58 protein-coding genes are annotated in these 53,874 nt (G+C 66.6%); 29 read left to right on the top strand and 29 right to left on the bottom strand.

From position 1 onward, the window contains the following. Position 1: 1 nt before the first annotated feature. Positions 2 to 742 (bottom strand): 16S rRNA (uracil(1498)-N(3))-methyltransferase, encoded by a 741-nt coding sequence (locus tag Q9Q95_RS01680; protein WP_306093323.1) that lies wholly within the window; start codon positions 740 to 742, stop codon positions 2 to 4. Positions 743 to 882: 140 nt separating this feature from the next. Next, positions 883 to 1,611 carry an EF-hand domain-containing protein gene (locus Q9Q95_RS01675; RefSeq protein ID WP_306093322.1) on the bottom strand — a complete coding sequence of 243 codons (729 nt, stop codon included), beginning with the start codon at positions 1,609 to 1,611 and terminating at the stop codon, positions 883 to 885. Between the two features lie 118 nt (positions 1,612 to 1,729). Between Q9Q95_RS01675 and ubiA the strand changes: the two genes are divergently transcribed. The 3 genes from ubiA to Q9Q95_RS01660 are packed head-to-tail and all read left to right on the top strand — an operon-like array spanning position 1,730 to position 4,800. Further along, positions 1,730 to 2,644: a 4-hydroxybenzoate octaprenyltransferase gene (gene ubiA, locus Q9Q95_RS01670; RefSeq protein ID WP_306093321.1), complete on the top strand. Its 915-nt coding sequence runs from the start codon at positions 1,730 to 1,732 to the stop codon at positions 2,642 to 2,644. Between the two features lie 31 nt (positions 2,645 to 2,675). Further along, positions 2,676 to 4,022, top strand: a complete 1,347-nt coding sequence (locus tag Q9Q95_RS01665; protein ID WP_306093320.1) for a TldD/PmbA family protein — start codon at positions 2,676 to 2,678, stop codon at positions 4,020 to 4,022. After that, positions 4,015 to 4,800, top strand: a complete 786-nt coding sequence (locus Q9Q95_RS01660) for a 3'(2'),5'-bisphosphate nucleotidase CysQ (RefSeq protein ID WP_306093319.1) — start codon at positions 4,015 to 4,017, stop codon at positions 4,798 to 4,800. Before Q9Q95_RS01665 ends, Q9Q95_RS01660 begins: the two co-directional genes overlap by 8 nt. Before the next feature lie 50 nt (positions 4,801 to 4,850). Here Q9Q95_RS01660 and Q9Q95_RS01655 read toward each other — a convergent pair whose 3' ends face one another. Further along, positions 4,851 to 5,687, bottom strand: a complete 837-nt coding sequence (locus Q9Q95_RS01655) for a class I SAM-dependent methyltransferase (RefSeq protein WP_306093318.1) — start codon at positions 5,685 to 5,687, stop codon at positions 4,851 to 4,853. Between the two features lie 88 nt (positions 5,688 to 5,775). On the opposite strand from Q9Q95_RS01655, the gene Q9Q95_RS01650 reads away from it, so the two are divergent. Further along, entirely contained in the window at positions 5,776 to 6,231 is a 456-nt protein-coding gene (locus Q9Q95_RS01650) for an Rrf2 family transcriptional regulator (RefSeq protein WP_306093317.1), read from the top strand. Here the strand turns inward: Q9Q95_RS01650 and Q9Q95_RS01645 are convergent. The 3 genes from Q9Q95_RS01645 to Q9Q95_RS01635 form a co-directional block, all read right to left on the bottom strand. Then, positions 6,204 to 6,926, bottom strand: a complete 723-nt coding sequence (locus Q9Q95_RS01645) for a hypothetical protein (RefSeq protein WP_306093316.1) — start codon at positions 6,924 to 6,926, stop codon at positions 6,204 to 6,206. The genes Q9Q95_RS01650 and Q9Q95_RS01645 overlap by 28 nt on opposite strands. 4 nt (positions 6,927 to 6,930) lie before the next feature. After that, positions 6,931 to 8,136, bottom strand: a complete 1,206-nt coding sequence (locus tag Q9Q95_RS01640; RefSeq protein ID WP_306093315.1) for a toxic anion resistance protein — start codon at positions 8,134 to 8,136, stop codon at positions 6,931 to 6,933. Between the two features lie 97 nt (positions 8,137 to 8,233). Then, positions 8,234 to 8,797 (bottom strand): NADPH-dependent FMN reductase, encoded by a 564-nt coding sequence (locus Q9Q95_RS01635; RefSeq protein ID WP_306093314.1) that lies wholly within the window; start codon positions 8,795 to 8,797, stop codon positions 8,234 to 8,236. Between the two features lie 94 nt (positions 8,798 to 8,891). Here Q9Q95_RS01635 and typA point away from each other — a divergent pair, with 94 nt between their 5' ends. The 4 genes from typA to Q9Q95_RS01615 all read left to right on the top strand — a co-directional run bounded on the left by typA (position 8,892) and on the right by Q9Q95_RS01615 (position 13,861). After that, entirely contained in the window at positions 8,892 to 10,718 is a 1,827-nt protein-coding gene (gene typA, locus Q9Q95_RS01630; RefSeq protein ID WP_306093313.1) for a translational GTPase TypA, read from the top strand. Positions 10,719 to 10,864: 146 nt separating this feature from the next. After that, the gene (locus Q9Q95_RS01625) at positions 10,865 to 11,704 is read left to right on the top strand and encodes a hypothetical protein (RefSeq protein ID WP_306093312.1); all 840 of its coding nucleotides are present in this window, start codon (positions 10,865 to 10,867) and stop codon (positions 11,702 to 11,704) included. Next, entirely contained in the window at positions 11,701 to 12,678 is a 978-nt protein-coding gene (locus Q9Q95_RS01620) for a sensor domain-containing diguanylate cyclase (protein ID WP_306093311.1), read from the top strand. The genes Q9Q95_RS01625 and Q9Q95_RS01620 overlap by 4 nt, the downstream gene beginning before the upstream one ends. A gap of 214 nt (positions 12,679 to 12,892) precedes the next feature. Further along, positions 12,893 to 13,861 (top strand): phosphatase PAP2 family protein, encoded by a 969-nt coding sequence (locus Q9Q95_RS01615; protein ID WP_306093310.1) that lies wholly within the window; start codon positions 12,893 to 12,895, stop codon positions 13,859 to 13,861. 7 nt (positions 13,862 to 13,868) lie between these two features. Here the strand turns inward: Q9Q95_RS01615 and Q9Q95_RS01610 are convergent, their stop codons facing one another. After that, positions 13,869 to 14,354, bottom strand: coding sequence for a methylated-DNA--[protein]-cysteine S-methyltransferase (locus Q9Q95_RS01610; protein ID WP_306093309.1), 486 nt, complete (start codon positions 14,352 to 14,354; stop codon positions 13,869 to 13,871). A 169-nt stretch (positions 14,355 to 14,523) separates the two neighbouring features. Here Q9Q95_RS01610 and Q9Q95_RS01605 point away from each other — a divergent pair, with 169 nt between their 5' ends. Next, positions 14,524 to 15,432, top strand: a complete 909-nt coding sequence (locus Q9Q95_RS01605; RefSeq protein WP_306093308.1) for a hypothetical protein — start codon at positions 14,524 to 14,526, stop codon at positions 15,430 to 15,432. On the opposite strand, the gene Q9Q95_RS01600 is transcribed toward Q9Q95_RS01605, so the two are convergent. Next, a complete protein-coding gene (locus tag Q9Q95_RS01600; protein WP_306093307.1) occupies positions 15,377 to 15,778 on the bottom strand; it encodes an EVE domain-containing protein in 402 nt (133 codons plus the stop codon). The two genes, Q9Q95_RS01605 and Q9Q95_RS01600, sit on opposite strands and share 56 nt — an antisense overlap. Before the next feature lie 388 nt (positions 15,779 to 16,166). Here Q9Q95_RS01600 and Q9Q95_RS01595 point away from each other — a divergent pair, with 388 nt between their 5' ends. The 3 genes from Q9Q95_RS01595 to Q9Q95_RS01585 all read left to right on the top strand — a co-directional run bounded on the left by Q9Q95_RS01595 (position 16,167) and on the right by Q9Q95_RS01585 (position 18,550). Next, positions 16,167 to 16,529: a hypothetical protein gene (locus tag Q9Q95_RS01595; protein ID WP_306093306.1), complete on the top strand. Its 363-nt coding sequence runs from the start codon at positions 16,167 to 16,169 to the stop codon at positions 16,527 to 16,529. Positions 16,530 to 16,609: 80 nt separating this feature from the next. Further along, entirely contained in the window at positions 16,610 to 18,259 is a 1,650-nt protein-coding gene (locus Q9Q95_RS01590) for an FAD-dependent oxidoreductase (RefSeq protein WP_306093305.1), read from the top strand. 15 nt (positions 18,260 to 18,274) lie between these two features. Beyond that, entirely contained in the window at positions 18,275 to 18,550 is a 276-nt protein-coding gene (locus Q9Q95_RS01585; protein ID WP_306093304.1) for a DUF3297 family protein, read from the top strand. A gap of 132 nt (positions 18,551 to 18,682) precedes the next feature. On the opposite strand, the gene bla is transcribed toward Q9Q95_RS01585, so the two are convergent. The 5 genes from bla to Q9Q95_RS01560 all read right to left on the bottom strand — a co-directional run bounded on the left by bla (position 18,683) and on the right by Q9Q95_RS01560 (position 24,218). Beyond that, complete coding sequence (gene bla / locus Q9Q95_RS01580; protein WP_306093303.1) at positions 18,683 to 19,561, bottom strand: class A beta-lactamase; 879 nt, start codon at positions 19,559 to 19,561, stop codon at positions 18,683 to 18,685. A gap of 130 nt (positions 19,562 to 19,691) precedes the next feature. After that, positions 19,692 to 20,441, bottom strand: a complete 750-nt coding sequence (locus tag Q9Q95_RS01575) for an isocitrate lyase/phosphoenolpyruvate mutase family protein (protein ID WP_306093302.1) — start codon at positions 20,439 to 20,441, stop codon at positions 19,692 to 19,694. 327 nt (positions 20,442 to 20,768) lie between these two features. Further along, a complete protein-coding gene (locus Q9Q95_RS01570) occupies positions 20,769 to 21,572 on the bottom strand; it encodes a LytTR family DNA-binding domain-containing protein (protein WP_306093301.1) in 804 nt (267 codons plus the stop codon). After that, on the bottom strand, positions 21,569 to 22,675 hold the full coding sequence (locus Q9Q95_RS01565; protein ID WP_306093627.1) for a sensor histidine kinase: 1,107 nt from the start codon (positions 22,673 to 22,675) through the stop codon (positions 21,569 to 21,571). Before Q9Q95_RS01565 ends, Q9Q95_RS01570 begins: the two co-directional genes overlap by 4 nt. A 367-nt stretch (positions 22,676 to 23,042) precedes the next feature. Further along, on the bottom strand, positions 23,043 to 24,218 hold the full coding sequence (locus tag Q9Q95_RS01560; protein WP_306093300.1) for a hypothetical protein: 1,176 nt from the start codon (positions 24,216 to 24,218) through the stop codon (positions 23,043 to 23,045). A 207-nt stretch (positions 24,219 to 24,425) separates the two neighbouring features. Between Q9Q95_RS01560 and Q9Q95_RS01555 the strand changes: the two genes are divergently transcribed. Continuing rightward, entirely contained in the window at positions 24,426 to 24,848 is a 423-nt protein-coding gene (locus Q9Q95_RS01555) for a UrcA family protein (protein ID WP_306093299.1), read from the top strand. A gap of 54 nt (positions 24,849 to 24,902) precedes the next feature. Here the strand turns inward: Q9Q95_RS01555 and clpA are convergent, their stop codons facing one another. Together clpA and Q9Q95_RS01545 are read right to left on the bottom strand one after the other, a co-directional pair. Continuing rightward, the gene (clpA, locus tag Q9Q95_RS01550) at positions 24,903 to 27,224 is read right to left on the bottom strand and encodes an ATP-dependent Clp protease ATP-binding subunit ClpA (RefSeq protein ID WP_306093298.1); all 2,322 of its coding nucleotides are present in this window, start codon (positions 27,222 to 27,224) and stop codon (positions 24,903 to 24,905) included. A 138-nt stretch (positions 27,225 to 27,362) separates the two neighbouring features. Beyond that, positions 27,363 to 27,560 carry a DUF1192 domain-containing protein gene (locus Q9Q95_RS01545; RefSeq protein ID WP_306093297.1) on the bottom strand — a complete coding sequence of 66 codons (198 nt, stop codon included), beginning with the start codon at positions 27,558 to 27,560 and terminating at the stop codon, positions 27,363 to 27,365. Positions 27,561 to 27,638: 78 nt separating this feature from the next. Here Q9Q95_RS01545 and Q9Q95_RS01540 point away from each other — a divergent pair, with 78 nt between their 5' ends. Beyond that, positions 27,639 to 28,634, top strand: a complete 996-nt coding sequence (locus tag Q9Q95_RS01540; protein WP_306093296.1) for an NAD(P)H-quinone oxidoreductase — start codon at positions 27,639 to 27,641, stop codon at positions 28,632 to 28,634. 113 nt (positions 28,635 to 28,747) lie between these two features. Here Q9Q95_RS01540 and Q9Q95_RS01535 read toward each other — a convergent pair whose 3' ends face one another. After that, positions 28,748 to 29,188 (bottom strand): hypothetical protein, encoded by a 441-nt coding sequence (locus Q9Q95_RS01535; protein WP_306093295.1) that lies wholly within the window; start codon positions 29,186 to 29,188, stop codon positions 28,748 to 28,750. Between the two features lie 324 nt (positions 29,189 to 29,512). Here Q9Q95_RS01535 and Q9Q95_RS01530 point away from each other — a divergent pair, with 324 nt between their 5' ends. The 3 genes from Q9Q95_RS01530 (at position 29,513) to Q9Q95_RS01520 (ending at position 32,650) form a co-directional block, all read left to right on the top strand. Next, entirely contained in the window at positions 29,513 to 30,121 is a 609-nt protein-coding gene (locus tag Q9Q95_RS01530; protein ID WP_306093294.1) for a YqiJ family protein, read from the top strand. A 37-nt stretch (positions 30,122 to 30,158) separates the two neighbouring features. After that, positions 30,159 to 31,820 carry a flotillin family protein gene (locus Q9Q95_RS01525; protein ID WP_306093293.1) on the top strand — a complete coding sequence of 554 codons (1,662 nt, stop codon included), beginning with the start codon at positions 30,159 to 30,161 and terminating at the stop codon, positions 31,818 to 31,820. A gap of 212 nt (positions 31,821 to 32,032) precedes the next feature. Continuing rightward, positions 32,033 to 32,650, top strand: a complete 618-nt coding sequence (locus Q9Q95_RS01520) for a glutathione S-transferase family protein (RefSeq protein WP_306093292.1) — start codon at positions 32,033 to 32,035, stop codon at positions 32,648 to 32,650. A 257-nt stretch (positions 32,651 to 32,907) separates the two neighbouring features. Here Q9Q95_RS01520 and Q9Q95_RS01515 read toward each other — a convergent pair whose 3' ends face one another. Further along, entirely contained in the window at positions 32,908 to 33,456 is a 549-nt protein-coding gene (locus Q9Q95_RS01515) for a hypothetical protein (RefSeq protein ID WP_306093291.1), read from the bottom strand. Positions 33,457 to 33,761: 305 nt separating this feature from the next. On the opposite strand from Q9Q95_RS01515, the gene Q9Q95_RS01510 reads away from it, so the two are divergent. The 6 genes from Q9Q95_RS01510 (at position 33,762) to Q9Q95_RS01485 (ending at position 38,796) form a co-directional block, all read left to right on the top strand. Then, the gene (locus tag Q9Q95_RS01510; protein ID WP_306093290.1) at positions 33,762 to 34,637 is read left to right on the top strand and encodes a UDP-2,3-diacylglucosamine diphosphatase; all 876 of its coding nucleotides are present in this window, start codon (positions 33,762 to 33,764) and stop codon (positions 34,635 to 34,637) included. A 23-nt stretch (positions 34,638 to 34,660) separates the two neighbouring features. Beyond that, positions 34,661 to 35,683, top strand: coding sequence for a glycosyltransferase family 1 protein (locus Q9Q95_RS01505; protein WP_306093614.1), 1,023 nt, complete (start codon positions 34,661 to 34,663; stop codon positions 35,681 to 35,683). Positions 35,684 to 35,711: 28 nt separating this feature from the next. Beyond that, a complete protein-coding gene (locus Q9Q95_RS01500) occupies positions 35,712 to 36,251 on the top strand; it encodes a hypothetical protein (RefSeq protein ID WP_306093289.1) in 540 nt (179 codons plus the stop codon). Positions 36,252 to 36,381: 130 nt separating this feature from the next. Then, positions 36,382 to 37,050: a DUF1013 domain-containing protein gene (locus Q9Q95_RS01495; RefSeq protein WP_306093612.1), complete on the top strand. Its 669-nt coding sequence runs from the start codon at positions 36,382 to 36,384 to the stop codon at positions 37,048 to 37,050. Positions 37,051 to 37,256: 206 nt separating this feature from the next. Continuing rightward, positions 37,257 to 38,117, top strand: coding sequence for a dienelactone hydrolase family protein (locus Q9Q95_RS01490; protein ID WP_306093288.1), 861 nt, complete (start codon positions 37,257 to 37,259; stop codon positions 38,115 to 38,117). A gap of 52 nt (positions 38,118 to 38,169) precedes the next feature. Further along, on the top strand, positions 38,170 to 38,796 hold the full coding sequence (locus Q9Q95_RS01485) for a glutathione S-transferase family protein (protein ID WP_306093287.1): 627 nt from the start codon (positions 38,170 to 38,172) through the stop codon (positions 38,794 to 38,796). A 255-nt stretch (positions 38,797 to 39,051) separates the two neighbouring features. Here the strand turns inward: Q9Q95_RS01485 and Q9Q95_RS01480 are convergent, their stop codons facing one another. Next, positions 39,052 to 40,494, bottom strand: coding sequence for a radical SAM protein (locus Q9Q95_RS01480; RefSeq protein WP_306093286.1), 1,443 nt, complete (start codon positions 40,492 to 40,494; stop codon positions 39,052 to 39,054). A 139-nt stretch (positions 40,495 to 40,633) separates the two neighbouring features. Beyond that, positions 40,634 to 41,062 carry an NIPSNAP family protein gene (locus tag Q9Q95_RS01475; RefSeq protein WP_306093285.1) on the bottom strand — a complete coding sequence of 143 codons (429 nt, stop codon included), beginning with the start codon at positions 41,060 to 41,062 and terminating at the stop codon, positions 40,634 to 40,636. Positions 41,063 to 41,227: 165 nt separating this feature from the next. Between Q9Q95_RS01475 and Q9Q95_RS01470 the strand changes: the two genes are divergently transcribed. Further along, complete coding sequence (locus Q9Q95_RS01470; RefSeq protein WP_306093284.1) at positions 41,228 to 41,779, top strand: hypothetical protein; 552 nt, start codon at positions 41,228 to 41,230, stop codon at positions 41,777 to 41,779. Between the two features lie 404 nt (positions 41,780 to 42,183). Here the strand turns inward: Q9Q95_RS01470 and Q9Q95_RS01465 are convergent, their stop codons facing one another. From Q9Q95_RS01465 to Q9Q95_RS01455, 3 genes are all read right to left on the bottom strand, one after another. Beyond that, on the bottom strand, positions 42,184 to 42,393 hold the full coding sequence (locus Q9Q95_RS01465; protein WP_306093283.1) for a DUF1289 domain-containing protein: 210 nt from the start codon (positions 42,391 to 42,393) through the stop codon (positions 42,184 to 42,186). After that, positions 42,390 to 43,820: a DEAD/DEAH box helicase gene (locus tag Q9Q95_RS01460; RefSeq protein ID WP_306093282.1), complete on the bottom strand. Its 1,431-nt coding sequence runs from the start codon at positions 43,818 to 43,820 to the stop codon at positions 42,390 to 42,392. Before Q9Q95_RS01460 ends, Q9Q95_RS01465 begins: the two co-directional genes overlap by 4 nt. A 93-nt stretch (positions 43,821 to 43,913) precedes the next feature. Continuing rightward, a complete protein-coding gene (locus tag Q9Q95_RS01455) occupies positions 43,914 to 44,372 on the bottom strand; it encodes a hypothetical protein (protein ID WP_306093281.1) in 459 nt (152 codons plus the stop codon). 74 nt (positions 44,373 to 44,446) lie between these two features. On the opposite strand from Q9Q95_RS01455, the gene Q9Q95_RS01450 reads away from it, so the two are divergent. After that, positions 44,447 to 45,895: an FAD-binding oxidoreductase gene (locus tag Q9Q95_RS01450; RefSeq protein ID WP_306093280.1), complete on the top strand. Its 1,449-nt coding sequence runs from the start codon at positions 44,447 to 44,449 to the stop codon at positions 45,893 to 45,895. A gap of 47 nt (positions 45,896 to 45,942) precedes the next feature. After that, positions 45,943 to 46,725, top strand: coding sequence for a SapC family protein (locus Q9Q95_RS01445; protein WP_306093279.1), 783 nt, complete (start codon positions 45,943 to 45,945; stop codon positions 46,723 to 46,725). Positions 46,726 to 46,781: 56 nt separating this feature from the next. On the opposite strand, the gene Q9Q95_RS01440 is transcribed toward Q9Q95_RS01445, so the two are convergent. The 6 genes from Q9Q95_RS01440 to Q9Q95_RS01415 all read right to left on the bottom strand — a co-directional run bounded on the left by Q9Q95_RS01440 (position 46,782) and on the right by Q9Q95_RS01415 (position 50,401). Next, positions 46,782 to 46,973: a hypothetical protein gene (locus Q9Q95_RS01440; protein WP_306093278.1), complete on the bottom strand. Its 192-nt coding sequence runs from the start codon at positions 46,971 to 46,973 to the stop codon at positions 46,782 to 46,784. 47 nt (positions 46,974 to 47,020) lie between these two features. Further along, positions 47,021 to 47,653, bottom strand: a complete 633-nt coding sequence (locus tag Q9Q95_RS01435; RefSeq protein WP_306093277.1) for a TMEM175 family protein — start codon at positions 47,651 to 47,653, stop codon at positions 47,021 to 47,023. Positions 47,654 to 47,874: 221 nt separating this feature from the next. Next, positions 47,875 to 48,429 carry a hypothetical protein gene (locus Q9Q95_RS01430; RefSeq protein WP_306093276.1) on the bottom strand — a complete coding sequence of 185 codons (555 nt, stop codon included), beginning with the start codon at positions 48,427 to 48,429 and terminating at the stop codon, positions 47,875 to 47,877. 87 nt (positions 48,430 to 48,516) lie between these two features. Further along, on the bottom strand, positions 48,517 to 48,732 hold the full coding sequence (locus Q9Q95_RS01425; protein WP_306093275.1) for a hypothetical protein: 216 nt from the start codon (positions 48,730 to 48,732) through the stop codon (positions 48,517 to 48,519). A 68-nt stretch (positions 48,733 to 48,800) separates the two neighbouring features. Further along, positions 48,801 to 49,988: a glycosyltransferase gene (locus Q9Q95_RS01420; protein WP_306093274.1), complete on the bottom strand. Its 1,188-nt coding sequence runs from the start codon at positions 49,986 to 49,988 to the stop codon at positions 48,801 to 48,803. 53 nt (positions 49,989 to 50,041) lie between these two features. Continuing rightward, positions 50,042 to 50,401, bottom strand: coding sequence for a glycine zipper 2TM domain-containing protein (locus Q9Q95_RS01415; RefSeq protein ID WP_306093273.1), 360 nt, complete (start codon positions 50,399 to 50,401; stop codon positions 50,042 to 50,044). 118 nt (positions 50,402 to 50,519) lie between these two features. On the opposite strand from Q9Q95_RS01415, the gene Q9Q95_RS01410 reads away from it, so the two are divergent. The 3 genes from Q9Q95_RS01410 to Q9Q95_RS01400 all read left to right on the top strand — a co-directional run bounded on the left by Q9Q95_RS01410 (position 50,520) and on the right by Q9Q95_RS01400 (position 53,128). Then, positions 50,520 to 50,945 (top strand): cupin domain-containing protein, encoded by a 426-nt coding sequence (locus Q9Q95_RS01410; protein WP_306093272.1) that lies wholly within the window; start codon positions 50,520 to 50,522, stop codon positions 50,943 to 50,945. Between the two features lie 811 nt (positions 50,946 to 51,756). After that, positions 51,757 to 52,173, top strand: coding sequence for a low affinity iron permease family protein (locus Q9Q95_RS01405; protein WP_306093271.1), 417 nt, complete (start codon positions 51,757 to 51,759; stop codon positions 52,171 to 52,173). Positions 52,174 to 52,258: 85 nt separating this feature from the next. Then, entirely contained in the window at positions 52,259 to 53,128 is an 870-nt protein-coding gene (locus tag Q9Q95_RS01400; protein ID WP_306093270.1) for a phytanoyl-CoA dioxygenase family protein, read from the top strand. A 230-nt stretch (positions 53,129 to 53,358) separates the two neighbouring features. Here the strand turns inward: Q9Q95_RS01400 and Q9Q95_RS01395 are convergent, their stop codons facing one another. Next, complete coding sequence (locus Q9Q95_RS01395) at positions 53,359 to 53,778, bottom strand: nuclear transport factor 2 family protein (RefSeq protein WP_306093269.1); 420 nt, start codon at positions 53,776 to 53,778, stop codon at positions 53,359 to 53,361. Positions 53,779 to 53,874 lie beyond the last annotated feature (96 nt).

Here is a 53,874-nt window from a genome sequence, read left to right as displayed (position 1 = left end):
GTCACCAATCCCCGGCCGTTGCCATCCAAAGACTTACGGCCGCTGCCGCCGCGGTTTCGGCGCGCAGGATACGCGGTCCGAGCGCGATTCCCACTGCTTTCGGATGCGCCCGGATCGCCGCGCGTTCCTCGGGGTCGAACCCGCCTTCGGGGCCGATCAGGATCGCGCCGGGACCCCGATGGGCGCGCATCGCCTCGAGCGCGGGCATGCCGCCGGTCTCATCGGCGAAGAACAGGGTGCGCTCGCCGGGCCAGTCGCACAGCATCGCGGTCAGCTTGACCGGTTCGACCAATTCGGGAAGCGCGGTGCGGCCGCATTGCTCGGCCGCCTCGATCATGTGGCTGCGCAGCCGATCGAGATTGAGCTTGTCGACCACCGCGCGTCGGGTGAGCACCGGCGCCAACCGCGCGACGCCCAACTCGCACGCCTTCTCCACGACCCAGTCGATCCGACCCTTTTTGATCGGTGCGGCGCACAGCCACAGATCGGGCACCGGCTCGCGTTCGCGCAATTTGCCGCTCACGTCGAGGACGAGATCGCGCTTGCCCACCGCCTGCGCGACGCCGAGCCACTCGCCGGTCCTGTCGTCGAACAATTTGACCGGATCGCCCGCCTTCATCCGCATCACCTGGATCAGATAATGCGCCGGCGGCCCGTCGATGCGCAGCGGGCCGGGCGCGAGCTCGGCGTCGACGAACAGGCGCGGAGTCGATTGCGGCGGCCATGCGGGGGTTGCGGGCATGGCGACTCCCTACCGCGCGGTTCCCCCTTCGTCACCCCGGCCGAAGTGCCGGGGTCCACCGGGAGGCAAGGGATGGGCAAGCGGCGAGAGGGCTTCGTCGGCGGCGCGGTGGACCCCGGCACAAGGCCGGGTGACGGTCGTCATTGCGGAATCCCGCGCCGTTCATCCTTGCCGCCATCGCGCGGCGGGCGTCCGCCGAAGCCACGCAGCCTGGGCAATTCGCCCTTCTCGATCCTGCCGTCATGATTGGTGTCGAGCATCGCAAAACGCATCGATGCCGCCTTGGCAAACTCTGCCGGATCGACGCCGCGATTGAGATTGCGATCGGCGACGGTCACCGGCTCGGGATAATCGAGATAGCCGAAGCGCGCCGCGCCCTGCTTGCCGCTCGGCCCATTATCGTTGCCGCCGCGCGGACCTTCGCCGGCGCCGGGGCCGCCCGGGCCACCGGGAGGACCATTGCGACCGCCGCGGCCGCGGCCAGGACCGCGCGGCGTGCCGCCGCCGGGGCTGCCGGTGCGGATTTCGGGCGCGAGCACGGTTTCGTAGCGCTCGACGTCGTCGGGATCGATCTCGCCGTCCTTGCGCTGGTCGAGCATTGCGAAGAAGCGTGTGGCGTCGGCGATCATCTCGTCCTCGCGCAGCGCGCCGTCATGGTCGGTATCGGCGCCGTCGAACCATAAGTCGTGCGGCGCAACGCCATCGCGCGCGCCGCGAAACGGCTCGCCCATCGGGCTGAGGAACAAAGGGCCGCGCGGCGGGCCGGGACGCCAATCGCCGGGCGGCGAACCTTCGAGCGGCGCATCCTGCGCCGCCGTGCTGCCGGCGCTCGCCAGCACGATCAGACTTCCCACCAAGATTGCACGCATGCGTCGCCTCCCGCGATTGACTCCACGGGGTCCCTGCGCGCGGTTCGTCACGCGAATATGCCGGATTGTTGCAATCGCCGGCTTGATCTTTGCCCGTCCGGCGCGAAGGACAGGGAATATGGCCGCAGCACCGGAAATCGTCCCCGACACCGAACATCGCGGGCTCGTGGGCAAGCTTCCGGCGACCCCGCGCGCCTATGCGCTGCTCGCGCGCTTCGATCGCCCGATCGGCTGGTGGCTGTTGTTCTGGCCCGGCGCCTGGGCAGTCGCGCTGTCGGGCAACGCGCTGAATCGCTGGGATCTGATCCTGTGGTTTCTGCTCGGCAGCATCGCGATGCGCGGCGCGGGCTGCGTCTATAACGATATCGTCGACCGCGACCTCGACCGTCAGGTCGCACGCACCGCCAGTCGTCCCTTGGCGAGCGGCGCAGTTTCGCTCAAGGCGGCGTGGATCTGGCTGTTGGCGCTGTGCCTGATCGGGCTGGTCGTCCTGGTCCAGCTTCGCCCGCTCGCCGCTGGTGTGGCGCTGGGCAGTCTCGCTTTGGTCGCTGCCTATCCCTTCATGAAGCGGATCACGTGGTGGCCGCAGGCATGGCTGGGCCTCGTTTTCTCCTGGGCGGCTCTGGTCGGCTGGGCCGAGGCCCCTGACAGCGGCTGGCTGCCGGGGATGTTGCTCTATGCCGGCTGCATCGCCTGGGTGATCGGCTACGACACGATCTACGCGTTGCAGGATGTCGAGGACGACGCGCTGGTCGGCGTGCGCTCCTCGGCGCGACGGCTCGGAGGTCATGTCCGCGGCGGCGTCGCGGGCTTCTACGCGATCGCGTTGGCCTTGTGGGGCGCGGCCTTCTGGCAACTCCGTCCCGATCCGCTCGCGCTCGCGGCACTGCTGCCGATGGCGCTGCATCTCGGCTGGCAGGTGGCGACTCTCGTCCCCGCAGACGGCGCCAACGCGCTCCACCGCTTCCGCGCGAACCGCAATGCCGGCCTTTTGATGTTCGCCGCCTGCTTCGTGGTGGGCCAGACACTTTGACGTCGCGGGGCCGGCTCCCTAAGTCGCTGCGATGCTGACCGAGTCCCAAGCCTGCGAGCGCGTCCACGACATCGTCGATCGGGCGCGCGCCGCGGGCGCCGACGCATCCGACGCCGTGTTCGCCGCCGATCGTTCGCTGTCGGTGTCGGTGCGGATGGGCGCGCTCGAGGATGTCGAGCGTTCGGAGAGCGAGGAACTCGGCCTGCGCGTTTTCGTCGGGCAGCGCTCGGCGAGCGTCTCGACTTCGGATCTCGCCAGCGAGTCGCTCAATACGCTGGTCGAGCGCGCGATCGCGATGGCGCGCGAGGCGCCCGAGGACCAATGGGCCGGGCTCGCGCCGCAGGAGCGGCTGATGCACGGCAGCCCGCCTCTGCTCGATCTCGACGACGGCGCGAACGACGCGCCCGAGGCGCTGAAGGCGCGTGCGCTTGCCGCGGAGGCGGCGGCGCGCGCCGTGCCCGGCGTCACCAACAGCGAGGGCGCGAGCGCGGGCGCCAGCCGAGCGGTCATGGCGATCTCCACCAGCCACGGTTTCACCGGCGTCTATGCCCAGACCAGTCACGGCGTCTCGGCGAGCGTGCTCGCGGGCAGCGGCGGCGCGATGGAGCGCGATCACGCGCATCACAGCGCCCGTCATGCGTCGATGCTCGACGCGCCGGAGGCGATCGGCCGGTTGGCGGGCGAGCGCGCGGTGGCGCGGCTCGATCCGGTCAAGGTGCCGAGCGGCGCGATGCCGGTGGTGTTCGATCGCCGCGTCTCGGCCGGACTGGTCGGGCACCTGCTCGGCGCGGTCTCGGGCGCGGCGATCACCCGCAAGACCAGCTTTCTGCTCGATTGCCTCGGCAAACAGGTCTTCGCGAAAGGCGTGACGATCTGCGACGATCCGCACCGCCCGCGCGGGCTGCGCTCGCGGCCGTTCGATGGCGAAGGCCTGCCGGTGCTGCCGATCAAGCTGATCGATCAGGGCATGCTCGAAACCTGGCTGCTCGACAGTGCCTCGGCGCGCCAATTGGGTCTCGAGCCGACCGGCCATGCCGCGCGCGGCGGCGCCGGCGCACCGGGGGTTGCACCAAGCAACCTCTATATGCAGCCGGGCAGCACCCCGCCCGAGACCTTGGTCGGCGAGATCGAGCGCGGTATCCTCGTCACCGAATTGATCGGGCAGGGCATCAACGGCGTCACCGGCGATTACAGCCGCGGCGCGGCCGGCTTCCTGATCGAGAATGGCGAGATCACGCGTGCCGTTTCGGAGATCACCATCGCGAGCAATCTGCGCGACATGTTCCTCGCGCTGACGCCGGCAAACGACCTCGAATTCCGCTACGGGATCAACGCGCCGACCCTGCGCATCGACGGGATGACGATCGCCGGTGCCTGACCCGCATCTCGCCGCCGAAGTCGCCAACATCGCCGCCGATGCCGGACGGTTCGCGATCAAATTGTGGAACACCGATTTCCGCCGCTGGGAGAAATCGCCGGGCAATCCGGTCTGCGCCGTCGATCTCGAGGTCGACGGTTTGCTGCGCTACCGGCTGGGGGAATTGCTCCCCGATGCCGGCTGGCTTTCCGAGGAGACGATCGACAATGCGGCGCGGCTCGATGCCGAGCGGATCTGGGTAGTCGATCCGATCGACGGTACGCGCGACTATCTGCGCGGCCGCAACGGCTGGGCGGTATCGGTCGCCCTGGTGGAGAAAGGCCGCCCGGTGATCGGCGTGCTCGATGCGCCGGCGCGGCACGAAGTATGGACCGCACAAGCCGGCCGGGGCGCGTTCCGAAACGGCGAGCGGCTGCGCGTGGCCGAGCGCAGCCAGCTCGCCGGCGCGCGCGTTCCCGCCGACCAGCTCTCGAAAGTCGATCGCGATCTGCTGATGGTCGCCAAGCCCAATTCGATCGCGCTCCGCATCGCGATGGTCGCGGCGGGCGAGGCCGATCTGCTCGCGACAATCCGCTGGGGCAATGAATGGGACATCGCCGCCGCGGTTTTGCTCGCCGAGGAGGCGGGAGCCACGGTCAGCGATGCGTTCGGCCGCCCGCTCGATTTCAATACGCCGCAGGCGCAGGCCTTCGGCGTGCTCGCCACCGCGCCCGGCATCCACGCCGCCGCGGTCGCGCGGCTTGCCGATCGCGCGAAGGAAGCGATCGGCAAGCCCTGAGGCCATCGAGAGCATCCTTTCGCCGCGCAACGGTGCGCGGCGGCGGGATGTCAGACCGCAGTTTGGGCGGCTTCCCGGCGGTTGCCGGCAGGCCCGCCGCCTTCCGGGCGCGTCGCCACGGCGATCAGCGCCGTCGACGGGACCGGCAGCACCGGCCTCCCTGCCGCGCGCCGGCGCACTTCTTCCACCACCATCGCTTGCTCGGCGGGATTGAGCGCGCCCCAATCCTCGCTCATCCCGAACTGGGTTTCGGGATCGTCGAGCTTGGGCATTCGCAACAGATAGTCATGCGTGAACGTCTCGATCTCGGGCTCGCGATAGCCGGCGAGGACCATCTCGGCGGCGAGCAGCACCGGGTCGCCGAGCGTCTTCAGCCCCGCCGGAAGGCTCGACTGCCATTCGCGGTCGGGAAACAGCGCGCGGACGATCTGCGAAAGCAAAAGATGCGTCGCGGCGCCTTCGCTCTGCCAGGTCGCGACCACGCCGTGACCGCCCGGCCGGGTGACTCGCGCCATTTCGGCCAGCCCCTTGCGCCAATCGGGGAACATCATCACTCCGAATACCGAGAATACGGCATCGAAAGATGCGTCCGGAAGCTGGAGCGCCTGGCCGTCCATCGTCCGGCCCTCGAGATTGGGCAGCCCGTGCGCCGTCACCCGCGCCACCATTCCCGCAGAGAAGTCGGTTGCCAGCACCTGTGCGCCCGCGCGCGCCGCCGCCAGTGCGAGCGCGCCCGTGCCCGTCGCAACGTCGAGCAGCCGGGTCTCGGGCGTCACTGCGATCCGCGCCAGCGCCGCCTCGGCGAAGCGCGCAGTGAACGGATGCGCGGTCTCCTCATAATGTTTCGCCATGTCGTTCCAGCGCTCCGGGTCGTTCATACGATGCATAGCCAATCTCCCGCGAATCATGTAACATCAAAAGTATCATGATAGCACGCGCTTGCCAATCCCGGCATGTGCGCGGAAGGATCGATCGATGCGCAGCGACTCCCGCCTGTCCCGAATGCTCCACGTCCTGCTCCACATGGCGCGGCACGAGGGGCCGATGACCTCGGAGGTGATCGCCACGATGCTGCGGACCAATCCGGTGGTGGTCCGCCGCACGATGGCCGGACTGCGCGACGCGGGCTATGTCCGTTCGGAAAAGGGGCATGGCGGCGGCTGGGTGCTCGCCTGCGATTTCGACCGGATCTCGCTGCTCGATGTCCACCGCGCGGTGGGCGGGCCGCAGCTGTTCGCGATCGGCGCCGAGTCCGATAAGCCGCACTGCCTCGTCGAAAAACTGGTCAACGAAGCCGTGGCGGACGCGCTGGGGGAGGCCGAAGCGCTGCTGCTCGCGCGGTTCGGATCGGTCAGCCTCGGTGCGCTCGCGCGCGACTTCGACGCGCGCTACGCGTGCCTGCCTCAGGCTCCGCCGGCTTCGTCGCCCTGATATTTGATCTGCAGATAGCGGCCGCGCGTCGCGAGCAGGTCGAGATCGCCCTGGGCGAGCTGAGCAGACATCTCCGAGATCTCGTCGTCGATCACCTGGAGCCCCTGCGCGAGCTGCTGGTCAGGGGTCAGCCCGTTGCGCTCGACCCGTCGCAGCGGCTCGGGCACGCGTGCATAGCCCTTGATCAGCTCGGGCAATTGCTCGCCCACCAGCTTGCGGACTTCGCCTGCGGCAGGCGAGGCCTCGTCGAGCTGGGCGAGCTGCGGCGCGAGGAACTCCAGCTTCACCCCGATCGAATCGACCAGTCCGTGCACCGGCGCGGGCAGCGCCGGGCGTTGCGCGTCGAGCCAATGCTCGGTGGTGCGGGGCAATGCCTTGAGCGGCACCTGAGTCAATTGCTGCATTTCGGGCGTGCTGCCGCCGGCCGGAAGGATCGCGAAGAAAAGCGTCGCGACCACCAGCAGCAACGCAACCAGCATCGCACCCATGATTCCCAAGGGTGCGACGGCAATCGCGAAGACGATCGCGCCGACCACGATCGCGGCATCGGCGACGGCGATCCGGCCGATCCGGCGGACGACCTCGGCTTCACGTCGCCGGCGCAGCCGCTGGTCCGCCGCGGTCGTGGGTGCGCGGGCCCTTGCGCGCTCGATCAGCTCTTCGGCCCGCGCGCTCAGGCGATCGACATCGGTCACGGGTTTACATCGCCTCCAGCTTGAAGGTGTCGGCCCCGCCGCCGCCCTGGTTCTGCGCGGCGCCTTCGGCCCGGGCGATATAGCCCTTCGACTTCTCGACTTCGTTCGACAGCGTGTTGACCGTGGTCTTCATGCTGTCGAGCGCCTTCAATTTGAAGGTGTCGATCGCGTCCATCGTGTCGTAGATGTTCTGGAAGGCACGCTGGAGCGTCTCGACGGGAATGGTCGAATTCGCCGCCTGCTCGTGGATCGCCGCGGTGTTGCTCTTGAGCAATTGCCCCGTCGAATCGATCAGCCCCGCGGTGGTGGTGTTGAGCGCCGTGATCTGGTCGAGAACCAGCTTCTGGTTGGTCAGCGCCTGCGCCACCGTCACGGCGGTGCGCAGTGCTGAAACCGTCGTGGTCGAGGCACGGTCGACACCCTTCACCAGCTCGACATTGTTTTTCTTGACCAGGTCGAGCGCCAGATAGCCCTGCACCGTCACTGCCATCTGGGTGAGCAGGTCCTGGGTGCGCTGGCGGACGTAGAAGAGCGCGGTCTCGCGCACCGCCTTTGCCTTGGCGGGATCGGTGTGGTCGAGCTCGTTGGCCTTGTCCTCGAGCTTGGTGTCCATCGCTTTGGACAGATAGATCATCTGCTCGAGCCGGCCCATCGACGCCCACAGATTGGCGCGCTCGGTATCGATCGCGGCATTGTCCATCAACAGCTCGTCCTTGCCGCTGCCGAGACTCTTGAGGATGCCGTTGATGTGGCTCTGCGACGACTGATATTTGCGGAAATATTGCTTGAGCGGCGAGCCGCCGAACAGCTTCGACAGGAAGCCGTCATTGCCGCCGACGAGCTTGCCGTTGCGGCCCGGATCGAGCTCTTCCACCGTCTTGCGGAGCGCGAGCAGGTCGGCGCCGACGCCGCTCTCGCTGCTCATCGCGCGCACCGGCCGGTCGAGGAAGCGGTTCGACTGGCCCGCCGCGTCGCGGATCTCCTTTTGCCCCATCGCCGCGATCGCATCGACGCGCTTGCCGAATTCGGGCGAGTTGACGTCCTGCGCGATCAGGTCGTCGATGAACCCGTCGACGCGCTTCTCGAGCTCGTTTTTCTTGGCATCCTCCACCGGCACCAGCCCCGCCGCCTTTTCGGGTGCGACGACCTTCACCGGGCTGGGCGGGGTGAGCACCAGTTCCTGTTCGGCTACTGCAGTCTCGGTCGCCATTCCAAACCCTCCAACGCTGTTGCGACACTCATACGGGTATCGCGGCAGCTATCCAAGTGTGTCAGTTAAATAGTACACCATATGGCATTCGCCAAGGTCAGCGCGCCGCCTTGAGCGCGCGGCCCCACCACGCCAGCTCGTCGAAGCCGTGGCCGAGCCAGCGCAGATCCTTGTCGTCGCCGGTGAACACGCCGTCCTTCACCTTGCCCCACACCCCCATGATGTGGACCGACGCCTCCAGCGCCGCCATCTGCAGCTCGCGCGATACGCAGGTCAGCAATTCGATCGAGCGCGCGGCGCCGTTGCCGCCATAGCCGACATAGGTCACCGGCTTGCGGTTCCACTCGGCATAGACGAAGTCGAACGCGTTCTTGAGCACCGCAGGCGGCCCGTGATTATATTCGGGGCAGATCAGGATATAGCCGTCGGCGCTGGCGATCTTCTCCGCCCAGCGGATCTGCAGCGGGTCCTTGTAGTTCCCTTGCGCGGGCGGGTGCGCGAAGGGATAAAAGGGCAGGTCCCAGTCCTTGAGGTCTACCAATTCGCAATCGAGTTCGCTGCGCGCCTCGGCCTGTTCGATCACCCATTTTCCGACGGGCTCGGCCATTCGGCCTTCGCGGACGCTGCCGAGGATGACGAGGATCTTGAGTGGTTCGGTCATGTATTCTTCCGTAGCGGCGCTTCCCCTTCCCGCAACGCACAAATTGCGCTAAGGGCGCCCGCGCACCGCACTTCAGCGGCATCCAGGATATCGTATGAACCTCCGCAACGTGGCGATTATCGCCCACGTCGATCATGGCAAGACCACGCTCGTCGACCAGCTCTTTCGTCAGTCGGGGACGTTCCGCGACAACCAGCGTGTCGAAGAAAGAGCCATGGATTCCAATGACTTGGAGAAGGAGCGTGGCATCACGATCCTTGCCAAGCCGACCTCGGTCGAGTGGGAAGGCACGCGGATCAACATCGTCGACACGCCGGGCCACGCCGATTTCGGCGGCGAGGTCGAGCGCATCCTGTCGATGGTCGACGGCGTCATCCTGCTGGTCGATTCGTCCGAAGGCGCGATGCCGCAGACCAAGTTCGTCACCGGCAAGGCATTGAAGCTCGGCCTGCGCCCGATCGTCGTGGTCAACAAGATCGACCGTCCCGACGAGCGCATCCAGGAAGTGCTCGACGAAGTGTTCGACCTGTTCGTCTCGCTCGACGCGACCGACGAGCAGCTCGATTTCCCGGTGCTCTACGCCTCGGGCCGCAACGGCTATGCCAATGAGGATCCGAGCCTGCGCGAAGGCACGCTTAAGCCGCTGTTCCAGAAGATCGTCGATCACGTGCCGCCGCCCAAGGTCGAGGTCGAGGGCACGCCCTTCACCTTCCTCGTGACCCTGCTCGACCGCGATAATTTCCTCGGCCGTATCCTCACCGGCCGAGTCAATTCGGGCGTGGTCAAGGTCAACCAGCCGATCCACGCGATCGACATGGACGGCAAGGTCATCGAGACCGGCCGCGCCTCGAAGATCATGTCGTTCCGCGGGCTCGACCGCGTGCCCGTGGACGAAGCGCGCGCGGGCGACATCATCAGCCTCGCCGGCCTGACCGTCGCCACCGTGTCGAACACCATCGCCGACACTTCGGTGACCGAGGCGATCCAGGCCCAGCCGATCGATCCGCCGACGCTGTCGATGCGTTTCGCGGTCAACGATTCGCCGATGGCGGGCCGCGAAGGCAGCAAGGTCACCAGCCGCATGATCCGCGACCGGCTCGAGCGCGAGGCCGAATCGAACGTCGCGATCAAGGTCACCGAGAGCGAGGACCGCGACAGCTTCGAAGTCGCCGGCCGCGGCGAGCTCCAGCTCGGCGTGCTGATCGAGACGATGCGCCGCGAGGGCTTCGAGCTCGGCATCAGCCGCCCGCGCGTGCTGTTCCGCACCGACGAGAACGGCCAGAAGACCGAGCCGTACGAGACCGTCGTGATCGACGTGGACGACGAATATTCGGGCACGGTCGTCGACAAGATGAACCAGCGCAAGGGCGAGATGACCGACATGCGTCCGTCGGGCGGCGGCAAGACCCGCATCACCTTCTCGGCGCCGTCGCGCGGCCTGATCGGCTATCATGGCGAGTTCCTGTCGGACACCCGCGGCACCGGCATCATGAACCGGCTGTTCGAGAAATACGGCCCGCACAAGGGCAATATCGAAGGCCGCAAGAACGGCGTGCTGATCTCGAACGGCAATGGCGAGGCGCAATCCTACGCGCTCGGCCCGCTCGAGGAGCGCGGCATCCTGTTCGTCGGGCACGGCGAGGCGCTGTACGAGGGCATGATCGTCGGCGAGAACGCCAAGACGGATGACCTCGAGGTCAACCCGATGAAGGCCAAGCAGCTCACCAACTTCCGCGCCTCGGGCGGCAAGGACGACGCCGTCCGCCTGACCCCGCCGAAGAAGATGACGCTCGAGCAGGCGATCGCCTATATCGACGACGACGAGATGGTCGAGGTCACCCCGACCAAGATCCGGCTGCGCAAGCGCCACCTCGATCCGCACGAGCGCAAGCGCGCCAGCCGCGCCAAGCAGGCGGCCTGAGTTTCTTGATGCAGCGAAAGGCGCCGGGGGAGATTCCGGCGCCTTTTTGCTTGCCTGCCGTCTCCGGAAAATTGCGGAGCCATTAACTGCATTTCAATGCAGGTCAGGCCACAAAGGGCTTCCTCGCCGCAACGAGCAGGTGGCCCATGCTGCACGCACCGATCATCCCGTCCTACGACTTCCTCCCGCCGCTGTTCATCAAGGAGCAGTCGGAAATCGAAGTGAAGGTCAGCGACACGCCGTTCTTCTACAACGACAATGGCACGCCGACCTATCGCGCCAGCCTGCCCGCCGGCGTCACGCCGCTCACTCCCGCGCACACCGGCCCCGAAGTGGCGATCGGCGCCGAGCACCGGGTGACCGGGACGATCGGCTTCAAGCCGACCCCGCCGTACGGCAACGAGACCCAATTGGGCTTCGAAGGCGAGAATATCCGTTACGAGCCGATGTGGGCGACGCGCGAAGCCGCCGCGGCATTCGGCATCACTTTGGTCGAGGCGGGGCAGGGGATCGCGATCGACAGCCCCGGCGGCGCGCTCCACCAGGTCGAATATGAATATGGCGTGTTCGCCGGGCATTGGTCGCCCTATCAGAACACCAATCCGGAGGCCGGCAATACGCTGCTCAGCGTGGTGTGCACCGACCTCGAGCATCACGATTTCCCGCACGTCTTCGCCTCGACCGACGCGCAATTCCCGCTGGTGATCTCGGTCGGGCGCTACTGGCACGCCGAGGGCCGCATCCGCCTCGCCGATCTGTGGGTGCCGCAGGGTTCGGCGCTCTACATCCCGCCCAAGCCCTTGCTGTTCGGCAGCCAGTGCATCGACCTGCACAACAACCGCAATTCGGCGCGCGCCGCCTGGGGCGACATCCGCCGCAACTCGATCCTGACCCACACGCTGCTGCAGACCAAAGACAGCTTCACCTATTGGTACTGGAACGCCGCGGACACCGCCCACAGCCCTCTCGAGGTCCGCCACCCATGAACATGCCGCTGCACGACAAATATTTCGACCAGTTCCGGTCGCTTCCGGACGCCGCCCCCGATCCCGCGCTCTACAAGACCCTGCTCGAATCGACGATGGCGATTCCGTGGAAGATCGACTGGGCGACGATGCGCTTCGCCTATATCGGCCCGCAGATCGGGCCGCTGCTCGGCTGGAGCCCCGAAAGCTGGATCTCGGTCGAGGACTGGGCGTCGCGCATCCATCCCGAAGATCGCGACAATGTCGTCAATTTCTGCGTCTCGCAGTCGGTTGCCGGTGTCGATCACGAGGCCGATTATCGCGCGCTCACCAAGGACAAGGGCTATGTCTGGATCCGTGACGTCGTCCATGTCGTGCGCAACGAGGCGGGCGAGGTCGAGAGCCTGATCGGCTTCATGTTCGACATCAGCGAGCGCAAGCGGATCGAGCACGAACTGTTCAAGATGCAGAAGAAGCTCGAGGCGCTTTCGTTCGAGGACGGCCTGACCGGCAGCGCCAACCGACGCCGGTTCGACGAGCGGCTGCGGGCCGAATGGCGCAGCGCCTGCGCGGCGCAGCAGCCGCTCTCGCTGGTCCTGCTCGATATCGACCATTTCAAGCAATATAACGATCTCTACGGCCATGTTCAGGGCGACGAATGCCTCGTGCGGGTGGCCGCGGCGCTGAAGGCCGGCGAGCGTCAGCGCGACATCGTCGCGCGCTATGGCGGCGAGGAATTCGCGCTGCTGCTGCCCGAAACCGACGAAGCCGAAGCGCTGGCGATCGCCGAGCAATGCCGCCACGCCATCGAGGCGCTGCAGATCCGGCACGACCATTCGAACTGCAGCAAGGTGGTGAGCGTGAGCGTGGGCGTGGGCACCGTCATTCCGCCGGCCGACGGCGAGCCCCGGCATTTCTGCGACGCGGTCGACAAGCTGCTGTACGCCGCCAAGCAGAAGGGGCGGAATCAGGTGGTCGCGACGTTTCTGGGGTGATCGAGTCTTAAAGCCCCTCCCCTGAAGGGGGGCTATATTTTGCCTGACCCGTATTGCCCGGATTCTCCGGTTCGATGAGGAGCAATTCCTTTGCGCCGGGCACGGTGCTGTCCTCGAAAGCATCGGCCGCCCGGCGCGGTGCGAACCGCGCCTGTCCATCCGCCCAACGATACGTAGTTCGCCTCAAGCAACTATACGTAGGGCGATGTTAACCTTGGCCGGACATCATGGCGATGTGTTCTCGCTCGCTCCGCCTCGCTCGATGGTCTGGACCGGCACGCTTGCGGCCGCCGCGCTGGCATGGCTCGCCGGCTATCTCTCGGGGCTTACGCTGACGCCCGATTCGCGCGGGCTGGCGCTCGCCTTCGGCCTCTCGGCGTTGCTCTGCCTGCTCTGGGTGCCGAACGCTTCGGGTCGAATTGCGCAGTTGGTGCGCATGATCGAGGCATTGCTGCTCTTCGCGCTGATCGGGGTGCTGGGGGCGGTGCTCAGCTATCTGGCGATGTTGCATTCGAGCGGTTTCGCCGACGCCCTGCTCCACCGGATGGATCACGCGCTTGGTTTCGATTGGCCCGCGATGCGCAGCTATGTCGAGCGCCGCGACTGGCTGTTCCTCGCTTTCGAAAAGGGCTATCTCGCCTGTTTCTGGATGCCGCTGGCGGTGTTCGGGCTGCTCTGGCACGCGCAGCGGATCGGCGACGTCTATCGCTATCTGCTCGCGCACGGGCTGGCGCTCGCGGCGACGGTGGGGGTGTTCTTCTTCTTCCCGGCACGCGCGACTTTCGCCTTTTATCTGGCGCCCGGAGCGCCGCTGCCCGGCAACGCCCGGCATTATGGCGAAATCATCGCCGGATTGCGCGACGGTACGCTGACCACGCTCGATCTGACCAACCTCGGCGGAATCATCACCTTTCCCAGCTTTCACGCGGCGATGGCGATCCTGTTCGTATGGGGCGCCTGGCCGGCGCGGCACTTCCGGGCGCCGATGCTGGTCGTCAACGGATTGATGTGGCTCGCCGCGGTGCCGCTGGGCGGACATTATGTCGTCGACGTGATCGCCGGATCGGCGATCGCCGCCGGAGCGATCGTGCTGGCGGTGCGGCTGGCGCGCGGCGCCGCGGCGGCGCCGGCCGCCGCATCCGTGCCGGCCGCGCCGGGGCCGGTGGCCGTCGGCGCGGCCTGATCCGGGATCAGGAACGCGCGCGCTCGATCCCGAGCAGCAATTCCTTCGCCGCCAGCCCGCCGGCGAAGCCGGTGAGCGCGCCGTTGCCGCCGATCACCCGGTGGCACGGCGCGACGATCGAGATCGGGTTGCGGCCGTTCGCTGCGCCCACCGCGCGCGACGCGCTCGGCCGGCCGATCTGGCGGGCGATCGCGCCATAGCTGCGCGTCTCGCCGAACGGGATGGTCAGCAATGCGGCCCACACGCTCTTCTGGAAATCGGTGCCGCGGAAATCGAGCGGCACGTTGAAGCTGGTCCGCTTGCCGGCGAAATACTCGTCGAGCTGGCGCGCGGTCTCGACCAGCACCGGATGCTCGGGGGCTTCCTCCCTGTCGCGCAGCTTGACGCGCCCGGGACGGTCATTCTCCCAGAGGATCGCAATCAGCCCGGCATCGCTCGCCACGAGGGTCAGCGTGCCGACGGGCGACGGGACGGTCTTGAACTTGTCGGTCATGGCATGTCCTTTCGTGCCCTGGTCTACCCGTCCCGGCCGGCGGATGCGTCCCGTGGCTTGCGCTCAACCTCCGCCATGGCGCAAGAACAAAACAGAAACAAATCCTTTCCTATTTGCCGCGAAATCCATACACCCTGATCGATTGGGCGATTCGACAGGAGGGGTGTCCATGCAAAATCGCGTTCCCGTCCCGCGCGCGGCGCGGCCTGATTTGCCCGATTTTCCGCCGGTGCCGCGCAAATGCAACCGCCATGACGGCTGGACGCCCGCGCGGCAAAAGGCGTTCATCGATGCGCTCGCCGATACCGGATCGGTCCGGCGCGCCGCGGCGATGGTCAACATGTCGCAGGCCAATGCCTATGCGCTGCGCCGCGCGGCCGGCGCCGAGGGGTTTCGGCGGGCATGGGATTCGGCGCTCGATTTCGGGCTGGCGCGCCTGAAGGACCTTGCCTTCGAGCGCGCGATCGAGGGCGAACTGGTCCCGGTCTTCGTCGGCGGGAAATTGATGGGCTTTCGGCGCAAGCACAACGATGCGCTGCTGATCTTCTGCCTGCGCCATTATGGCCGCGACGCTTCGGGCAAGCGCACCACGATCAATTATTTCTCGACTCGCGCCAGCGCCGGGGCAGCGAGCGGGGGCATCAAGGGCGCGGGGGCGCAGGCGAGCGCCACGACGATGCGCACCGTGATCCACGGCGATGGCGGCAGCATGGACGCGGCGCTGCGCGACGACGAACATGCCGCGGCGCTGGCGGGCTTTGCCGGGGTGACGCTGGATGCCGAGGCCGAGGCGGCGGTCGCGGCGGCGATCACGGCCTGTGCCGAACGCCGGGCTGCTGCAGATGCCGCGATCGCCGCGGGCGGCGAGGAAGCGGCGGACGCAGCCGGGGACGATCCGGGCGAGCCTTTCATCCCCTTGCCCTTCGAAGGCACGCCGTATCGCGGCACGCTGGAGCCGCCGGTGAGGATCGAGGAAGCGGTGGACTGGGTGCCGGCCGCGGACGAAGCCGACGGGGCGCCGGTTATGCCTTCGCCATCTCCAGCAGCACCGCCCATTCCTGGTCGCGGACGGGCGTGACGCTGAGCCGCGACTGGCGGAGCATCTCGAGGTCCTTGAGCCGCGGCTCGGCCTTGATGTCGGCGAGCGGCACCGGCCTGGCCAGCTTGTCGACCGGCCTGACCGCGACGCTCGCCCATTTGCCGTCGTCGCCGTCGGGCTGCCAGGCGCGGGTGATCTCCATCACGCCGACCGCGGCCTTTTCGGTGTTCGAATGGTAGAAGAAGGCCCGGTCGCCGGGCTGCATCTCCTTCAGGAAATTGCGCGCGGTATAGTTGCGCACGCCGTTCCATTCGGTGGCGCCGTCGCGGATCAGATCGTCCCACGAATAGGCATCGGGTTCGGAGCGGAGGAGCCAGTAAGCCATGCGTGCCGATTAGGGTGCGGCAACGGCGTCCGCAATGGGGGCTGGGGAGTAGCGGGCCCGCCTTCCTGGGTGGATTCCGCCCTTTTCGTCATCCCGGATGTTAGGCTTTCCCGGAGAACCGCAGGTTTACCGTTGGAAAGCCTTCAGTCCGGGAGCCACCTCGCCGCTGGATACATGCCTCATGGTGGATCCCGGATAGCGCGCTTTTCGATTCAAATCAGTGATTTGAAGAAAAGCGGCTTCCGGGAGGACGTTCGTTGGGCCGACCCTAAACCCGCGCTGAACGCGCGATTCCGAACCCATTCAGCCGCCATGCGTTAACCCTGCAAGCTCAGCGCCGCGATTCCACCCCCGGACTGCCGGCGCGCGTATCGAGAGGAGCAGTATCATGGCCAATTTCGTCCAGAAGGCCGTGCTCGGCACGGTTCTCGGCGCGAGCGTGCTGGTCGCGGTCGCGCCGACCGCCGAGGCGCAGCGCTATCGCCGCTATCGGCATCACGACGATACCGGCACCGCGATCGTCGCGGGCATTGCCGGCCTCGCCATCGGCGCGGCGCTCGCCAGCGGCGACCGCTACGATCGCCGCTACGATTATGACCGGCGCTATTATCGCGACCGCGGCTATTATCCGGTCGACGGCTATTATTACCGCGATTACCAGCGGCGCTATCGCGGCTGGGATCGCTGCCACACGCGTCGGGTCTATGATCCCTATCTCGATCGGCGCGTGCGGGTCCGTTACTGCCGCTAGGGCAGACCGAAAAGACGAGCGGCGCGGGCTTTGGTCCGCGCCGCTCTTCGCATGTGCGGAAGAAACGCTAGACTGGCGGCATGGGACATGATTCGCCAGCGCAACGACCCGATCCTTCGGATCCCTATCTGCGCGAGGCGCAGACCTTTCCCTCGCTGTCCGAAGAAATGGCGGCGCGGGTCGCCGCGTTCGGCGCCGAGGAAGTGCTCGCCGACGGCGCCCTGCTGTTCCGCCGCGGCGATCGCAGCGTCGATTTCTTCCTGTGCATGGCCGGCGCGATCGAGATTTTCGACACCGATGCGAAGGGGGGCGAGCATATCGTCCACACGCATGTGCCGCGTCAGTTCACCGGCGAGCTCGATCTGTTCAACGACCGGACGATCTTGGTCACCGGCCGCGCCAAAAGCGAGACGCGGGTGGTGCGGGTCGGCCGCGCCGAATTCCGGCGGATGATGGCGGCCGAGCCCGATATCGGCGAGATCGTGATGCGCGCCTTCATCCTGCGCCGGGTGGGGATGCTGCTCCACGGCACCGCGGGGGTGGCGTTGCTGGGGCCGGCGCACGCGGCGGACACGGCGCGGATCGAGACCTTCCTGTCGCGCAATGCGCTGCCGCACAAGCGGATCGACACCGAGGTCGACGGCGACGCGGGCGGGTTCATGGAATGCTTCGCGCTCACCGACGCCGACCTGCCGGTGGTGGTCGCCGACGGGCGGGCGCTGCGCAATCCGAGCAACGCCCAGCTCGCCGATGCGCTGGGGCTCGCCTCGGCGGTGGACCCCGAGCATGTCCACGACGTCGCGGTGGTCGGGGCGGGGCCGGCGGGGCTGGCCTCGGCGGTCTATGCCGCGTCGGAGGGGCTCGACACGATCGTGATCGAATCGGTCGCGCCGGGCGGGCAGGCGGGGACGAGCAGCAAGATCGAGAATTATCTCGGCTTCCCGACCGGTATTTCGGGACAGGCGCTCGCCGGGCGCGCGCAGGTCCAGGCGCAGAAGTTCGGCGCGCGGTTATTGGTGTCGCGCAGCGCGGCGGGGATCGATTGCGACGCGCGGCCCTACACGATCCGGCTCGACGACGGCGCCACGCTGAAGGCGCATGCCGTGGTGGTCGCGACCGGCGCGCGCTATCGCAAGCTCGATCTGCCGCTTTATGCCGAGCTCGAGGGCAACGGCATCTATTATGCCGCGACCGCGATGGAGGCCGGGCTGTGCGCGGCGCAGACCGCGGTGGTGATCGGCGGCGGCAATTCGGCGGGGCAGGCGGCGATCTATCTGTCGCGCACCGCGGGGCACGTCCATATGCTGGTGCGCGGGGCGGGGCTGGCGGCGACGATGTCGCGCTATCTGATCGACCGGATCGAGGCTTCGGACAAGATCACCCTGCACCCCTTCACCGAAGTCACCGAACTCGAGGGCGGCAAGCATCTCGAGGCATTGACCTGGACGCAGCGCAAGAGCGGCGAAGCGCAGCGGCACGAGGTCGGCGCCCTGTTCGTGATGATCGGCGCGCAACCCAATACCGACTGGCTCGACGGCTGTGTCGAACTCGACCAGGCGGGATTCGTCAAGACCGGGTCGGGCGAGACCTTCTTCTGCTCGTCGGCGCACGGGGTGTTCGCGGTCGGCGACGTGCGCTCGGGATCGGTCAAGCGGGTCGCCTCGGGCGTGGGCGAGGGATCGGTGGTGGTGTCGGCGATCCACCGTTATCTTGAAAGCGTCGAACAATAGCGGCAAAGGCCGTCCATGAGTGATACGCCTCCCGACCGCCTCTCGGTCAATCCGAACAGCCCCCATTTCCAGCGCGAGCTGCTGGAGCGCGGCATCGGCATCCGCTTCAAGGGCGTCGAGCGCCGCGACGTCGAGGAATACAGCATCTCCGAAGGCTGGATCCGCGTCGCCCTGGGCAAGAAGATGGACCGCAAGGGCCAGCCGCTGACGATCAAGCTCACCGGCCCGGTCGAGGCGTGGTTCGAGCGCCCCGCCGAGGGCGACGCGCCGGCGGACGATTCCGAGGGTTGAAGTGCTCCTGGCAGTGGCTGGCGCGAAAATGCAGCCCGCGCTCCTGCGAAAGCAGGAGCCCGGAGCCGCAGGCTGACTTGCCGTAATCCTGGGCTCCTGCTTTCGCAGGAGCACGGATATTTTCGAACGCGGCTAGCCCATCGCCGCGACGATCGCGCGGCCGATCCGGGCGTGGAGCGGGCGGCTTTGCTCCAGCGCCAGCGTGCTGCCGGTGACGTAGCTCGCCACGACCAGAGGCGCGCGGCGCGGCGGCCAGGCGATCCCGACCAGATTGTCGGTGCCGTGCCCGCCTGCGCCGGTCTTGTAAGCGAGCGCCCAGTCGCGCGGCAGCCCGGCACGCAGGCTGGTCGCGCCGGTGCGGGTGTCCTTCATCCACGTCGTCAGTTGCGCACGGCTGGCGGGTGCCAGAAGCGTGCCGAGCACCAGTCGCTGCGCCAGCGCGGCGATGGCCTGTGGCGTGGTCGTGTCGCGCGGGTCGCCGGGCGCTGCTTCGCCCATCGCGGTTTCCCAGCGGTCGAGCCGGGTCACCGGATCGCCGAAGCCTCGCAGCCCGCGGGTGAAGCCGGCGGGGCCGCCGATCGTGCGGAGCAGCAGGTTGGCGGCGCTGTTGTCGCTCAACGTGATCGTCGCGTGGCAGAGCTCGGCGACGCTCGCGGTGCCGCCGACGCGCTTCTCGCAAAACGGGGAATTGCTGACGATGTCGCCCGCGACGACCGGAAGGCGACGGTCGAGCGTCTCGCGCTTGTGCTCGACCTGCTTCAGCATCGCCGCGGCCAGCGCGAATTTGAAGGTGCTGCACATCGGGAAACGCTCGGCCGCACGCCAGCCGAAGCGTTCGCCCGAGCCGGTGTCGATCACCGCCAGGCCGAGCCGGCCGGCGCTCGCTTGCTCGACCGCCGCGATTGTCCTGCGGAAATCGGCCCCGAAACGGGCGGGGGCCTTGCCGAATGCCGGCACCGCCGACGCCGCGGCGAAAGCGCCGCCAGCCCAAAGAAATTTGCGTCTGTCCATGTCGGCTCTCCCTTTCCGCGCCTGATGCCGTTGGGGAGGGGACAGGCGCAAAGGATCAAATCTCGGCGGAGCCATTAGAAGGATTCATGCACCAGATCCTCCCCCGCTTTAGCGGGGGAGGATCTGGGTTTCACGCCGCAAACGCTTCGCGCGCCGCATCCTCGAAGGCCTTGAGCGCGAGCAGATGCGGGAAGGGGCCGTGGCTGATCCGGGCGATGCCGGCTTCGGCGACCGCCTTGGCCGAGGGCGCGCCGGGAAAGGCCATGAAGTTCACCGGCAGCGGCGAGGCGGCGCATACCCGCTCGAGCAGCGCGAGGTCGGCGAGGCCGGGCACGAAGAAGCCGCTGGCGCCGGCCTCGGCATAGGCATGGGCGCGCTCGATCGCGGCATCGGCCTTGGCCCGATCATGCGTCTCGGCCTTGGCCTGGAGGAAGATGTCGGTTCGCGCGTTGAGGAAGAAGGCCGGGCCGGCGCCGCGCCGCGCCGCCGCGACTCGCTTCGCCTGCGCGTCGATCGCGTGCATGCCCGTGCCGCCGATCAACTGGTCCTCGAAATTGCAGCCGATCGCCCCGGTGGCGGCGAGCGCCGCCATGTTTTGCGCGAGCGGCTCCTCCTCGAGGGCATAGCCGCCCTCGAAGTCGATCGACACCGGCAGGTCGACCGCCGCGACGACGCGCGCGGCATTGGCGAGCGCGAGTGCGATCGGCAGCCCTTCGGCATCGCCGACGCCGTGCGCCGTGGCGACCGAGGCGCTGCCGGTGGCGATCGCCCTGGCGCCGGCACGCTCGGCAACCTTGGCCGAGCCGGCATCCCAGACGTTGAACAGAATGACCGGCTTGCCGGGGACGTGCAGCGCCGCGAAGGATTCGAATTTCGACATTACGCTCTCCATTTCGTTCGCGTAATGTTCTAGTGCGGCCGGCGGCGGGGCGCAATCCGTTCCTTGCGGCCGAGGCTGGATGCCAAGGCGATATCGAGCTGCCGCGACATCTGGTCCCAAACTCCCTCTCCCCTTGATAGGGGAGAGGATAGCGAAGCTTGCCAGCCTGCTGGCTAGCGCAGCTTGGTGAGGGGTAGAGCGGCGCGCAGCGCCGCGCGGCCGCTCTGCGGCCGCACCCCCTCACCCAGCACCGACTAAGGCTTTGCTGCGCAAAACCCAAGTCTGCGCAACCCTCTCCCCCTTTCAGGGGGCGAGGGAAGTAAAGGTCTAGTGCACGAAGCGCGCCACCACGTCGCGATAGCTGCGGCTGACCTTCACGCTCGCGCCCGAATCGAGCACGAGGAAGCATTCGCCATTGGTGTGCGGCTTGACCTGGCGGACGAGGTCGAGATTGACGATCGTCGAGCGATGGACCCGCTGGAAGCGCCGCGGATCGAGGCGCTTTTCGAGATCCTTCATCGTCTCGCGCAGGATCAGCGTGTTGTCGCCGGTGTAGATGCACATGTAATCGCCGGCGGCGTCGATCCGCTCGATCGTGTCGACGTCGACTCGGAAGATCTGGCCGCGATCCTTGATGTTGATCAATTTCTCGAAGCGGTTCGACGCCATCTCGCCGCTGTCCGAGGTGGCGATCTCGTCGACCGCGTCGGGCGCGACTTCGGCGAGCACTTCCTTGAGACGGTCGACTTCCTCGACGCCGCGTTTCTCGGTCAGCCGCTGGCGGACCCGATCGAGCGTGTCGGCGAGGCGGCTCGGCTCGACCGGCTTCATCAGATAATCCATCGCCTGCGCCTCGAAGGCGCGGATGGCGTGGTCCGAATAAGCGGTGACGAACACGAACAAGGGCGGTTCGACTTCCATCAGCCCCTGGACGACCGAGAAGCCGTCGAAGCCGGGCATCTGGATGTCGAGAAAGACGAGATCGGGTTTGTGGGTCTTGATTGCGCGGATGGCCTCGCGGCCGTTGGAGCATTTGTCGATGATTTCGACATCCTCATGCTCCTGCAATCGGAGCTCGAGCCCCTGAATCGCCAGGGGTTCGTCGTCAACGAGGATGGTACGGATGGTCATGCGGCCTCTCGGTTCGGTTCCTCGAGCTGGAACGGGATTTCTATCTCAACGCTGAAACCTTCCCCAAGTTTCGTTCTCGTTTCGAAACGATGGTCAGACCCGAAAGTCTGCGCCAGCCGTTCCTTGATGTTGGCGAGCCCCACGCCGGTTGAGAGAGTCGGCCGTGGTTTGCTTTCGATCAATCCGGGGCCGGTGTCGGATACGGCGATCTGCACTCGTTCTCCGGTGAGCCGAGCCGTGATGGTGATGTCGGCGCCCTCTTCCTGCGGCGTGACGGCATATTTGATCGCATTTTCGACCAAGGGCTGGAGCAGCAGTGACGGCAGCCGCGCTTTCGACACGCGCGGATCCACGTCGAAATGAGTGCGCAGCCGCTCGTCGAATCGCATCTTCTCGATCTCGAGATAGAGCTGGAGCGTTTCGACTTCCTGACTGAGCGTGACGTGCGCGGTGGGCTCGTTGGCGAGAGTGTAGCGCAGGAACGACGACAATCGGCTGAGCATCACGTTCGCCCGCTCGGTCTGCTTGAGCAGCACCAGGGTCGAGATCGAATTGAGCGTGTTGAACAGGAAGTGCGGATTGAGCTGGTAGCGGAGCATCGCCAGCTGGGCGCTCGACGCCTGGTTCTCGAGCAATTGCATCTGATCGATCTGCTGCTCGACGATCAGATAGAAATTGATCCCGAAATAGAGCGCCGACCAGCCGGCGAGCACGGTGAAGTTGATGAACACCGTGCCGACCACCAGCGCGAAGGTGACGCCGGTATCGCCCTCGCGGATGAACGAAAAGGTGAAGGCGTCGATCACCGCGTAGATCACCGTCGCGATCGCCAGCGTCGCGAGGGTCAGCAGGATCCCGGTGATCCGCGGCAGGCGGCGATAATAGCCGTAGAGCGTCGAGAGCAACAGGGTCAGGCAATAGCCGACGATCGCTTCGATGATCGCGGCGATGATCCGCTCGACCGCAAAGCCGTTCGAGATCGACACGACGCTGCGCAGCAGCAGATAGCCGCTCCACCCCGCCGCCTGGAGCATCCAGAAGGCGCGGCCCTTGTCTTCGAAGAAGGGGCGCGAGAGCACGGGCGTGCTCGCCTGCCCTGGCATCAGCCGCTGCGCGGTTTCCACTGTCTTGGCCACGCCGCCCCTCTAACACTCACCGCGAGCCGCCGCAAAGAGGGGCGCGATTCGGGCGCGGCGTTCCGCCCTGCGGAGGCGGTGAGAGCGATGCAAATCCTCCTCGCGGGAAGGGAACCACGAAGTGGTGGGGGCCTTTCCACAGACGCGCCGCTCGGGGCAGCGTCCCAACTATCCGCCGTCACCCCGGACTTGTTCCGGGGTCCACTGTGCCGATAGGGTCGGACAAGAGCTTCCATCGCATCACCGGCCGCCTGGTGGACCCCGGAACAGGTCCGGGGTGACAGTTGTATGCGGCAAGCTTCCTAAACGACGAAGGGAGCGGCGAAGCGCAGTCTCAGCAGCCGACGCCCGCCGCTTTCTTCAGCATGCCGCCCAATCCTTTCGGCTTGCACTTCTTCTTCTTCGCCGCCTCGGGCGTCTCGCCGGCCGCTTCCTCGTCCCTGCCGCCAAGCATGTCCGACATGCCCGGCATGCCGGGCATGAACATTCCCATCGAGCGATAGCGCACCTTGGCGGTCCATTTGGGCTTCCATGCGATCTTCGGGTCGCGCGGGCGCTCGGGGAAGGCGAAGTTCGCTTCGGGGCCATATGCGTATACGAAGCCCATCATCGTCTCGCCTGCCGCCTTCTTTACCTCGGCGGGGACAACGCAGCTGGTCTGCGCGGGCGGCATCACGATCTTCTGGCCGATCAACTTCGTGACGGTCGCCGGAGACAGCCAGCTCCACAGCCCACCGCCGAATTCCTGCGTGGCGGACGAGCTCCACCACACCATGTCGCCGCCATTCTGGCCCATGTCCTTTCCGCCCATCACCCAGGCGTGGTAGCCGGTGGCATTGCCGATCCCCTGCCAGCTGATCCCGGTCGAGCCGTCGGGATTGGCGCTCGCGCGGACGCGCAGCCCGGCCATGAAATCCTGATCGAGCGCGAAGGCGATTTCGGGGCTGTAGCTGCCGGCCACGCGGTGCTGGCCGATCAGCGAGGATTGCGCGCTGATGCTCCTGCTTTTCAGGCTGTTCGGCCATTGGCCGAAGCTGCGGCTGTTGGCGAGCGACGGGCCGAGATCGGCAGGCACCTTGGCCGAGAACAGACCCGGCGGCATCGCGCCTTTGGCGACCCTGGCGAAATCCACCACCACCGGCTGGCCTGGGCCGGCCTTGGCGCCGCAGCCCCAATAAAGCAGCAAGCGGCCTTTGGGCCGCTGGAAATTGGCGGGCAGCGCCTCGTCGCTGCGCACCGGCGTCTCGAGCGGCACCGAGGCGCCGAGTCGCGCGCCGGCCGGCATGAAGTGATCGGCCTTGGCCGCGCCGGTGGGAGCGAGGCGCGAGCCGAGCCGCAAGGTCAGCTCGTGGCTGTCGCCCTGGCCCATCATCCCCGCGATCGTGCCCGCGTCCATCACGTAGCGCGCGTCGGGTGCGGCATCGTTGCTCTGCGCGATCACCGCGCTTGCGCCGACCAGCCCGGCCAGCAGCGTGCCCGCGACGAGCAGTCGCGTCTCGATCCTGTTCATCCGAAACCTCCCCCAAGCGGACGTCCCCGTCCGTCTGCGCGGCTCTATGCCAGCGCGGCAACAAGTGTGCTATCCAAACAATACACCGAGCCATGCGCCGTATTATGTCCTGCGATGGGACAAAGGGGCGTCGAGATCCGGTGCGACCCGGGGGCTTTTGAAGCGTTGTGGTGCCGTTATGATCCAGCATCGCCCGGGGATCAAGTAATGACGAAGCTGTTCGGTCTCGCGCTCGCCGCCCTCGCCCTTCCTCTTGCGGCACAGGCGAGCGAGGTCGAATGGCGCTCGATTCGCGTCGATGCCTCGGCGCTCGATCTGTCCGAGCCGGCGGGAATCGACGAACTGGCGCGGCGGATCGGGCGCGCGGTCAACCGGATCTGCGGCAGCGACCGCGATTGCCGCGACGAGGCGTGGGCGAGCACCGAGGAACAGACCGCGCGCGCGATCGACCGCGATCTGTGGATGCGCCGGATGGCCGAGGAGCGGATCGCGCAAGAGGAGGCGTGCCGGTGGGGCGGATGCGACGCGCCGCGGCTGGCCTATCAGCCGCTGCCCGAGCCGGGGGCCGCAGCGGGCGGGGCGACGGTGGTGATCGTCCACCATGCGCCGCCGGTGGTGTATCGCTACTAAAGAAACGGGCCCGGGAATGTCCCGGGCCCGTCGCTTCATTCGATCGGCCGAAGCCTATTTCGCCGCGATCTTCTCGGCCTTCTTGCCGCCGCCCTTTTTGGGCTTGGGCGCTGCGGGCGTGATCTCGAACGCCAGCGCATTGTCCTTGAGCTTGACCGAGACCTCGCCGCCGTGGACGAGCTTGCCGAACAGCAATTCCTCGGCGAGCGGCTGCTTGATCTTCTCCTGGATCAGGCGGCCCATCGGGCGGGCGCCGTACAGCTTGTCGTAACCGCGTTCGGTGAGCCACGTCTTGGCCTCGTCGTCGAGCTGGATGTGGACCGCGCGATCGGCCAGCTGGAGCTCGAGCTGGAGGATGAACTTGTCCACCACCCGCGCCACCACTTCGGTCGGCAGATAGTCGAACGGCACGATCGCATCGAGGCGGTTGCGGAATTCCGGCGTGAAGAGCTTCTTCACCGCCTCTTCCTGGACGTCCTCGCGGCTGCTCTCGCCGAAGCCGATCGATTCCTTGGCCATGTCCGATGCGCCGGCATTGGTGGTCATGATCAGGATGGTGTTCCGGAAATCGACCGTCTTGCCGTGGTGATCGGTGAGCTTGCCGTTGTCCATCACCTGCAACAGGATGTTGAACAGGTCGGGATGCGCCTTCTCGATCTCGTCGAGCAGCAGCACCGAATGCGGCTGCTGGTCGACCGCGTCGGTGAGCAGGCCGCCCTGATCATAGCCGACATAGCCCGGAGGCGCGCCGATCAGGCGGCTCACCGAGTGGCGCTCCATATATTCGGACATGTCGAAGCGCTGGAGCGGGATGCCGAGGATCTCGGCGAGCTGGCGCGCGACTTCGGTCTTGCCGACGCCGGTCGGGCCCGAGAACAAATAATTGCCGATCGGCTTGTCGGGATCGCGCAGGCCGGCACGCGACAGCTTGATCGCGGACGACAGCACCTCGATCGCCTTGTCCTGCCCGAACACCACCCGCTTGAGATCGGTGTCGAGATTGGCGAGCACGCGGGTGTCGTCGGACGAGACCGACTTGGCCGGGATGCGCGCCATCGTCGCGATGACCGCCTCGATCTCCTTGGTGGTGATCACCTTCTTGCGCTTGGACGGCGCCACCAGCATCTGCATCGCGCCGACTTCGTCGATCACGTCGATCGCCTTGTCGGGCAGCTTGCGGTCGTTGATGTAGCGCGCGCTGAGCTCCACCGCCGACTTGATCGCGTCGGGGGTGTATTTGACGCTGTGATGGCCTTCGAACGCCGAGCGCAGTCCGGTGATGATCTTGATCGTGTCCTCGACCGAAGGCTCGTTGACGTCGATCTTCTGGAAGCGCCGGAGCAATGCCCGGTCCTTCTCGAAATGGTTGCGGAATTCCTTGTAGGTGGTCGAGCCGATGCAGCGGATCGTGCCGCCCGACAAAGCCGGCTTGAGCAGGTTCGACGCGTCCATCGCGCCGCCGCTGGTCGCGCCGGCGCCGATCACGGTGTGGATCTCGTCGATGAACAGCACCGCGTGGGGCAATTTCTCGAGCTCGTTGACCACCTGTTTCAGGCGCTCCTCGAAATCGCCGCGATAGCGGGTGCCGGCGAGCAACGCGCCCATGTCGAGCGAGTAGATCACCGCTTCCTTGAGCACCTCGGGCACCTGGCCCTCGACGATCTTGCGCGCCAGCCCTTCCGCGATCGCGGTCTTGCCGACGCCGGGATCGCCGACATAGAGCGGGTTGTTCTTCGAGCGGCGGCAGAGGATCTGAACGGTGCGGTCGACCTCGGGGCCGCGGCCGATCAGCGGATCGACCTTGCCGGCCCTCGCTTTCTCGTTGAGGTCGACGGTGAATTGCTTGAGCGCGCTCTCGCCCTTGCCCGATTTGGCCTCGGACTTGGCGGCCTTCTCTTCCTCGGCGCCCTTGGGGGTGCTCGCCTCGCTCGGCGTCGCGCCCTTGCCGACGCCGTGGCTGATGAAGCTGACGGCGTCGAGCCGGCTCATGTCCTGCTGCTGGAGGAAATAGACGGCATAGCTCTCGCGCTCGCTGAACAAGGCGACGAGCACGTTGGCGCCGGTCACTTCGTCGCGGCCCGAGGACTGGACGTGGAGGATCGCGCGCTGGACGACGCGCTGGAAGCCGCTGGTCGGCGACGGATCGGTCGAGTTCTCGACCTTCAGCGCCTCGAGCTCGGTATCGAGATAATGCGCCACGGTGGTCTTGATCTCGCCGAGATCGACGCCGCACGCGCTCATCACCTTCGAGGCATGCTCGTCGTCGACGAGCGCCAGCAGCAGATGCTCGAGCGTCGCATATTCGTGGCGGCGGGAGGACGCGGCCTCGAGCGCCTTGTGCAGGGTCGATTCGAGGGCGGAGGCGAAACTAGGCATTCGGATACAACTCCAGTGGGCCCGAAAGGATACAGAGCCCGTTTCCGACAATGTCGGTATCGGCAGGCCCCGCATCAAGCGCAGCGGCCCGGCACCGGAGGGGAGTGGCGTATGGCCCCATCTCCGGTGCGGTCACGCTCATCTCTTAAATAGAGCGTCTGCGCTTGCGCGGTGGTTAACGGCGTGTTGAATCTTTGCCTTGCAGCGCAGGATCTCGGCTTCGAGCAGCGCGACGCGCTCGTTCAGCTCGTCGACCGAAAACGGATCGAGATCCTGCTTGCCCAGCTGCGCGGCGAGGTCGTCCTTGCGACGCGGCAGATTTTCGTCTGCGTCCATGCCGCCGAACGTTGACCCTCGCCCGGGCGATGTCAATAAGACCTCGGGTTTCTACCGAGGGCGAAAAGCGACAAACTGATGACCGTCCCCGAAACGATGCTGGCGATCGACCCCGAACGGCCCGGCGGGCCCGAAGTGCTGCTCCCGGTCCGGCGACCGGTGCCGCGGCCCGGTGCCGGCGAAGTGCTGATCCAGGTGGCCGCGGCGGGAATCAACCGCCCCGAGGTGATGCAGCGCATGGGCCTCTATCCCGCCCCGCCGGGCGCGCCGTCGATCCTTGGCCTCGAGGCGGCGGGGACGATCGTCGCGGCCGGTCCCGAAGTCGCGGACGTGATCGGCCAGCCGGTCTGCGCGCTCGTCAGCGGCGGCGGCTATGCCGAATATGTCGTCGCGCCGCTCGGTCAATGCCTGCCGGTGCCGGCGGCGCTGACGATGATCGAGGCCGCGGCGATGCCCGAGACCCTGTTCACCGTGTGGACCAACGTGTTCGAGCGCGCCTACGCCGCCGATGGCGACTGGCTGCTCGTCCATGGCGGGACCAGCGGGATCGGGATGATGGCGATCGCGCTGGCGCGATTGTTCCACCTGACGGTTCTCGTGACCGCCGGCTCCGACGCCAAATGCCAGGCCGCGCGCGACGCCGGCGCCGCCGAGGCGATCAACTACAGGACCGAGGATTTCGTCGCGCGGGTGCTCGACATCACCGGCGGCCGCGGCGTCGACGTGGTGCTCGACATGGTCGGCGGCGACTATGTCCCGCGCAACCTCGAATGCCTTGCCGAAGAGGGGCGTCACGTCTCGATCGCGGTCCAGCGCGGCGCCGAGGTCAAGGTCCCGCTGTGGCAGGTGATGCGCAAGCGGCTGGTGCTCACCGGCTCGACGCTGCGCGCGCGCGACACTGCGTTCAAGAGCCTCGTCGCCGACGAGCTGGTCCGGACGGTCTGGCCGTTCGTCGAGCAGGGACGCCTGAAGCCGGCGATCGATTCGACCTTCCCGCTGGCGCAGGCGGCCGACGCGCATCGCCGGATGGAATCGGGCGAGCATATCGGCAAGATCGTGCTGACATTGGGGTGAGCTGCTCCCGAAGGCGAGCCCAACGGACCGCGTGGAACAAAGAAAAGGCCGGGCATCGAGCCCGGCCTATTCTTACCCACCCCTAACCCCTCCCTGGAAGGGAGGGGGATGCCTCACCCCACCAATCGCAGCGGCGCACGGCTGCCCGAGGCGAGCCGTTCCGCCGCCGGCAGGAACTCGCTTTCCTCCCATTGGCGCCGGGCGGCCATCATCCGCATCTGGGCGCGCACCGCGAGGCGATATTCGCGCGGGTCGGCGGCGATCGCATCCATCGTCCACTGGCCCATATGGGCGATGCCCGACTGGCGCATCGACAAGAGGTCGCTGGTGTAGCGCCGGGCGAGCGCGCGGTCATAGGCGTCGGTGCTCGCGCCCAGCGGCATCAGCGCAAGCCGCGCCTCGTTGCCGAGATGCCGCGCCACCGCCTGCGCGATCTCGCGCCGCGCCGCGACCAGCTCGGGCATGCGCGGCCGATCGGCCGCCGCGACATGAATCAATTTCTCGCCGAGGCGGAAGATTTCGCGATGTTCCTCGTACAGATCCTGCAGCGTCATTCGGGCACTCCTCGGGACTCTTATAGAGGAGCGCGGACGCCGGCGGCGGCGCGGCAAGGTTTTGTTAAGTCGCGGGGGAGGGCGGCGCAGACAAAATCCTCCCTCGCGTAAGCGGGGGAGGTGGCAGCGAAGCTGACGGAGGGGGGCGTAGCCACGAGCGCGGCGCCTGCGGCCAGACCCCCTCCGTCGCCTTTGGCGCCACCTTCCCCGCTGAAGCGAGGGAGGATTGAGGCAAGCGCCGATAACCACGAATTGCACGCCGATTTCGTTAGCGACTCCCGTGATGCGCCCCTAGACTTCGGCTCGACTCGGGGGAGTGGGGAAGTGCTTTCGTTTCTTGGTGCATCGGAGAATGTCGTGTTCGTCACGGCGATCGTCCTGATGCTGCTGATCGGGCTGGTCCAGCTGATCGGGCTTGGCGGGCCGGGCGCGGATATCGATGCCGATGGCGATCTCGACCTGCTCAGCTGGCTCGGCGTCGGCCGGCTGCCCTTGCTGATGGTCCTCGTCGTCTTCCTCGCGGTCTTCGGCGTGGGCGGACTGATCCTGCAACAGGCATTGCTCGACCTGACCGGCGCGCCGCTCGACGCGTGGATCGCGGTGCCCGCCGTGGCGCTCGCCGCGCTGCCGCTCACCGGCTTCGCGGCGCGCGGCCTCGCCCGCATCCTGCCGCACGATCACACCACCGCGGTCCCGCTCGAGGCGCTGATCGGCAAGTCGGCGCAAGTGGTCACCGGGCGCGCGACGCTCGGCTCGCCCGCGCGTGCCCGCGCCGAGGACCATCACGGCCAGGCGCATTACGTCATGGTCGAACCCGATCGCAGCGGAGCGGTCTTCGAGGAAGGCGAGCAGGTGCTGCTCGTCCGCCGCGAAGGCGATCTTTTCCGTGCCATCTCCCGCGGCGATTTCCATTTGCCGCGTCTCGAAAGCTGAACCGATGAACGATCTCGTCCCCCAAGGAGCAACATCGATGCTGCCTTATTTCATCTATGCCGGCATCGGCCTTGCCGCCTTGCTCACCCTCGGACTGATCCTCGCGAGGCTCTACAAGCGCGCGTCGAAGGAGATCGGCTTCGTCCGCACCGGTTTCGGCGGCGAGAAAGTGGTGATCAACGGCGGCGCGCTGGTGCTGCCGGTGTTCCATGAGACGATGCCGGTCAACATGAACACGGTGCGGCTCGCGGTCGAGCGCAAGGCCGGCGACGCGCTGATCACGCTCGATCGGCTGCGCATCGACGTCAAGGCCGAATTCTATGTCCGGGTGAAGCCCGATGCCCAGGCGATCGCCACCGCGGCGCAGACGCTCGGCATGCGGACGATGCATCCCGATGCGCTCAAGGAGCTGGTCGAGGGCAAGTTCGTCGACGCGCTGCGCTCGGTCGCGGCGGGGATGACGATGGCGCAGCTCCACGAGCAGCGCGCCGAGTTCGTCCAGAAGGTGCAGCAGGTCTCTTCGGTCGATCTGGCGATGAACGGGCTCGAGCTCGAATCGGTGTCGCTGACCGGTCTCGACCAGACCTCGATCGAGCATTTCAATGCCAATAACGCGTTCGACGCCGAGGGTCTGACCAAGCTCACCGAGCAGATCGAGCTTCGGAAAAAGGCGCGCAACGACATCGAGCAGGACACCCGTGTCCAGATCGAGACCAAGAATCTCGAGGCGCAACGGGCATCCTTCCTGATCGGCCGCGACACCGAATTCGCCCGGCTCGAGCAGGAGCGCGAAGTCGAGATGCGCCGCGCCGCGCAGGGCGCCGAAGTCGCGCGCGAGCAGTCGCTGCGCAAGCAGGAGGCGGATCAGGCCGCGATCGAGTCGAAGAAGCTGGTCGACGCGCAGCAGATCGAAGCCGATCGCGCGGTGCAGGAGGCCAAGATCGCGCAGACCCAGGCGCTCGAGCTGGCGCGGCAGGAGCAGCAGATCGCGGTGCAGAACAAGAGCCGCGAGGAAAGCCAGGCCAAGGCCAAGGCCGACGAGGCGCGCGCCGAGGCGGTGGTCGCCGAGGAACGCGTCGGCACTGCGCGCGAGGCCGAGGTCGCCGAGCGCCAGAAGCGCATCGAGCTGATCGACGCCGCCCGGGAGGCCGAGCGTGCCGCGATCGGGATCAAGGTGCAGGCCGAGGCCGAGAAGGCCGCCGCCGCCGACCGCGCCGAAGCCGCGCGGCTCGCCGCCGAGGGCGAGGCCGAAGCCGCCAAATTGCGTTCGGAGGCCGATCGCGTCCGCTTCGAGGTCGAGGCCGCGGGCCAGCGCGCGGTCAACGAGGCGGCGAACATCCTGTCGTCGGATCAGGTGTCGCTGCAGACCAAGATGGCGTTGCTCAAGGTGCTGCCTGAGGTGATCCGCGAGGCGTCGAAGCCGCTCGAGGCGATCGATTCGATTCGGATCGTCCAGGTCGACGGGCTCACCGGGCGCGGCGGTGCGTCGGTCGGCGCGGCGAACGACGGCGACGGCGAGCGCAACCTCGCCAATTCGGCGGTGTCGGCGGCTTTGCGCTATCGCGCGCAGGCGCCGGTGATCGACGGGCTGATGAAGGAACTCGGCTTCGACGGCAGCTCGCTCGACACCCTGGTCGCCAGCGCAGTCGCCGAGCGCGCGCCGCCGGCGCCGCAGCCGCCGGCACAGGCCGCCGAATAGCACTTTGCGATCAGCTGATTTTCCGTGCTCCTGCGAAAGCAGGAGCCCAGGGTAGCGAAGTACGTCATGATCCTGGGCTCCTGCTTTCGCAGGAGCACAAGCCGGGAGCCGTGGCCCAGCGATAAGCCGGCCTTATCATCCGCAGCCGGCTATTTGTTTGACGCAGCGGCCGCAGCCCGCAGAAAGGCGGCGCACCAGATAGGGGGAAGGCCATGGGTCCGTTCGTGCTGCACGAGTACGCGCTGTCGGGAAATTGCTACAAGATCCGCCTCGTCGCGGCGCATGTCGGGCTGCCGCTCGAGCGGCGGCAATACGACATCCTCAAGGGCGAGACGCGCACCGCGCAGTTCCTGGCGGAGGTCAACGCCAATGGCCGGATTCCGGTGCTGCAGATCGGCGACGACTTTTTGCCCGAAAGCAATGCCGCGGCCTTCTATCTCGCCGACGGCAGCGACCTGATCCCGGTCGATCGCTTCGAGCGCGCCGATCTGCTGCGCTGGCTGTTCTGGGAACAATATAATCACGAACCCAATATCGCCACGGTCCGCTTCTGGCGGACCCTGATCGGCGAAGCGAACCTCACCGATCTGCAGCGCGCGCAACTGCCGGGGAAAATCGCGGCGGGCGAGGCTGCGCTCGCATTGATGGACGAACATCTCGGCCGTCGCGATTTCTTCGTGCTCGATCGGCTCACCCTCGCCGACATCACGCTCTACGCTTACACCCATGTCGCCGGAGAGGGTGGTTTCGATCTCCAGCCCTATCCCAATGTCCGCACCTGGCTCGCGCGGGTGGCGAGCCACCCGGCGCATATTCCGATCATAGGTTAAGGTCGGGGCAGATACGGATGGCAGCTAACGCCCAATTCCGGCTGTCGCCACGAACGACCGCTTTGCCAAAAGTCGTCGTTCGCTCAGGCGAGCTTTCCCGTCTGTCGATCTGCGAGTGCCAATTGCGGAGAACCAGTGATCGGGAACGAATTCGGGGAAAGCATATGCCCTAGGGATACACGCAGCGCGATCGCGGGTGGCGCTGCCCGGCTGTCGGTTCGTCCGCGGGAAAGACAGGTCTGCGGCAAGGCTCTGCGTTAAGCAAATCCGACGAACGACGATGGCAAGGGCTTGTAGCCCGTTCCAAGGATCGCTTTCACCTTATCGGTCTGCATGTCGCCTATCATCGTCATCAGGTCGTCACCGCCATAGCGCAGCGACAGAAAGGCTCGATCAAGGGCATAGAATTTGTAGCGATCATCTGTACGTAGCCAACAGAATGACTCGCCGTTCTCGCTTTTCCCGAAAAAAACCAAGTCTTTATATCGAGCAGCAACGCCGACGCTTTGTTTGTCGTAAGGCTCCAGGCAATCCAGTTCGCCGGGGGCCCGGCCGTCGGCGATCCAATCAGCAATGAAGTCGTTGAGAATGTCGGCAAGGCCGCTGCCCTCGAACTGGAATGTGCCAGCGGCGCACGGGAAAGGCATGAAGATGAGGATCATTCCGTTAGTCAGGCCCGTGCCATACTGTTCGGCAAAAACACGATAAGATGCGGGAAGGCCGCCGATCTCAGCATCGAGTGCGGTCAATTCTTCCCGTGTTGCCGTTCGGGTGATCCGAACCGACGAGAACAGCTTGTCGATCATTCTGCGATTCTCGTTTCCTGTCACTGACCGATGGGCCTGATTGCCCGATTGAGGTAGATAGACGGAACCGGGTAGGCCAAGTTCCCGTACATCGATACCATTCGGGTTGGCGGCTTCAGCCAGGTGCCTTCCCGAAAGCGGTCAGTCCGCGCCCCACCCGGTTCCCGCCCTTCGCATCAGGAACGGATCTTGCCTACGAAATCGGAGAAATTCGTCTCCTGCCGCGATTGTTGCCCGCACGATTCCGATTGTAACATTCGCCGGGCATAGGCGCCTGCAGGACAAGCTCCCGCGGGGGAACGATCATGGCGACGATCACCAGGCTTCCGTTCGACGCAGCCCAGTTCGGCGACTTCCATGCCACCCAGCCGACGATTCCCGAGCGGGTCGTCGCGGGTCGGCGGCAATATCGCACCGTGTGGATCTCCGACGTCCATCTCGGCACGCGCGGCTGCAACGCCGAGATGCTGATCGACTTTCTCGACCATGTCGACAGCGAGACCATGTACCTCGTCGGCGACATGATCGACGGCTGGGCGATGAAGAAACGGCTCTATTGGCCCGCGTCGCACAACGACATCGTCTGGCGGGTGCTCAAGCGCGCCAGGCGCGGCACCCGGATCGTCTATATTCCGGGCAATCACGACGAGATGTTCCGCCAGTTCGCGGGGCTCGATTTCGGCGGAGTCGAGATCCTCCGCCAAGCGATCCACGAGACCGCCGACGGCCGCCGCCTGCTCGTCCTTCACGGCGACGAGTTCGACGCGATCACCATGTCGCACCGCTGGCTCGCCCATCTCGGCGATGCGGCCTACGAGGCGCTGATGGCGCTCAACCGCTGGATGAACGCGGGTCGCCGGCTGTTCAATTTGCCGTATTGGTCGCTGAGCAAATACGCCAAGCAGAAGGTCAAGAACGCCGTCTCGTTCATTTCGAAGTTCGAGGAGGTGGTCGCGCACGAGGCGGCGCATCGCGGAATCCACGGCGTCGTCGCCGGGCATATCCACAAAGCGGAGATGCGTTCGATCCACGGCGTGGAATATTATAACGACGGCGATTGGGTGGAGGGTTGCACCGCGCTCGTCGAGCATTACGACGGTAGGATGGAAATTCTCCATTGGGCCGACGAGATAGCGGCGCGCGATGCGCCCGGATCCGAGGCCAGACTAGAGGCGGCGTGACGGCAGCGGCTGGGGTCGCAGACGTGCGCATCGCGATCGTGACCGATGCCTGGGAGCCCCAGGTCAACGGCGTCGTCCGCACGCTCCAGTCGGTTCGCGCCGTGCTGGAGGGGCAGGGGCACCGGGTCGAAGTGATCTCGCCCGACCGATTCTATTCCCTGCCGTGCCCGACCTATCCCGAGATCCGCCTCGCGCTGGCCAGCACCGGCAGCGTCGGCGCAATGCTCGAGGCGTTTCGCCCCAACGCGATCCACCTCGCCACCGAAGGCCCGCTGTGCGTCGCCGCGCGGCGCTGGTGCCTGCGTCACGACATGCCGTTCACCACGGCCTATCACACCCAGTTCCCCGATTATGTCTCGGCGCGTTCGGGCGTGCCGGCGGAGTGGATCTGGCGCTATATCCGCTGGTTCCACGCGCCGAGCCAGGCGATCCTCGCCTCGACTCCGTCGATCCGCGAATCGCTGATCGCGCACGGCCTGACCAAGGTGAAGCATTGGGGCAGGGGCGTGGACCTCGCTTATTTCCATCCCGGGCTCGCGCCACATCCGGCGATGGCGGCGCTGGAAGGGCCGATCCAGCTCTATGTCGGCCGCGTCGCGGTCGAGAAGAATCTCGAGGCTTTCCTCAAGACCGGCCATCCGGGGACCAAGGTGGTCGTCGGCGACGGTCCCGCGCGCGTGGCGCTGGAGGCGCGATTCCCGCAGGCGAAGTTCCTCGGCCCGATGTTCGGCGCCGAGCTCGCCTCGGCCTATGCCGCCGCCGACGTGTTCGTCTTTCCCAGCAAGACCGACACGTTCGGGCTGGTGATGATCGAGGCATTGGCCTGCGGCGTGCCGGTCGCGGGCTATCCGGTGACCGGCCCGATCGACGTGCTCACGCCGGAGACCGGCGCGACCGACACCGATCTCACCGCCGCGATCGCCGCCGCGCTGACGAAGGACCCGCAAGCCTGCGCCGCTTATGGCCGCAGCTTCACCTGGGAAGCGAGCGCGCACCAGTTCCTGAATGCGCTCTATGCGATGGACGATCAGGAAGCGGCGGCATGACATCCTTGGGTTCGAGGGAGGGACGGTGATGCGTATCGGCAATGCGGTTCTGGCTCTGGCGATGGCGGTGCTGACCCCGCAGATCGCCGCGGCGCAGACCCCGAGCGACGCGACCGGCGGCGAATCGCAGGATCGTCAGGGCAAGGTCACGCGCATCCCGCCCGAAATGTTCGCGTTCAACGCGATGCTCGAGTTCAGGCTCAGGAAGCACAATGCCCGCACCTGCGACGACACGGGCTGCTTCTACATCGTCAACGACACGTCGGACTATGACGCGGTCGCGCTCTATCTCGACACCGGCACGCCCTCGGCGCGCGACGCGCCGGTCTGGGGGCCCAATCTGCTGCTGGGCAAGCTCAAGCCGCATTCGGCGCGCTGGACCTACAAGGCCGGCGACGCGACGATGTGCGCGCTCGGCACCATGGTGGTCCTGCGCCACCGCGCCACCGGCGCGGAAATCGCCACCAATGGCGAAGTCAGCCTGTGCAAGAGTCCGCGAGTCGATTCGGCGCTGCGAATCAACGTCGCCGCGCCGAAGGTGACGCTCGAGACGCCGGCCACGCAATAGGGTCCGCGAGCGGAGTCGCGCCCTTTGCCTTGCTCTTCGCCGCGCATCGCACTAAGTCGTGGGAATGACGTGGCCGCCCGTGATGGGCGGCCCTTTCTATTTCTGGAGACGAAAAGTGGCCCAGCCGCTGATGCCGCATGCGACCGCTTCCTGGCTGGTCGACAATACGTCGCTCTCGTTCGAGCAGATCGCCGAGTTTTGCGGGCTCCACATCCTCGAGATCCAGGCGATCGCCGACGATACCGCCGCGACCAAGCTCACCGGCCGCGATCCGGTCCGCGCCCATGAGCTGACCATGGAAGAGATCGAGAAGGGCCAGGCCAATCCCGATTACGCGCTCAAGATGCTCAAGGGCCCCGAGCAGATCCGCCGCACCAAGGGCCCGCGCTACACCCCGGTCTCGAAGCGCCAGGACAAGCCCGACGGCATCGCATGGATCCTGCGCCATCACCCGGAGATCTCGGACGGCGCGATCGGCAAGCTGATCGGCACCACCCGCACCACGATCGCCGCGATCCGCGACCGCAGCCACTGGAACATCGCCAACATCACGCCGAAGGACCCGGTCACTTTGGGCCTGACCTCGCAGCGCGAGCTCGACGCATTGGTCGCCAAGGCCGCCAAGGCCGCCGGCATCGAGGCGCCGGCCGACACGCGTCTCGAAGGGGATCGCGAGGCGCTGATCGAGCAGCTCCGCGCCGAGCGCACCGCCGCGGCGCATGCTGCCGAAGCCGGCGAAGACGGCGAGGCGCCGGCCGGCCCGATCGAGCACACCGCCGAGACGCTGTTCCGCAGCTGATCGCGGCGTCGGCCCAGCGCCGACGCGATGACCAACACCCGTCATCCCCGCGAAGGCGGGGATCCAGAGCAACGAAGCGAAACCCTCGCGACTCTGGATCCCTGCCTCCGCGGGGATGACGACGTTTGGGGCTGTGGCCTGCTTCGGTGTAGCTTTCCCCGCGCATGATTCGGCATATGCCGAGCGACACGCGCAGGAGATGCCGCATGTGTGACGATCTGACCGAAGCCGACAATGCCCGCTTCCTCGCCGACGCGATGACGCGCCGCGGTTTCGGGGCGGCGGCGGCGGTCGCCGGGATCGGCGTGCTGCTCCCGGCCCCCGCCAATGCGCTGGCGATCAAGGGCCGCGACGTCGCCATCGCCACGCCCGACGGCACCGCCGACGCCTATTTCGTCGCGCCCTCGGGCGGCAAGCATCCCGCGGTCCTCGTCTGGCCCGACATCATGGGGTTGCGCCCCGCTTTCCGGCAGATGGCCGATCGGCTCGCCCAATCGGGCTATGCGGTGCTCACCGTCAACCAGTTCTACCGCTCGACCAAGGCCCCGTTCGTGACTCCCGGCCAGGGCTTCGACGCCGTATTGGGCGAGAAAGTCGGGCCGTGGCGCAAATTGCTCACCCCTGAGGCGACCTCGCGCGACGCCGCGGCGTTCGTCGCGTGGATCGACAGGCAGCCCGAAGTGAACCGCAAGCGCGGGATCGGCACCACCGGCTATTGCATGGGCGGGCCGATGGTGATGCTGACTGCAGCCGGATCGCCGGCGCGGGTGCGGGCAGGCGCGACCTTCCATGGCGGCGGCATGGCGACCGACGCGATGCTCGCGCGGATTCCCGAGATGAAGGCCAGCTATCTCGTCGCGATCGCCGCCAACGACGATGCCAAGGCGCCGGGCGACAAGGACAAGCTCCGCGCCGCTTTCGCCGCCGCGAAGCTTCCTGCCGAGATCGAGGTCTATCCCGGAACGATGCACGGCTGGTGCCCGCCCGACAGCAAGGTCCATGACCAGGCGCAGGCCGATCGCGCATGGGAGCGGCTGCTCGCTCTGTTCGGCAAGGCGCTGGCTTGACCGAAACGACCGTATCGTTCACCTAATGTTCCAACAGCGTTGGGGAACTGTCATGTCGGACGATCTCGTTTTCTACACCAATCCGCAGTCGCGCGGGCGCATCGCCCGCTGGATGCTCGAAGAGACCGGCGCGGACTATCGCACCGAGCTGGTCGATTATGCGGCGCGGATGAAGAGTGCCGAATATCTCGCGATCAATCCGATGGGGAAGGTCCCCGCGATCGTCCATCACGGCAAAATAGTGACCGAAGGCGCGGCGATCTGCGCCTATCTCGCCGATGCCTTTCCCGAGGCCGGGCTCGCGCCGCAACCGCAGGAGCGCGCCGATTATTATCGTTGGCTGTTCTTCGCCGCAGGCCCGGTCGAGCAGGCAGTGACCAACAATTACGCCAAATTCGATCCCTCGCCCGAACAGGCGCGATCGTTCGGCTATGGCAATTATGCGACCACCGTCGACGTGCTCGAAAAGGCCGTCGGCGCGCACGACTATATCGCCGGCGATCGCTTCACCGCGGCCGACGTCTATGTCGGTTCGGCGGTCGGCTGGGGCGTTCTGTTCGGCACGCTGCCGAAGCGCGACGCGTTCACGGCCTATTTCGCCCGGCTCAGCGGCCGCGAGGCGTATCAGCGCGCCGCGGCCAAGGACGACGCGCTGGCGGCGGAAGCTGTGCCGGCCTGAGCGCGGCGGCCATCGGCTCACGACCTGCGACCCGGCTCGAGTCCGTTATCCCGGATGTCAGGCTTTCCCGGAAAACCGCGAGGTTTTACGCTGGAAAGCCTTCAGTCCGGGATCCACCGCGCCGTTGGGCACTAGCCTCACGATGGATCCCGGACAGCTCGATTTCTATTCAAATCGGAGATTTGAAGAAAATCGGCTTCCGGGATGACGGAATTGAATCCGGAGCCCGCCACCACCCCGCGCGATTCGAATCGGTCAGGCGGCGACGGGAATGAAGTCGATCAGATTGCCGATGTTCACCCGCGCGGTGCGCAGGCGCGGGTCGCGCATCGCCGCCACGAAATCGCGGTGGAACGGATGCGCCGGCTGGAACACCGCCTTGGCGCGATACTGATCGGCGGTGAACGTCCCCCAATTGGTGATCTTGCCGAAATAGAGCCCGGTCACTCCCAGCCGATCGGCCAGATCCACCGCATCGCCCATTTCGCGGTAATTCTCGGTCTGCACGGTGAACGACAGATGGATCTGCTCGACCTTGCCGGCGTGGAGCAATTCGGAGGCGAATTGCAGATTCTCCTGCATCACGTCCCAGCGCGCGCCGCGGCGGAGCAATTCGTGAGTCGGCCCGGTGGCGGCGTCGATGCTGATCTGCAGGCTCTTCACGCGATCGTGCAGCGCCGGAAAGCGATCCCATTCGCGCCGGTTGAACAGCATGCCGTTGGTCATGATGATGAAGCGCAGGTCGGGATAGGCCTCCGCGTCCAGCCGCTCCATCAGGTTGCGAAAATTCTTCGACGCGAACGGATCGCCCGAACCGGTGATGAAGACGATCTTCGACTCCTTCAGCATCGGCAGGATGCTGCGCTCCTGCAGCAGGTCGTACCGCGCGCGGGTCGCCGAATCGGCGGCCTGCTTGCCGGTCCGGCAGCTCGGGCACGAGAGATTGCAGGTCGTGTCATAGGCGAGGTTCACGCGCTCCGGCCCGTGCGGCAGGTGCGTCTCCTTCTGCTCGACGACGTCGTGCCATTCCGGCGAAAGCGCCGCGACCTCGGCGTGGCTCGGCAGTTTGTTTGCCTGGATGGCCGGGCACGACACCTTGTTGCAGTGGCGAAAGCTGCCGTCATGCACGCTGGCGCGGATGCGCTCGGCGGTGGGCGAGTTCCAGATGTCCTGCCACTTCTCGGCCTGCGCCATGTCGCCGGTCGAGAGATTCAGCCAATTGGCGCAGCACAAATGGGTGCTGCCCTCGAGCACGTCGAGCTCGTGGAACGGGCGCATGCAGAATTTCGACTTGAGATCGAACTTCGGATTGCCCGGATCGAGCAGCGACTGGATGTGGAACACCGCGCCCTGCACCAGCGGCGATTCGGTATAGCGCGTGGCGCTTTCCTCGAGGAAGGTCAGCGCGCCGGCGGGGTCGCCCTGCGCGGCCGAACCCATCGCCACGAGGATGGTGAAGGCAAGGCGCGCGTCGACGCGCGGCGACTGCAGCAGGCCGGCATTCTCGCGCATCACCGAGGACAGGCCGGGGAATTGATCGATGAACTGCGGGAAGGCTTCCCAGATTTCCGGATGATCGGCGCCGTCGAGGAGATCGTTCATCAGCAGCCAGAACATCTGCTCGGCCTGCGGGAGGTCGGTCTGTTCGGCCGGCTGGTTGGTCTGGAAGCCTTCCGGCCCGCTGTTCGAAAGATCCATTATTCCCTGGGCTCCCGGTGTAAATCCTGCCCATATTATAGAGGCATCGGACCCGTTGTTTCCGGAGCGGTAACCTTTTTCGCGCGCTTGTGCGGGTGCGCCGCGCCGCCGGTGCGGCCGGGAGCGGCGGCCGGAGCCCTCAGCGCGGCAATGTCAGGCGTGGCGAATAATCGGTCATCGTCATGAACACGCTGTCGACCTTGGCCACCAATTTGCCATTGGCCTCGGAGCTGGCGACCACTGCGCGCCATGCGGGATCGGCGCCGAACGCTTTCCATGCGGCGTCGCGCGCCTCGCGGCTGGGATAAGCGAGGACATAGACCACGCGGCCCTCGGGAGCATCGGGAGTCGGCTGCTCGTTCCAATAGGCGACGTTGCGCATGCCGTGCTTCTCGAACAGCGCGAGCGTGTGCTCGCGAAACCGCGCGTTGAGCGCGGCGAGCTTGCCCGAAGCGGGATGATAGATGCGCAGTTCGTAGACCGCGGTCTGCGGATCGAGCGCGGCCTGCCGGGCGGCGGCCGGCGCCGCGGTCACGGCCAGAGCGAGGCAGGCGAGGGCAAGGCGCATTGGCAGACTCCCGAAGCGGCAAAGGGCCAGCTTAAGGCAAGCCCGCGCCCGGCGAAGCGATAAAATAACCGGCATTCGCTTGATCATCTTTTGCTCACGGCTTGCTCATGCCGCGCATCCGGACTCGTGCCACGACCGGATCCGGATTTTCGAAGGAGCAGGCAGATGATCGGATCGAGCGAACGCGCAGGATTACGGGACCCCTGGCGGGTCGCGCGGTGGACCGCGGCATTGGCGCTGCTGCTCACCCCGCTGGGCATGATGCAGATCAGCGACGAATGGCATTGGGGCCCGGGCAGCTTCGTCTTTGCCGCCATCATGATCGGCGGCGTCGGATTGCTCTACGAGCTTGCCGAGAAACTGAGCGGAAGCCGCGCCTATCGCGCCGGCGCCGCGATCGCGCTCGTCTCGTCGTTCCTGACGGTGTGGACCACGATCGTCCGCGACGACGGCAACGGGGCGGGCTTCTTCCTCGTGATCATGGCGGCCGCGGTGGGCGGCTTCGCGGCGTGGTTCCGTCCCGCGGGCATGGCGCGGACCATGCTCGGCGTGGCGGTCATGCAGGCCCTGTTCGGCGTGGCGATCGCCACCGCGCCGTCGACGGCGAACGTGCCGGACGGCGTGTTCAGGGCACTGGCGTCCGGCGGCTTCTTCACCGCGCTGTGGCTGGTGTCGGCAGCCTGCTTCCGGGCCGCCGCGAAGGGGGATGCGACCTGACGGCAAGGCAGACCGCAAACCCATAAGGGTGCGCCGCGCTACAATCCTCCCCCGCCAGGGGGAGGTGGCATGCGCAGCATGACGGAGGGGGAGGAAGCACGCCGGCCAGCGATGTGCGTCCTCCCCCTCCGTCGCCTTCGGCGACACCTCCCCCTGGCGGGGGAGGATTGGATCCGCTCAACGCCACTTCCCGCCATCTGCGGTGACCTGCTCTGTTACGCTCGCCCCGAACGGGCCGCTCCTTGCAATGTAGGATTTCGCCTGCTTCGCTACCCGCCGGTCGGCCATGCCGGCCCGCTCTTTGAAGGCGTCGATCCACAACCGCCCTCGCGCAACATTATTTCGAAGTTGCGCAACTTCATTGCCGATTCGCCGTGCAAACCGCGCAATTTCGCCGTGCAATCCTATCGGCCGCCGCTGCGACTCGACGCCATCCGGGCGGGCAATTGCGCCATCACCGCGGCGCGATCGGCGTGGTCGGTCCCGCTCCAGCGCACGATTTCATCGAGCGTGCGGGCACAGCCGACGCACCAGCCGGTGCCGGAGTCGATCCGGCAGACGCCGGTGCAGGGCGACTGGATCCTGGCCGATCCAGCGCCTGCGGGATCGCTCATGCGCCCAGCGTATATTTCAGGAAGTCGGGGACGGGGCCGTTCCAGCCGTCATCGGGTCCGTCCTGCGCCGATTGCGCCTGCCGACGCGGCTCGTCGCGGGGGCGCTCTTCGCGCGAGCGGCCGCGGCCGCCACGCTCGCGGCGGGGGGTGGCATCGCGCTCGCGCGGTTCGGCTTCGCGAGCGGGACGCGCCTCGGGCGCCGCTTCGGCTGCGGGCTCGGCCTTGCGGCGCGGCTCGGCTTCGGCCTTGCGGCCGCCGCGGCGGCGGGGCGCGGCTTCGCGCGGTTCCGCATCCTCGCGCACAGCTTCGCCGCTCGCCGGCTTGAGCCGCTCGATCTTCATGCCGGTGAGCTTCTCGATCTCGGCGATGTTCTCGGCGTCTTCCGGAGTCACCAGCGTATAGGCAGTGCCGGTCGCGCCCGCCCGGCCGGTGCGGCCGATGCGGTGGACATAATCGTCGGGGTGCCATGGCGCGTCGAAATTATAGACGTGGCTGACGCCCTTGATGTCGAGCCCGCGCGCGGCGACGTCCGAGGCGACGAGAATGTTGACGTCACCCTTCTTGAAGCGCTCGAGCTCGGCGATGCGCTGCGATTGCTCCATGTCGCCATGGATCTCGCTCGAGCGGAAGCCGCTCTTCTGCAGGCTCTTGTTGAGCTCGCGGACCGTGGTCTTGCGGTTGCAGAAGATGATCGCGGTGTTGACGTCCTCGGCGCGGAGCAGCTCGCGCAGCGTGCTGCGCTTGTCCGCAGCGGCGACCGGGACCACCCATTGCTTGATGTTGACGTTGGCGGTCGCCGGGCGCGCGACCTCGACGCGCTTGGGGTCGGTCAGGAACTTGTCGGCGAGCTTCTTGATCACCGGCGGCATCGTCGCCGAGAACAGCAAGGTCTGGCGGTTCTTCGGCAGCTTGGTGCAGATTTCCTCGATGTCGGGAATGAACCCCATGTCGAGCATCCGGTCGGCCTCGTCGATCACCAGCAGATTGCAGCCGGTGAGCAGGATCTTGCCGCGGCCGAACAGGTCCATCAGCCGGCCCGGCGTGGCGATCAGCACGTCGACGCCCTTTTCGAGCGCCTTGACCTGATCGCCCATCTGCACGCCGCCGATCAGCAGAGCCATCGATAGCTTGTGGTTGGTGCCGTATTTCTCGAAATTCTCGGCGACCTGCGCGGCGAGCTCGCGGGTCGGCTCGAGGATAAGGCTGCGCGGCATCAGCGCGCGGGTGCGCCCTTCGCCGAGGATGTCGATCATCGGCAGCACGAAGGCGGCGGTCTTGCCGGTGCCCGTCTGGGCGATGCCGATCAGGTCCTTGCCCATCAGCACCGAGGGGATCGCCTGCTTCTGGATCGGAGTCGGGTCGGTATAGCCCGCGTCGGTCACTGCGCGCAGAAGGTCGTCTGAAAGGCCGAGATCGGCAAAGCTCATGCGGTTTTCCGGAAAATGGGCGCAGTCATCCACGCCTCCAAAGCCTTCACGCGCTTGCGGATTTGGCCGCCAATGTCAAGCCGCAGGCGGCGTTCAGCGCGCCGGAACCAGCGAGGCGAACGACTGGACGGCGCATTGGCGGCCCGATCGCGAACGGATCGAATCGCGTTTGGCGCACATCTTCTTGTCCTTGTTCGCCTTGACGTAGAAGCCGCTGTAGAAACCCAAAGCCGGGCAGTCATTGCCGAGCTTGGCGCGGAGCAGGGATCCGTTCTTGAGCACCAGATCGACGCTGTCGAAGCGATTGACCGAAAATCCGGCCAGATCCTCCATCTTCACGCAATCATCGGCCTTTTTCTCGACCAGAGCGGCGGGGCGCGGGGTGCGCACCACGATGGTTGCGCGGCTGACGGTGAGGCGCGGAATGTGCACGGTGATTCGCTGCTGCTGGAGCAGGTGCGCGGCCACGTCCCAGTCGAGCGGCTCCGGCGGCGAGGCCGGGGCAGCGAACAACAGCAGGAGACCGGAAGCGGCGATCAGCGGATTCAACATGTCTGGCGGGGCTTGTAAGGCTTAGTTTTGAACAGTGGATGAACTGGCGTGCGGCGTGCTAGTCCGGCCGGGCCATGACACCAGCACAAAGCCAGCTTGTCGAGACCGTTCAGCAGCGCTTCGGCCCAAAGACGGTCACCACGGACGGGGAGGCTATCGCGCCGTGGCTGAGCGACTGGCGCGGCCGCTATCATGGCGAAGCGCCGGCGTTGCTGTCGCCGGGATCGACCGGGGAAGTCGCCGCGATCGTCGCCCTGGCGGCGGCGGCGGGCGTGGCGCTGGTGCCGCAGGGGGGCAATACCGGGATGGTCGGCGGCGCGACGCCGCCTGCCGACGGCTCGGCGCTGTTGCTGTCGCTGCGGCGGATGAACCGGATCCGCTCGCTCTCGCCGGTGAGCAATCTCGCGGTCGCCGAGGCCGGCGTGATCCTCGCCGATCTGCGCACCGCGGCGGAGGGTGCCGGGCGGCGCTTCCCGCTCGATCTCGGCGCGCGGGGCAGCGCCACGATCGGCGGGCTGGTGTCGACCAATGCCGGCGGCACCCAGGTGCTGCGCTTCGGAACGATGCGTAGCCTCGTCGCCGGAGTCGAGGCGGTGCTCCCCGACGGCTCGATCCATAATGGCGTGGCCGCGCTCAAGAAGGACAATCGCGGTTACGATCTCAACCAATTGCTGATCGGCGCCGAAGGCACGCTCGGCGTGGTCACCGCGGCGACCTTGCGGCTGGTGCCGGGGGCGGCGGCGCGCGCGGTGGCGTGGGTCGGGGTCGAAAGCCCCGCCCGCGCGCTCGAGCTGTTGCGGCTGCTGGAGGCGGGCACCTCTGCGGTCGAGAGCTTCGAGATATTGCCCGAAAAGACGCTGGCGCTGGTGCTCCGGCACGTTCCCGGCACCCGCCGGCCTTTGTCGACGCCGCATCCGTGGCACGTGCTGATCGAGGCGGTGACGACCGATCCGGCCGCCGAATCGCCTGCGCTTTTGCTCGAACGGCTGCTCGCCCCGGCGATCGAGCGCGGGCTCGCCGGCGACGCGGTGATCGCCGCCAGCGAAGCGCAGGCCGAGGATTTCTGGCGCATCCGCCATTCGATCTCGGAGGCCGAACGCGCCGGCGGCCCTGCGCTCCAGCACGACATTTCGGTGCCGGTGGACGACATGCCGCGCTTCATGGTCGAGGGCGGTGCCGAAGCCGAGGCGCGGTTTCCCGGCACCGAAGCGGTGGCCTATGGCCATCTCGGCGACGGCAATGTCCATTTCCACGTCCGTGCGCCCGCCGGGGTCGATCCGGCGCGCTGGTATGCCGAGGACGGCCCGGGCATCTCGCGTCACGTCCACGACATGGTCGTCGCGGCGGGCGGCTCGATCTCGGCCGAGCATGGCATCGGCCAGATGAAGCGGGCCGAGCTCGAACGGCTCAGCGCGCCGTCGCGGATGACGGTGTTGCGCGGAATCAAGGCCGCGCTCGATCCGCACAATATTCTCAATCCGGGAAAACTGGTCACGCTTGCGCCCGACGCCGCGAGACCATAGACCTTCGCCGAATTTAAAGCCTCAGCATCTTTTCAGGAGAGTTTCGGATGGCCAGCGCGCCACAACAGTCGCTTCCGTTGTTCTACAACCAGCTCGAACCGCTTTCGAGCCAGGCGCACGCCGATTTCCGGATTCGTGTCCGCGACAAGGCGCCCTTCCTCGCCAAGCAGCACGCCGTGCCGGTCACCGTCGAGGAATTCCCGCTGGTCCAGCGCTTCATGCCGATCGTCTTCTCGGTGGGCGACGATCCCGTTCCGCTCGCATTGATGGGCCTGAACGAGGGCGTGAACACCTTCTTCGACGACGAAGGCACCCTGCTCGAGCCGAATTTCTACGTTCCGGCCTATATCCGCCGCTATCCCTATCTGCTCGCCCGGCTCCGTCAGGATGCCGACGAATTGTCGCTCTGCTTCGATCCGTCGTCGGACACGGTCGGCGCGTTCGAGGAAGGCGACAAATTGTTCGAGAATGGCGAACCGACCGAGACCACCAAGAACATCCTTCAGTTCAACGAGCAGTTCGAGCAGGCCGGCGCGCGCACCGCGATGTTCATGAAGGACCTCAAGGAGCTGGCGCTGCTGATCGACGGCGAGGTCACGATCCAGCAGGAAGGCAACGAGCAGCCCTTCGTCTATCGCGGCTTCATGATGATCGACGAGAACAAGCTCAACGAGTTGCGCGGCGATCAGCTGCGCAAGATCGTCCAGAACGGCATGCTGCCGCTGATCTATGCGCACCTCTTCTCGCTGGCGCTGATGCGCGACATCTTCGGCCGTCAGGTTCGCCTCGGCAAGATGCCGCAGCCCCAGCTGGTCAGCCCGGCCCTCTGATGCGCGGCTGAGTGCGGCGGCCTGTTCTTCGGTCGCCGCGCTCAGCCGTCAATCTGTCAGTCCGTCCGGTCGGCGGGATTCCCGCTCGGATCGGCTTTGCCGACATCTTCGGCGGGATTGAAATCCTTGGCCCGATGCGCGGCGTCGTTGCCGCTGTCGAGCGTGTCCTTCGGGCGCATCGCGTCGCCGGACTTCTGATGCTCGGTCGAGCGATTGTGCGGGCTGGTGCCGCCGGGCGCTTCGGGCATGGAACGCATCCTTTCCCGGCCAGAACGGCCGGGCCCGCCTCCGGGTTTCAGCTTCGCTTCGCGCGCTGCAGCAGGATGCGCCAGAAGAAGATCGTCACCAACGCCGGCTGACCCAGGAACGGCACGAACAGGCTGACGATCAGGCTGGTGCCGGCCCCGAGCAAGGTGGAATAGCCGCGCAGGCGAATCATCGCGACCTGCTCGGCGGTGATCTGCTCGCCGACCACCGGTGCCGAGGTGACGATGCGCTGGAGCCAGATATTGGCGAGGGCCGCCAGCGCCAGCCACCCGCAATAGAAGGCGACCGGCACCCGGTGGCCGTAATATTCCGACGACAAGGCCGTGAAGAACGGCATCGCCGCGATCGTGCAGAGCAGCACCAGATTGGGCAGGACGATCCGCGAATCCCAATGGCGCGCGCAATCGAAGACGCGATGATGGCCAGCCCAGAACGAGCCGATCACGAAGAACGACACGAAGAAACTGACGAAATTGGGGATCAGCCGGGCGAGCGCGATCAGGAAATCGCGGTCGCTGCCGGTGCCGTGCACCTCGGGCACATGGATCTCGATGATCAACAGCGTGATCGCGATCGCGAACACCGCGTCCGAGAAGAAGATCAGCCGTTCGATCGCATGCGCCGGCCCGTGAAGTTCGGGCTCGCGGCTAGTCCTGCGCATATTCCCTCTTGCTCATATGCCCCTCAGATCGAGAATCCGATCAAGCATTTTGCTGACCATTGCCATTCCAATCTCCGTCATCCCCGCGAAAGCGGGGGCCCATCTCCCGTCGTATCGGCAAGCGCACCGGCGGATCCGGCCGCGCGCTCAAGAGATGGCCCCCCGCTTTCGCGGGTGACGGCCAAAATATGAATCTTCTACCTCGTGCCCTTGGCGAAGGATCATTCGGACGTCTTGGGAGGCGTCGGCTTTTTCGGGGCTGGGCGGCGTGCCGCACGCGGCTTGGCGGTGCTGCTGTCGGCAGCCTTGCGCGTGCGCCGCGCGGGCGGCTTGGGTGCGGCCTCGGCCGCCGCGGGTGCCTTGCGCGCGCGCGACGTCGTCGGCGCGGGAGCCGCCGCGGCGGGTTTGCGGGTGCGGCGGGCCACCGGCTTGGCGGCGGCTTCGGCGGGTTTCGCTGCAGCTGCCGGCGCCTTGCGGGTGCGGCGGACGGTCGGCTTCGCGACGGCGGTCGCCACATCGGCGGCAGCGGCCGCGACGGTCTGGGCCGCGGTATCGGCAGCCTTGGCGGCATCCTCCTGAACCTTGGGTTCGTTCTTGAGCTTCGCGGCGATGGCGACCAGCCCCGCGGCGAGGATGTCGGCGACGATCGGATGTTTGGCGAGATCGGTCAGCTTGCCGCGCACCGATTTCGGGAGCTTCACGCCCGCGATGCTCTTCGGGAGAAACGAGCCCTTGCCGGCCGCGCTCTTGTCGTCCTTTTTCCTCTTGCCTGCCATCGAAGTCCTCCGCGTGTCGTGACGCCAGTGTCACGGATCAGCGCCGGTGGTGTCAACGCAGGATCGCGGCGGAGTGTCCCGGGCGGTTCAGTGGCGCGTATCTTCGCTGCCTTCATATTCGAAAACGATGTCGAGCCCTTCGCACGAATCGTCCGCGGTGCCGCTGACATTGCCGCCGGCGTCTTCGCTGGTGGTCTGGCCGAGCTGCTCCGCCAGCGCCTCGCCATCGGCTATCCGGCGCGCATCCGCGGCGTCGGCATCCCGGCCGATGATCGTGTCGGGGTTCCGGTCGTGGTCAGCCATGTGTCTCTCCGTGGTCCCCGGGATACGGTCAACGGTGCGCGGCGGCCCACGTTCCGCCTGCGCCACGATCAGGCGGCGATGCCGCGGGCACGCGCCGCGACGAGGCGTTCGAGAAAGCCGTGGAGCCGGGCGCTGTTGGCGGCCCAGGTGAACGGCGCGACGGTAGCGCGAACCTCAGCGGGATCCGGCGGAGAACCGAGCAATGCGGCGAGGGCGGCGGCGAAAGCCTCGGGTGTTCGCGCGACGATATGGCCGCCGACATCGCTCTGCACGACCTGGCGCGCGCCGCCGACATCGGGGATCACCACCGGGGTGCCGCTGGCGAGCGCCTCGAGCCAGGCATTGGCCAGCCCTTCGCGTTCCGACGCCAGCGCCATCGCGTCGGCCGCGGTGAGCAGGGTCGGAAGCTCGGCATGCGGGACGGAGCCGAGGAGCCGCACGCGCCCGCCGAGGCCGAGCCGGGCGATCTGCGCCTCGAGTTGCGCCCGGTACGGCCCCTCTCCGGCGATCCACAGCTGGACCTCCGGCATCGCGGCGATTGCATCGATCACGATCTGATGACCCTTGAGCGGAATCAGCGCACCGACCGAGAGGATCAACGGGCCGTCGACGCCGACCGCTTGCTTGGCCGCGGCCCGATCGCCCGAAGCGAATCGGGCGAAGTCGACGCCGGTGACGATGCATTCGGTACGCGCGCCGGGAAGGCCCAAAGCGGTCATGTCGTCGCGCATTGCTTCGGAGACGGAGAGCAGGCCGTCGGCGACGTGCGCTGCCGCGCGGATCTGCCCGGCGGTTGCCGGCTGGCGCGCCCAATGGTGGATATCCGAGCCGCGCGCCTTGATCGAAACCGGAACGCCGAAGCGCCGGCCGAGTTCGACCGCGGCGACTCCGTCGGGGAAGAAGAATTCCGCATCGATCACGTCGAACGGGAAATCGCGGCGGAGCGCGCGCAGCAAAGGGGTGACTGCATCGACGAGCGCGCGCGCGTGAAACCGGCCGCCGGTGCCCGGCCAGGTCCGGAAGCGCGGGCGGTGGACCGGCAGGCCCTTCCAGTCTTCCGACAAGGGCAGCGCGGCGAGCGCGCGGTAGCGCGACAGACGGTCGAGCGGGGCGGGAGGCAGGCCCAGGGGGGCGACGACGCGAAGCGCCACGTCGTCCCGTTCGGCGAGCGCGAGCGACTGGCGCTCGACGAAGATGCCGAAATTCGGACGCGTGGCGTCGGGGAACAGAGTCGAAAGAACCAGCACGCGGAGCATAGCCGGCGCTTTTACCGCGCCAAGGTTAATGCTCCGCCTGCGGTCTTCAGGCTTTAGCGGCAGCGACGACGATTGTTGCTGCTGCTGCGTTCGATCTCGCGGCCGGCAAGCGCGCCCGCGGCGGCGCCGAGCAGGGTGCCCGCGGCGCGGTCGCCGCGCGTGTCGATCGAGCGGCCGACCAGCGCGCCGGCGACACCGCCGACGACCAGACCGGTGGTGCCGTTCGACTTGCGGCAATAGCGACGACCGTCGCGGCCGCGCCATTCGCGATAGGCATAGCGGCGGCGCTGGTCGGCGTTGAAGCCTGCCTTATATTCATAGGCGCTCGCCGCCGCAGCGGTCGAGACCGGAAGGACGGTGGCGGTGGGGATCGCCACCGCGATCGCGCCGAGCGCGACAATGAACTTACGCATGATTCACTCCCATAGATCGATTGTACTTACAGAAACCGTTAGCGAAACGTCCCGCGGCTGCGGGGGGTTTCATGAACCTGAAACTACGTGCCGCTCATCTGAGGTTGGGATTTGCAACATGAACGCTTCACGAACGATCATCGAGAAGCTCGGCCTGTCGCCGCATCCGGAAGGCGGCTGGTACCGCGAGACGTGGCGGGCGCCCGCCGGAGCCGGTCGCTCGGCCGGCACCGCGATCCATTTTCTGCTCGAGCAGGGCCAGCGCTCGCATTGGCACCGGGTCGATGCCGACGAATTATGGCTGTGGCATGCGGGATCGCCGCTCGATCTCCGCGTCGAGCAGGAGGATGGCGCGATCCGGTCGATCGCGCTTGGCGGCGACGTGACCCGCGATCATGCGCCGCAATGGCGGGTGCCGGCGAATCGCTGGCAATCGACCGAGGCCCGGCTGGGCTGGGCGCTGGTGAGCTGCGTAGTGGTCCCCGGCTTCGACTTTGCCGGCTTCGAGCTCGCCTCGCCGGATTGGTCGCCGGGATCGTCCTGACGGCGATCTGTCCCCGTTATTCACGTTATCCACAGGCGCGCGGGGGCATTTCGTCCTTTGCGCGACTCGGGATCGGTGACAGCATCCGTCTTGTAGGGAAGACGGTTCGGTAGCGGGAAACCAAAGCCGGATCAACACCTTACACGGCTCGATCGAGCGCAGGTGCCTTCGGGAAACCACGCTGGAACGAGACGGGGATGCGAGAGCATCGGTAGTTGCGGGATCGAGGCGGTGCGCAAGCGTCGCGGCGAACCCGGGAGACGCCGAAGCCGGGCGGAACCCGATCCGAAGCCGGCGCGCAAGCGCAGGCCGAGGCGAAGGACCTGCCTGATGGACGAGACCGAAGCCGATAGGCCCGCGCAAGCGGCAGATCGACGGAAGGATCGGCCCGAAGAGCGAAACCCAGGGCATTGGCCACCGCGCAAGCGAGAAGTCGAAGCCTATGGATCGTTCGGGAAATCCCATCCAGCAAGGCTTCATGGTTCCGCTTTCGGGCGAAGTCATGGAGCGGGCCACCGAAGGCCGGAACCGAAGCCTGCTTCTTCGGAAGCGTGGCGATCAGCCGGCCCCGGTGACCGACGCGAAGCTCGCATGCCCTTGCCGGCGCGAGTGGAGCATGCCGCCGAAACCAGGCCGCGCGGTCCTTAGGGATCAGCAGCCGAAGTCCGGTGACATGGGGACTGGCAGCAATGCCGGTCCCCTTTTGCGTTTTGCGCTTCTTGCGCCTCCCGTCTCGGGCCTCACGCACGCGGTCGCGGATGACTGGGGCAGCGTCCCTCGCTACTTTGCGCCAAAATCGAGAGGGAATGGCATGGGCGGTGTGTTCGAGCGGTTCGCGCAGGGCGTCGCGGCATGGGCCGGGCGCCCGGTGGCGTTCGCGATCGCCTTCCTGATCGTCGTCGGCTGGGGCCTGAGCGGGCCTTTGTTCGGCTGGTCGGACACATGGCAGCTGGTGATCAACACCGGCACGACGATCGTCACCTTCCTGATGGTGTTCCTGATCCAGAATGCGCAGAATCGCGACGCCGCCGCGATCCAGGCCAAGCTCGACGAGCTGATCCGCGCGCTCGACACCGGCCGCAACGAATTCATCGGCATCGAGCATCTGGGCGAGAAGGAACTGATCGCGATCCGCGACAAACTCGAGCGCGAATGCGGGCGCGAGATGCCCGAGCGGCATCAGGGGATCGGCCGCCTGCTCAAGCGGCGCGGGCACATCGCGCCATAGCCGCAGGGCATTGGCGAGTGACCGCACGCTTCTTTCGTCCCGCCGCCGCGCACGGCAGAATCACGCCGTCGGCACGTGGAGGAAAATGGTGGGTTTCGAACAGCCTGGGCTGCACAGCGGCGCCGAGACCGACGACTATGTCGCCAAGTTCCAGCGCGACGGCTATGCGGTGCTGCGCGGTTTCTTCGCGCCCGACGAAGTGGCCGGGATCGGTGCGGCGATCGACCAGATCCACGCCGAGGGCGTCGCGCACGGCCGCAGCTTCCGCCATGGCAACCTGTTCTACAACGTCGCGCCGCGCGACGGCGCCGCGCCGCTGGTGCGGATGGTGCAGTGGCCGTCCTATCACCAGCCGGTGCTCGAGCGCGTCCGGCGCGACCCGCGTTTCGCGGCGATGCTCGCCCCGCTGATCGGCGGCGACGTCAAGCAGATCATCAACCAGCTCCACTGGAAGGCGCCCGGCGGGATCGGCGACTTCGCGTGGCATCAGGATTCGCGCTTCCGCAAGCCCGACGCATGCTATCGCAACCTCGGCACGTCCTATGTCCAGACCGGGCTGGCGATCGATCCGCACACGCCGCAATCGGGCTGCATGCGCTTCCTTCCGCGCACCCATCAGGCGGGCGAGCTCGATCTCGACACCTCGACCGAAGTGCTCGGCAATGCGATGGCCGACGACGTGCTGCTCGCGGCGGGCTTGTCGCCCGACGATGCGATCGACCTCGTCCTCGAACCCGGCGACCTCGCTTTGTGGAACCCCTATCTGGTCCACGGATCGGGGACCAACCGCGCGGACCACCAGCGCCGGCTCTACATCAACGGCTATGTCCGCGCCGAGGATTGCGACCGCGGCGAATGGGCGTTCCGCGGCGGCGCGCCGGTGCCGCTCGGCCCCGAGCCGGCTTTGGTCCATTACGAGGAACTGCACGAACGCGGCGAACCGCATTACGTTTGAGAGAGCGATTGCTGCCAGATCGTGCGGGCACGCGAACGGCAGGTCACGCCCCGATGGTAGACGTCAAAGTGGCGCAACCGCTCAATAGAACCGGACGCTAGCTCCATTTCCCCTCTCGACAAAGTTGACCACTCGCAGTCGTTGAAGATCGACCGGGTGCACTGGAGCGGAACATAGTAGCGGCGCGAGGCACCGGACGGCGTGAGTCGACGGTGCCTCGCGCCATCGCGTTAGTCGGCGCCGAGCTGCTGGAGCAGTACGGAAGATGCGTTGTAACAATGAAAGGACGCGATCTTTCCATCCTTGATATGAAACACATCGCAGGAAGGCACATCTATCGCCTTTCCGGTGGCAGCAATAGTACCCGACGGGAGTGGCAGATCACCGCTATGTTTTGCACGAATTGCAAGCTCGACTATTACGACTTGCCCCGCGACGTAAATGCTGAAAAGCTCTCGATGGACGTCTGGAAAAGCAGTCGTAACCATTTCGAGATAATCGCTAATCTCCTTCCCTCGAAGTTCGAGGCCGGCGGGAATGTCACGCATGTATCCGTCGGGAGCGAAGTGCGATACGAATTCGTCAAAATCCCTTCGATTTCCTTCAGCACAAGCATAAAGATCTCTGATTATGGCTTCATTTTCTTGCATGGAATGTCCTTCGTCCAGTCAGCCAAGGGCCGGTTCATGAACCGCGCGACGGCCCGGCCGTAAACAAAGCCCTGCGCGGCTGCCCGGATATGGACG

The sequence above is a fragment of the Sphingomonas sp. DG1-23 genome (genome assembly GCF_030730875.1).
Classification (GTDB): Bacteria; Pseudomonadota; Alphaproteobacteria; order Sphingomonadales; family Sphingomonadaceae; genus Sphingomonas.
This window is presented reverse-complemented; position numbering and strand designations above follow the sequence as displayed.

Bases quoted from the DNA above. Each gene is read 5' to 3' on its own strand.
- Q9Q95_RS01495 (WP_306093612.1), top strand. From the start codon at position 36,382: ATGCCGCATGCGACCGCTTCCTGGCTGGTCGACAATACGTCGCTCTCG.
- Q9Q95_RS01445 (WP_306093279.1), top strand. From the start codon at position 45,943: ATGGCCAGCGCGCCACAACAGTCGCTTCCGTTGTTCTACAACCAGCTC.
- Q9Q95_RS01625 (WP_306093312.1), top strand. From the start codon at position 10,865: ATGCTGCACGCACCGATCATCCCGTCCTACGACTTCCTCCCGCCGCTG.
- Q9Q95_RS01665 (WP_306093320.1), top strand. From the start codon at position 2,676: ATGCTGACCGAGTCCCAAGCCTGCGAGCGCGTCCACGACATCGTCGAT.
- Q9Q95_RS01515 (WP_306093291.1), bottom strand. From the start codon at position 33,456: ATGATCGACAAGCTGTTCTCGTCGGTTCGGATCACCCGAACGGCAACA.
- Q9Q95_RS01605 (WP_306093308.1), top strand. From the start codon at position 14,524: ATGCAAAATCGCGTTCCCGTCCCGCGCGCGGCGCGGCCTGATTTGCCC.
- Q9Q95_RS01560 (WP_306093300.1), bottom strand. From the start codon at position 24,218: ATGAACAGGATCGAGACGCGACTGCTCGTCGCGGGCACGCTGCTGGCC.
- ubiA (WP_306093321.1), top strand. From the start codon at position 1,730: ATGGCCGCAGCACCGGAAATCGTCCCCGACACCGAACATCGCGGGCTC.
- Q9Q95_RS01650 (WP_306093317.1), top strand. From the start codon at position 5,776: ATGCGCAGCGACTCCCGCCTGTCCCGAATGCTCCACGTCCTGCTCCAC.
- Q9Q95_RS01430 (WP_306093276.1), bottom strand. From the start codon at position 48,429: ATGGCAGGCAAGAGGAAAAAGGACGACAAGAGCGCGGCCGGCAAGGGC.
- Q9Q95_RS01680 (WP_306093323.1), bottom strand. From the start codon at position 742: ATGCCCGCAACCCCCGCATGGCCGCCGCAATCGACTCCGCGCCTGTTC.
- Q9Q95_RS01405 (WP_306093271.1), top strand. From the start codon at position 51,757: ATGGGCGGTGTGTTCGAGCGGTTCGCGCAGGGCGTCGCGGCATGGGCC.
- Q9Q95_RS01535 (WP_306093295.1), bottom strand. From the start codon at position 29,188: ATGACGCTGCAGGATCTGTACGAGGAACATCGCGAAATCTTCCGCCTC.
- Q9Q95_RS01525 (WP_306093293.1), top strand. From the start codon at position 30,159: ATGCTGCCTTATTTCATCTATGCCGGCATCGGCCTTGCCGCCTTGCTC.
- Q9Q95_RS01655 (WP_306093318.1), bottom strand. From the start codon at position 5,687: ATGCATCGTATGAACGACCCGGAGCGCTGGAACGACATGGCGAAACAT.
- Q9Q95_RS01610 (WP_306093309.1), bottom strand. From the start codon at position 14,354: ATGACCGACAAGTTCAAGACCGTCCCGTCGCCCGTCGGCACGCTGACC.
- bla (WP_306093303.1), bottom strand. From the start codon at position 19,561: ATGGACAGACGCAAATTTCTTTGGGCTGGCGGCGCTTTCGCCGCGGCG.
- Q9Q95_RS01565 (WP_306093627.1), bottom strand. From the start codon at position 22,675: ATGCCAGGGCAGGCGAGCACGCCCGTGCTCTCGCGCCCCTTCTTCGAA.
- Q9Q95_RS01570 (WP_306093301.1), bottom strand. From the start codon at position 21,572: ATGACCATCCGTACCATCCTCGTTGACGACGAACCCCTGGCGATTCAG.
- Q9Q95_RS01585 (WP_306093304.1), top strand. From the start codon at position 18,275: ATGAGTGATACGCCTCCCGACCGCCTCTCGGTCAATCCGAACAGCCCC.
- Q9Q95_RS01460 (WP_306093282.1), bottom strand. From the start codon at position 43,820: ATGAGCTTTGCCGATCTCGGCCTTTCAGACGACCTTCTGCGCGCAGTG.
- Q9Q95_RS01545 (WP_306093297.1), bottom strand. From the start codon at position 27,560: ATGGACGCAGACGAAAATCTGCCGCGTCGCAAGGACGACCTCGCCGCG.
- typA (WP_306093313.1), top strand. From the start codon at position 8,892: ATGAACCTCCGCAACGTGGCGATTATCGCCCACGTCGATCATGGCAAG.
- Q9Q95_RS01410 (WP_306093272.1), top strand. From the start codon at position 50,520: ATGAACGCTTCACGAACGATCATCGAGAAGCTCGGCCTGTCGCCGCAT.
- Q9Q95_RS01490 (WP_306093288.1), top strand. From the start codon at position 37,257: ATGTGTGACGATCTGACCGAAGCCGACAATGCCCGCTTCCTCGCCGAC.
- Q9Q95_RS01455 (WP_306093281.1), bottom strand. From the start codon at position 44,372: ATGTTGAATCCGCTGATCGCCGCTTCCGGTCTCCTGCTGTTGTTCGCT.
- Q9Q95_RS01415 (WP_306093273.1), bottom strand. From the start codon at position 50,401: ATGCGTAAGTTCATTGTCGCGCTCGGCGCGATCGCGGTGGCGATCCCC.
- Q9Q95_RS01465 (WP_306093283.1), bottom strand. From the start codon at position 42,393: ATGAGCGATCCCGCAGGCGCTGGATCGGCCAGGATCCAGTCGCCCTGC.
- Q9Q95_RS01640 (WP_306093315.1), bottom strand. From the start codon at position 8,136: ATGGCGACCGAGACTGCAGTAGCCGAACAGGAACTGGTGCTCACCCCG.
- Q9Q95_RS01520 (WP_306093292.1), top strand. From the start codon at position 32,033: ATGGGTCCGTTCGTGCTGCACGAGTACGCGCTGTCGGGAAATTGCTAC.
- Q9Q95_RS01450 (WP_306093280.1), top strand. From the start codon at position 44,447: ATGACACCAGCACAAAGCCAGCTTGTCGAGACCGTTCAGCAGCGCTTC.
- Q9Q95_RS01485 (WP_306093287.1), top strand. From the start codon at position 38,170: ATGTCGGACGATCTCGTTTTCTACACCAATCCGCAGTCGCGCGGGCGC.
- Q9Q95_RS01435 (WP_306093277.1), bottom strand. From the start codon at position 47,653: ATGCGCAGGACTAGCCGCGAGCCCGAACTTCACGGGCCGGCGCATGCG.
- Q9Q95_RS01395 (WP_306093269.1), bottom strand. From the start codon at position 53,778: ATGCAAGAAAATGAAGCCATAATCAGAGATCTTTATGCTTGTGCTGAA.
- Q9Q95_RS01590 (WP_306093305.1), top strand. From the start codon at position 16,610: ATGGGACATGATTCGCCAGCGCAACGACCCGATCCTTCGGATCCCTAT.
- Q9Q95_RS01675 (WP_306093322.1), bottom strand. From the start codon at position 1,611: ATGCGTGCAATCTTGGTGGGAAGTCTGATCGTGCTGGCGAGCGCCGGC.
- Q9Q95_RS01620 (WP_306093311.1), top strand. From the start codon at position 11,701: ATGAACATGCCGCTGCACGACAAATATTTCGACCAGTTCCGGTCGCTT.
- Q9Q95_RS01420 (WP_306093274.1), bottom strand. From the start codon at position 49,988: ATGCTCCGCGTGCTGGTTCTTTCGACTCTGTTCCCCGACGCCACGCGT.
- Q9Q95_RS01600 (WP_306093307.1), bottom strand. From the start codon at position 15,778: ATGGCTTACTGGCTCCTCCGCTCCGAACCCGATGCCTATTCGTGGGAC.
- Q9Q95_RS01480 (WP_306093286.1), bottom strand. From the start codon at position 40,494: ATGGATCTTTCGAACAGCGGGCCGGAAGGCTTCCAGACCAACCAGCCG.
- Q9Q95_RS01555 (WP_306093299.1), top strand. From the start codon at position 24,426: ATGACGAAGCTGTTCGGTCTCGCGCTCGCCGCCCTCGCCCTTCCTCTT.
- Q9Q95_RS01400 (WP_306093270.1), top strand. From the start codon at position 52,259: ATGGTGGGTTTCGAACAGCCTGGGCTGCACAGCGGCGCCGAGACCGAC.
- Q9Q95_RS01575 (WP_306093302.1), bottom strand. From the start codon at position 20,441: ATGTCGAAATTCGAATCCTTCGCGGCGCTGCACGTCCCCGGCAAGCCG.
- Q9Q95_RS01440 (WP_306093278.1), bottom strand. From the start codon at position 46,973: ATGCCCGAAGCGCCCGGCGGCACCAGCCCGCACAATCGCTCGACCGAG.
- Q9Q95_RS01425 (WP_306093275.1), bottom strand. From the start codon at position 48,732: ATGGCTGACCACGACCGGAACCCCGACACGATCATCGGCCGGGATGCC.
- Q9Q95_RS01500 (WP_306093289.1), top strand. From the start codon at position 35,712: ATGCGTATCGGCAATGCGGTTCTGGCTCTGGCGATGGCGGTGCTGACC.
- Q9Q95_RS01470 (WP_306093284.1), top strand. From the start codon at position 41,228: ATGATCGGATCGAGCGAACGCGCAGGATTACGGGACCCCTGGCGGGTC.
- Q9Q95_RS01595 (WP_306093306.1), top strand. From the start codon at position 16,167: ATGGCCAATTTCGTCCAGAAGGCCGTGCTCGGCACGGTTCTCGGCGCG.
- Q9Q95_RS01540 (WP_306093296.1), top strand. From the start codon at position 27,639: ATGACCGTCCCCGAAACGATGCTGGCGATCGACCCCGAACGGCCCGGC.
- Q9Q95_RS01475 (WP_306093285.1), bottom strand. From the start codon at position 41,062: ATGCGCCTTGCCCTCGCCTGCCTCGCTCTGGCCGTGACCGCGGCGCCG.
- Q9Q95_RS01510 (WP_306093290.1), top strand. From the start codon at position 33,762: ATGGCGACGATCACCAGGCTTCCGTTCGACGCAGCCCAGTTCGGCGAC.
- clpA (WP_306093298.1), bottom strand. From the start codon at position 27,224: ATGCCTAGTTTCGCCTCCGCCCTCGAATCGACCCTGCACAAGGCGCTC.
- Q9Q95_RS01635 (WP_306093314.1), bottom strand. From the start codon at position 8,797: ATGACCGAACCACTCAAGATCCTCGTCATCCTCGGCAGCGTCCGCGAA.